Source organism: Actinomyces bowdenii, from assembly GCF_017592395.1.
Classification (GTDB): domain Bacteria; phylum Actinomycetota; class Actinomycetes; order Actinomycetales; family Actinomycetaceae; genus Actinomyces; species Actinomyces bowdenii.
In genome coordinates this window covers 1-57,671 of sequence record NZ_JAGFOU010000007.1, presented here as the reverse complement: position 1 = coordinate 57,671, position 57,671 = coordinate 1, and the positions used below count along the sequence as shown (strand labels likewise).

Below are 57,671 nucleotides of genomic sequence, written 5' to 3'. Positions count from 1 at the left end.
CGGCGCGGGCGGGTTGTGCGATGCGGTCGTGTCGGGTGTCTTGGCAGGTGTGGTGGTCTTGGGTGGTTCGGCACTCATGTCGGAGCATTCCTCATAGACTCGGCAGCACCTGGCTGCCCAAGGGCACCGGGCACGATACCAAGTCGTGATGGAGGGCTCCTGCGGGATGGGGACTCCTGCCCGCCACCGGAGCCCGAAACTGTGCCCCCGATCACCAGCGGAATCCTGATCGGGCGAGCCTGGCCGGGGCCGCTCCCCCGCGCCGCCCGCGCCCCTGTCAGCGGCGCAGGCAGCCTGGCCCCAGGAGCGTCTTGATATCGGAGTAGAAGGCGGCCGATGCCTGGACTCGCAGGGAAGCCCCCAGCTGGGTGCGGACCTCGCGGCCCGGGCTGGTCAGCGTCAGGCGCACCGGCGAGGTCCCCGGGTGGCGCTGGAGCACATCCTTGAACCGCTCCACCAGCGGCCCGGTGCACCGGTTCGTGGGAAGTGTGATCGATACCGCCTCGTTCGTGGCGCTGGAGACGTCCGGGATGGTCATCTCCTGGGCGTAGACGGCGGTCTGCCCGTCCCGGCGGTTGAGGCGCCCGCGCACCGTGACCACGGTGTCGGGGGCCAGCATGGTCGAGACCGTCTGGTAGGTCTGCGGGAAGAACAGGACCTCCACGCTCCCGGCCAGGTCCTCGACCTGGGCGATGGCCCACAGGTTCCCCTGCTTGGTGGTCTTGCGGGTCAGGGAGGTGATGAGGCCGGCGATGGTGACCATGGCGCCGTCGGGCAGCTTGTCGTCCTCGTGCAGCTCGGAGATCTCCCGGTCGGCGAGCTTGCCCAGGAGGCCCTCCAGCCCCATGAGGGGGTGGTCGGAGATGTAGAGGCCGAGCATGTCGCGCTCGTAGGCGAGCTTGTCCTTCTTGTCCCACTCGGGCAGGGAGGGCACCTCGGAGGAGAAGACCGGTCCTGAGGCGAAGGCATCGGCGCCCGCCTCGCCGTCGAGCAGGGAGCCGAACAGGTCGAACTGGCCCGCGGCCTCGTTGCGCTTGACCCCGATGACCTCGTCGACGAAGTCCTCGTGGCAGGCCTGCAGGGCGCGCCGGGAGTAGCCCAGGGAGTCGAAGGCCCCGGCCTTGATGAGGGAGTCGATGGTGCGCTTGTTGCACACCACCGCGGGCACCTTGTCCAGGAAGTCCTCGAAGCTGGTGAACTCCCCCTTGTCCTCACGGGCGGCGATGATGGCCTCCACGACGTTGACGCCCACATTGCGCACCGCCGCCATGCCGAAGCGGATGTCCTCGCCGACGGCGGAGAAGCGCACCGCCGAGGTGTTGACGTCGGGGGGCAGCACCGTGATGCCCATGCGGCGGCACTCGCCCAGGTAGATGGCCATCTTGTCCTTGTTGTCCCCCATGGAGGTCAGGACCGCGGCCATGTACTCGGTGGGGTAGTGGCACTTGAGGAAGGCCGTCCAGTAGGAGACCACGCCGTAGGCCGCGGAGTGGGCCTTGTTGAAGGCGTAGGCCGAGAAGGGCACCACCACGTCCCACAGGGCCTTGATGGACTCCTCGGAGAAGCCGTTGTCCCGCATCCCCTTGCGGAAGCCCACGTACTCCTTGGCCAGGATCTCGGGCTTCTTCTTGCCCATGGCCTTGCGCAGCTTGTCCGCGCTGCCCATGGAGAAGCCGGCGAGCTCCTGGGCGATCTTCATCACCTGCTCCTGGTAGACGATGAGGCCGTGCGTGGTGCCCAGGATGGGCTCCAGGGCCTCCTGGAGCTCGGGGTGGATGGGGACGATCTCCTGCTGGCCGTTCTTGCGCAGGGCGTAGTTGGTGTGGGAGTCCGCGCCCATGGGGCCGGGCCGGTAGAGGGCCGAGACAGCGGAGATGTCCTCGAAGTTGTCGGGCTTCATCAGCCGCAGCAGGGTGCGCATGCCGCCGCCGTCGAGCTGGAAGACCCCCAGGGTCTCCCCGCGCGAGAGCATCTCATAGGTGGCCGCGTCATCGAGCTCGATGTGGTCGATGTCCAGGGCGGGCTTGCCGTTGGCCACGATGTTGTCCAGCGCATCGGAGATGACGGTGAGGTTGCGCAGCCCCAGGAAGTCCATCTTGAGCAGCCCCAGGTGCTCGCAGGTGGGGTAGTCGAACTGGGTGATGACCGCCCCGTCCTGGAGGCGCTGCATCATGGGGATGATGTCGATGAGCGGGTCGGAGGACATGATGACCGCGCAGGCGTGCACGCCCCACTGGCGGGTCATGCCCTCCAGGCCCTTGGCCAGGTCCACGATGCGCTGGGCGTCGGCGTCCTCGGAGTGGAGCTTGCGGAACTCCTCGGCCTCCCCGTAGCGCTTGTCCTCGGGGTTGAACATCCCCTTGATGGTGATGTCCTTGCCCATGATGGTGGGGGGCATGGCCTTGGTGAGGCGGTCGCCCACCGCGTAGGGGTAGCCCAGCACGCGGCTGGAGTCCTTGAGGGACTGCTTGGCCTTGATGACGCCGTAGGTGACCACCTGGCTGGTGCGGTCGGCCCCGTACTTGTCGCGGACGTAGCCGATGACCTCATCGCGCCGGCGCTCATCGAAGTCGACGTCGATATCGGGCATGGAGATGCGCTCGGGGTTGAGGAAGCGCTCGAAGATGAGCCCGTGGTTGAGGGGGTTGAGCTCGGTGATGCCCATGGCGTAGGCCACCATGGATCCGGGCCCCGAGCCACGGCCCGGCCCCACGCGGATGCCCTGGGCCTTGGCCCAGTTGATGTAGTCGGCCACCACCAGGAAGTACCCGGGGAAGCCCATCTGGACGATGACGCTGATCTCGTACTCGGCCTGCTTGCGGCAGTCCTCGGGGATGGAGCCGTTGAAGCGGCGCTCCATGCCCCGCCAGCACTCCTTGACGAACCAGGACTCCATGGTCTCCCCCTCGGGCACGGGGAAGACGGGCATGAAGGAGGCGCCCTCGTCGACGGTCTTGAACTGCACCTCGCACTGCTCGGCCACCAGGAGGGTGTTGTCGCAGGCACCGGGCATCTCGGAGAAGAGCTGGCGCATCTCGCGGCCCGGGCGCAGGTAGTAGGTGTTGCCGTCGAACTTGAAGCGGTCGGGGTCGGACAGGACCGAGCCGGAGTTGATGCACAGCATGGCGTCCTGGACCTCGTGATCCTCGGGGCGCACGTAGTGGGAGTCGTTGGTGGCCAGCAGGGGAGCGCCGATCGTCTCGGCCAGGCGCAGCAGGTCCTTGGTCACGCGCCGCTCGATCTCCAGGCCGTGGTCCATGAGCTCGACGTAGAAGAAGTCGCGCCCGAAGATGTCCTGGAGCTCCCCGGCGCAGCGCAGGGCCTCGTCCCACTGCCCCAGTCGCAGGCGCGTCTGGACCTCCGAGGAGGGGCAGCCGGTGGTGCCGATGAGGCCGGAGGCGTAGCGGCCCAGCAGCTCGCGATCCATGCGCGGGGCCTTGCCCCACTGGCCCTCCAGGGAGGCCAGGGAGTCCATGCGCATGAGGTTGTGCAGGCCCTCGTCGTTGCGCGAGAGCAGGGTCATGTGGGTGTAGGAGCCGCGGGCCGAGACATCGTCGCTGCGCTGGGACTCATCGCCCCAGAACACGCGGGTCTTGTCCAGGCGGGAGGTGCCGGGGGTCATGTAGGCCTCGACCCCGATGATCGGCTTGATGCCGGCGGCCCTGGCCGCGGAGTAGAACTCGTAGGCCCCGAACATGTAGCCGTGGTCGGTGATGGCCAGGGCGGGCTGGCCCAGGCGCTTGGCCTCGGCCACGTAGTCCTTGATCTTGCCCGCGCCATCGAGCATGGAGTAGTCGGTGTGGACGTGGAGGTGGACGAAGTCGTCCCTGGCGGCCGTACCCTGCCCTGCCTCATCGCTGCTCGTGTGCCCCATGGGGGAATCCTAGGACTCCCTCCGGCCGGGCCTGCCAGGCGGGCCGCGGAGCAGGGGTGCGACCCGTCACGCGGGCGTCGGGCGCCTGCCCGCCATTGCCCGGCATGACGCCGATCGTCCCCGGGCACATCCCTGCCCGGCTCCGGCACCACCGCCGTGACATGCCTGTTCACCTGGTGGCGTAAGGCCGTCCTGAGGGTCGGGCCGCTGGCTGTGCCTCCCTGGAAGGTCGTCAACCGGGAGGGTGATGAGTGTGGGCCGGCGGCGGGCCAGGGCTGGTGGTGGGCTGCGATGCGATGGGGCGAGACTGCGCGACGAAGGCGCCACTTCGCGACAGAGGCGTCACTTCGCGGAATGAACGTACCTTGTAAGTGTCGTCCACGTCGCGAAGTGACGCTCTTTCCGCGAAACGACGCCCAACCTGCGGCCCCACCGCCCTCCCGGTGACACGCGACCCTCCTGGAGCGCGTGGCCCTCCCGGCGCACCAGTGTGCCGGCCCGCAGGGCATCCCGACCCGCACCCCGGACCAGGAAGCGCACCAGGCCCCCGTCCGCCCCCGGGGAAGGGCGCCTAGCGGGCCCCGCGGCTGAGGGTGCGGGCCATGTCCTGGTGGGGGATCCCGGCGTCCATGTAGCTCTCACCGGTGACGGGGCGGTAGCCGCAGCGCTCGTAGAAGCCCATGGCCTGCTCCTGGGCCGACAGGACGACGGCGACGCCCTCCCCCCGGATGTCCAGGGCGGCCTGCTCGATGGCGGCCACCATGCGTGCGCCCAGCCCCGTGCCCCGCGCGGCCAGGCGCACCGCCAGGCGGCCCAGGTGCACCTGGCCGGGGTGGTCGGGCTCGATGAGCAGGCGGCCCGCGGCCAGCGGGGTTCCGTCGGCCCCGCGGGCCAGGACGTGCACGGTGGTGGCCTCGTCGTCCTTGGCGTCGATCTCCAGGATGAGGGGCACCTGCTGCTCGATGACGAAGACCTCCAGGCGGACATCGGCCGTGCCCCGGCGCACCGCCTCGGTCCGGGCCGAGGACTCATCGCCCCGGGCGGTCTCGAAGGAGATGGGCCCGACCACCTGGCGGGCGGGCGCGATCCGCAGCGCGGGGCCGCTGCCGGACTCGGATGGGGCCGGGGTCGCTGGCATCGTCGTCACTGCATCCTCCTCAGGTGCGCAGGATCTCCAGGGCGTGGACGAGGTCGTCGGGGTACTGAGAGGTGAAGACCATCTGCTCCCCGGTGATCGGGTGGGCCAGGCCCAGATGGCGGGCGTGGAGCCACTGGCGGGCCAGGCCGGTGCGCTGCGCCATGGCCGGGTCGGCACCGTAGGTCTCGTCGCCCACGCAGGGGTGGCCCACGGCGGACATGTGGACGCGGATCTGGTGGGTGCGCCCGGTCTCCAGGCGCACCCGCGCCAGGCAGGCCCCGGGCATGGCCTCGATGACGTCGTAGTGGGTGACGGACTCGCGCCCCCCGTCGATGATCGCCATCTTCCACTCCCTGCTGGGGTGGCGCCCGATCGGCGCGTCAATGGTGCCCGAGGAGGGGTCGAGGTGGCCCTGGACCAGGGCGTGGTAGGTCTTGTCCACCCGGTGCTCGCGGAAGGCCCGCTTGAGCACGGAGTAGGCCCGCTCGCCCTTGGCCACGATCATGACCCCCGAGGTGCCCACATCCAGGCGCGAGACGATGCCCTGGCGCTCGGCGGCGCCGGAGGTGGCCACGCGGATGCGCATGGCCGCCAGTGCGCCCAGCACGTCGGGGCCCTCCCAGCCCATGGAGGGGTGGGCGGCGATGCCGGCGGGCTTGTCGACGACGACGATATCCTCGTCCTGGTAGATCAGCCCCATGCCCTCCACCGGGGTGGGGACGGGCTCGGCGGGCCGGGGGTCGGGCAGGTCGACCTCCAGCAGGTCCCCCTCCGCCAGGCGCTCGGACTTGCCCAGGGCCAGGCCGCCTCGGCGCACCGCTCCCTCCTGGCACATCTCACCGATCCGGGTGCGGGACAGGCCCGTCATGCGGGCCAGGGCCGCATCGACGCGCTCGCCCACCAGGCCCTCGGGCACGGGCAGCAGGCGCAGGCTCACCGCCCCGCCCCCTCGTCGGGCTCCCCCGCTGCGACCGGCCCCCGGACCGGCGGCTCCTCGTCATTGCGGGGCCGCCCCCCGCGCTGCGCTCGCCGGGCCCGCGGGGCCCGGTCGCTGCCGCTCAGACGGGCGCGGCGCCGCGGCCCCAGGGCGCTGGGATCAGACTCCCCGGTCCGGGTGGCCTCGCGCCCGCCTGAGCGGGTGCCGTCCATCTCCCAGCCGCCCAAGGACAGCACGATGATGCCCCCCGCCGCGGCGACGATGGCGATGTCGGCGACATTGCCCACGAAGTACCCGGCGTAGTCGATGAAATCGATGACGTGGCCCTGCAGGATCCCCGGGGAGCGCACGAGGCGGTCGACGAGGTTGCCCAGGGCCCCGCCCAGCACCAGCCCCAGGGCCACCGCCCAGGACCGGGAGGCCAGGCGCCGCGAGGCCCGCATGACCACCACCGAGACGACGATCGCGATCAGAGAGAAGACCCAGGTCTGCCCCGAGGCGATGGAGAAGGCGGCACCAGGGTTGCGCACGAGGGTCAGGCCCAGGAGCCTGCCCAGCAGCGCCACCCTCTGGCCCGCCTCCAGGGAGCTCAGGGCCCAGGCCTTGGTGGCCTGGTCGAGGACCGCCACGATGAGGGCCACGGCCCACAGCAGCGCCAGCGGCCGCCGGGAGGCCGCACCGCCGGCGGGGCGGGACTGGTGGGGCTCGGCGGGGGAGCCACTGGACGGCGGCGCCACCGGCAGCGCCTCGTCCCGCATGGTCCCGGCGGACCTGGGCTGCCGGGCGGGGCCGCCGGCCTCGGATTCGGGATGTTCGTGCATGGGTTCTTCTCCGGACGGAGGTCCTGTTGTAGTCCTGGTGCGAGAGCGGGATGACAGCGGCGCGCCCGTGACGACGAGGGCGGCGCCCGGTTGGGGCGCCGCCCTCGGAGGCACGGTGTGGGGCTCGGGGCCGTGGCGGCAGCTCCTCCTGCCGCAGGGCACCGCTGTGCTACAGGCCCGCAGTGGCGTTCTCGCTGCCGTCCTCCACGTTGGTCAGGAGGTTCTGCAGGTAGCTCTTGAGGCGGGTGCGGTAGTCGGACTCGAAGCGGCGCAGCTCGTCGATCTTGTGCTCCAGGCCGGAGCGCTCCTTCTCGAGCTGGGCCAGAGTGCGGTTGCGCTGGTCCTCGGCCTCGCGGACGATCTGCTCACCGGTGGAGCGGGCCTCGGTGACGATCCGCTCGCCCTCGGCCTTGCCGTTGGCCACGTGCTCGTCGTGGAGGCGCTGGGCCAGCTCGAGCATGCCGGAGGCGGCCGCGGGGCCCTGGGCCCCGTCCCCGCCCGCCAGGGAGGGCACGGCCATGGCCGGCTCGGCGGGAGCCGCGACGGGGGAGACCGGCGCCGCGGCGGGCATCGCGCCGCCCTCGCCGAGCTCGGAGATACGACGGTTGGCGGCCTCCAACTTGGCCTTGAGGTCAGCGTTCTCAGCCTCCAGCTGGCGCATGGCCTCGACCACCTCGTCGAGGAACTCGTCGACCTCGTCCTGCTCGTAGCCCTCGCGGAACTTGGTCGCCTGGAACTTCTTGTTGAGGACGTCGTCTGCTGTCAGCAGCGTCATGGTCGTCACCTCGGTGTCGTTACGGAAAAGGTCACGAGCACCGGGCTCCCGGTCACTCATGCGGACAGAGTACCTGAACTCGAGGTCCAGGCCACATCAAGCGCGGTATCTCACGTTGATATGAGGACAGCACACTAGCGGCTCGACGCCGCCCCCGTCATCAGAACAGGAGTGCGAGCAGGCGCTGAACGATCATGATCCCCAGGATGAGGACCAGGAAACTCAGGTCGATCCCGAGTCCGCCCATACGCACCATGGGCACCGCCCTGCGGATCCACTTCAGGGGCGGATCGGTCAGGGCGTAGATGAGATTCGCCACGACCAGGACGGCGCCGGTGGGCCGCCACTGGCGGGCGAAGAGCTGGACCCAGTCCAGCACCACCCTGATGAGGAGCACGAGGACGTACAGGCTCAGGATGCTGGACAGGATCCGGGCGAGGAGGGCAAGGAGGCTCACGGGGCGGGGCTCAGCTCTGGTTGAAGAAGCGGCCCCGCAGCTCGGCGGCCTCGCCCCCGTCGATCTCCACGCTGACGGGGGTCAGCAGGAAGACTCGCGGCGTGACGCGCTCGATGGCCCCGTGCAGGCCGAAGACCAGCCCCGCGGAGAAGTCCACCATGCGGCGGGCATCGGACTCGCTCATCCCGGTGAGGTTGACGATGACGGGCACCCCGTCGCGGAAGGCCTCGCCGATGATGCGGGCCTCGTTGTACGTCGAGGGGTGCACCGTGACGATGCGGCGCAGGTCGGGGGCGGCCTGCGCCTCGGGCTCGGGGCTGGCGTAGTCGTGGAAGTCGTTGTCGACGAACTCCTCGGCCTCCGGCGCGGCGTAGCCGGCGTCGGCCTGCTCGTACTCGTCCTCGTAGGTCTCCTCCGCCGGCTCGGAGTAGCCGAGGAAGTTGCTCATACTGCGCAGCGCGCCCATGATTCGCTCCTTGTTCCGTCCGGTCCCCTGCGTTCCGGATGTGTGCCGACGGTATCGGCCTGCGACAACCGCGCGCAGGACCTCTTCCCGGCGTGTCACCCTCCCCCAGGTTCCAGAAAGGTCACGTCCAGGTTGCTTTCATTTCTTGGCCCTTGGGCCTCATCGCCCCATTCCCGGCCGCCGCCGCCGGCATTGCCCCGCGCATTTCTCCCGCCCTGGCCGGCCGCGCCCGGGCCGTCCCGGCGCGCGCCGAGTGGCCGGGCTATCGCGCGGGAAGGGCCACGGCGGCATGCCGCCCGGTGATCCCATCGCGCCGATAGGAGAAGAAACGCGGGTCCTCCATCGTGCACCAGCCGCCCGACTGGACATGCGCCACCCCGGCGCGCTCGAGCTGGGCCAGGACGCCTGCGGCCACGTCGAGCCCCGGTGCGCCCCATCGCGTCTGTGAGGCACACGCGGGTTCGCGCTGCGCGGACTCGTGGAGCATCTGCTCGGGCACCTCGTAGCAGGAGCCGCAGATGCTCGGGCCGACGGCGGCCCACAGGTCCTCGGGCCGCGCTCCAGCCCTGACCATGGCCCCGATCGCGGCGGTCACGACGCCGTCGAGCATGCCCCGGCGCCCCGCATGCACACCGCACACGATCGCGCCGTCACCGGAGGCCAGCAGCAGGGGGACGCAGTCGGCGGCCATGACGCAGACCCCCGCCGGCGCCCCGGGGGCGGCTCGCAGGAGCAGGGCATCGGCCGTGGGGGTCGCATCCGCGACCGCCTGCGCCACCACGGCGGAGTGGACCTGGTTCATCCAGGCCAGGTGGCGGTCCGGCCCCAGTCCCAGGGCCCCCTCCAGCCCGCGGCGGTGGGCCTGGACCCGTGCCGGGTCATCGCCCACGTGGTCGGCCAGGTTCCACCCCGCGTAGGGGCCGGGCCGGTCCGCACCCGCGCTGGGAGGCGCCTGGGCCCCGGCCCCGCGGGTGGTGAACCACCCGTGGGCGCCGGGGCCCAGATCGGCCTCCAGGAGGTCTGCGCCTCCGCGGCTGAGGCTCACCGCCCGCCTCAGCGCAGGAAGTCGGGCAGGTCGATCCCGTCGTCCTCGGCGTCCACGCCGATGACCTGGGGCACCTCGAAGCCCGTGCCCGTGGGGGCGCTGTGCGCGCTGTGGATGCCGTAGGTGCCGCCGAGGGCGGCCGGCTCCTCGGCGTGGGCGGGCACCTCGCCGGTGAGGGCCTCGGCGGCCGAGACCTCCGACAGGCGGGCGGGCTCGGGACGGGTGACCGGGTTCTCGGCCGCGTGGGCACCGCGGGAGGGGGCGCTGGCCGGGGGCAGGTCCTCCACGGTGGAGGGCACCGGGGGCACGCGGGTGTGGCGGGCCGCGGGCTGGCGGGCGCTGACCGGCTCGGCGTCGAAGCCCGCGGCGATGACGGTCACGCGGACCTCGTCGCCCAGGGCCCCGTCCACAACATTGCCGACGATGATGTTGGCCTCGGGGTGGACCGCCTCGCGCACGAGGTTGGCGGCCTCGTTCATCTCGAACAGGCCCAGGTCGGAGCCGCCCTGGAAGAAGAGCAGCACGCCGTGGGCGCCGTCGATGGAGGTCTCCAGCAGCGGGGAGGCGATGGCCTCCTCGGTGGCGGCGATGGCCCGGCCATCGCCGGTGGCCGAGCCGATGCCCATGAGGGCGCTGCCGGCGCCCTGCATGACGGACTTGACATCGTTGAAGTCGACGTTGATGAGGCCCGGGGTGGTGATGAGCTCGGTGATGCCCTGCACGCCCTGGAGGAGCACCTGGTCGGCCTGCTTGAAGGCGTCGACCACGGAGATGTTCTTGTCGGCGATCTGGAGGAGTCGGTCGTTGGGGATGACGATGAGGGTGTCGACCTCCTCCCGGAGCGCCTGGACGCCGTCCTCGGCCTGCGCCGAGCGGCGCCGCCCCTCGAAGGAGAAGGGGCGGGTGACCACGCCGATGGTCAGGGCGCCGATGGCCTTGGCCAGGCGCGCCACGACGGGGGCCGCGCCGGTTCCGGTGCCGCCGCCCTCACCGGCGGTGACGAAGACCATGTCGGAGCCCTCCAGGGCCTCGCTGATCTCCTCCTCGTGGTCCTCGGCGGCCTTGCGGCCGATGGCCGGGTCCGCGCCCGCGCCCAGCCCGCGGGTCAGATCGCGGCCGACGTCGAGCTTGACGTCCGCATCGGACATGAGCAGGGCCTGGGCGTCGGTGTTCACGGCGATGAACTCCACGCCCCGCAGATCGGCCTCGATCATCCGGTTGACGGCGTTGACGCCGCCGCCGCCGACGCCGACGACCTTGATCTCCGCCTGGTAGTGCTGTGTGTCATCCACAGCCATGCTCTCCGCCACTGGCGTCCCCTCCGCGAGTTCGTCATGAGTCCCTGGGGACTCCCCTCAACCCTCAACCTCAAGTTGAGGTTCATACTTATGTCATTCTCCGAACGACAAGGTCAACGCTATGAGACGCACCGGCCTCGCCTGCGCATTGACACTCCGGCGTGTTCGCCCGTGACGGGCCCGCCCGTGAGCCCCACGCCCACCGGTCACGATGGCTGCTCAGCCGGCTCAGCCGGCCCGGTCGGCTCGGCCGGCCCCGGGTCGTCCTGGGGCCGCCCGTCCTGCGGCGGCGCCTCGGGATCCGGCCGGTCCGGTGGCGCGCCGGGCTCGGCAGCGGCCGAGCCGGCATCGGTGGGCCCGGAGCCGGGCGCCTGCTCCGGGGAGGCCGGCTGCGCGCCGTCGCCCGGGCTCGGGGCCGCCGGGCTCTGGGCTGCGGGGGTCTGGGACGTCGTGGGCGATTTGGAGGACACGTCGTAGACCGCGGCGGGCGCCTGGAGCAGGACGGCCAGGACCCTGGACTTGCGCGCATTGTCCTTGCTCTCCCCCCACACCACGGTGGCGCCGTCGCTCAGGGTGAGGGTCACCTGCCCGGTGGTGGTGGCCGAGCCGCTGACCACGCGGGCCAGCACCTGGGGGTCCAGGGCCCCGGCCACCTCGGCGACGGCGGAGACCTGCGCGGCGCTGAGCCCACCACCGGTGCCGGCCCCGCCGGGGCCCTGGCCCTCAGCCACGATGGTCACCAGGCCCTGGGGGGCCTCGGGGGCGACCTCCAGGACCACGGCCTGGTCGTCGAGGACCTCCACGCCCGCATCGGTGTGGCGGGCGGCCACCGGCGCCCTCATCCTCAGCTCGACGCTCAGCCCGTGGGGCCAGGACCTCGTGACCTCGGCCGAGCGGACCCGCACCAGGCCCTCCCCCACCCTCTCGGAGAGCTCGGCCATGTCCAGGCGCAGCAGGGAGCGCCCCTCGTAGGGGGCCAGGATCTCGCGGACCTGGCCGTCCTGGACGGTGCCATCCGATCCGCTGACCGCGATGGCAGGGGCGCGCAGCGCGAGCAGGGGCGAGAGCAGCAGTCCCCAGCCCAGCGCCAGGACCAGGACCACCACCAGCAGTGCGCCCAGCACCCACCGCATCCGCAGCCTCATGAGGGCCCGACGGCGCTCGGCCAGCCGGTCCGCCAGGCCCGTGGAGACCACGCGGTCGGCCCGGCCCTCGCGGCGCAGCTCGATGGCGGGCCGGCGGCTGAAGACGGTCAGCTCCGAGGAGTGCTCACCGCGGTCCTGGGACCGCTCCTCGTGCTCCTGGCCCTTGCCCGGACCCGTCGCGGGATCGGAGGCGCTGGCACCTGCGCGGCCGGCGGATGCGGCGCCGCGGCCCGCTAAGGGCGGTGCCGCGGTGCGGCGGGGCCGCCCTCCGCGCGTCGGCGCACCGGTCCCCTTGGCTGGCCGAGCGCCCGCCCCTCGCCGGCGCCCACCGGTGGAGGCGGGCGGCACGCTGGGGGGCAGCGAGTCCTCCTGCGGCGGGTCGTGCTGGGGCCGGGGGGCCCGGGGCTTCCTCATCGGTCCTGCTGCTCCCCGCTCCCGGCGCCCGGGCCGGCGGCGCGGGGCCCGTCCTGGGGCTCACCGCCCGCCTCGCCCCGGCCCAGGCGCTGGAGGACCTCGGCGCCCAGCTCGGTGACATCCCCGGCGCCCACGGTGAGCACGAGGTCCCCGGGGCGGGCCAGATCGGCGATGGTGCGGGCGGCCTCGAGTCGCTGGGGCACGAAGCGCGCCCGCTCCCCGCTCATGCGCCCGGTGATGGTCCGCCCGGTGATCCCGGGGAAGTCGGCCTGGGCCTCGCGGGCCGGGTAGATGTCGGTGACCACGACCGCCTCGGCCCGCTCCAGGGCCCGGGCGAAACGATCGGCGAAGGCCCGGGTGCGCGAGAACAGGTGGGGCTGGAAGAGCACGAGGATCCTGCCGCCGCGGCCCTGGGCGACCTGGCGGGCCGAGGCCAGCAGCGCCTCGATCTCGGTGGGGTGGTGGGCGTAGTCGTCGATGACGAGCACGCCGTCGGCCTCGCCCCGCGGCTCGAAGCGGCGCCCGGTGCCGCCGAAGGCTCCCAGGGCGCGCGCCATCGCCCCGGGCTCGACGCCCAGCTCGATGCCGGCCGCCCAGGCCCCGGCCGCGTCCAGGGCCACGTGGTCGGCCGGGACCGCCAGCTCCAGTGGCGCCTGGGCGACCTGCTGGGGCCCGCCCCGCGGGTCCCATCTGCTCAGGGTCAGCACGGCCCGGGTCGAGGCGGCGGCGCGCTGGAGGATCTCCAGGTGGACGTGCCCCTCCCCCACCGCCGTGCCCCCGGGCAGGTCCTGGGGGCGGTGGAAGGAGAAGGTGACCACCCGCAGGCCGTCCTGGGCGGCGCGCCGGGCCAGTCGCAGCGAGCCCGGGTCCTGGGCGCAGGACACGAGCAGTCCGCCGGGCCTCAGCCGGTGGGCGAAATCGACGAAGGCCTGCTCGAAGGCCTCGGTGGTGCCGTAGTTGTCGAGGTGGTCGGGCTCGACATTGGTGACGATCTCGACGCGGGGGCTGTAGTTGAGGAAGGAGCGGTCGGACTCGTCGGCCTCGGCCACGAAGGCGCTGCCCGAGCCCAGGTGCGCCCCCGTGCCCAGGGCGCGCACCGTGCCGCCGATGGCGAAGGAGGGGTCCTGCCCGGCGGCCCTGAGGGCCTGGGCGAGCATGCCCGAGGTGGTGGTCTTGCCGTGGGCGCCCGCCACCGCGACGAAGTCGAGGCCCTGGGCCGCCAGGGCCAGGGCCTGGGAGCGGTGGATGACCTCCTGGCCCCGCTGGCGGGCCGTGGCCAGCTCGGGGTTGTCCTGCCTGATCGCGGTGGAGACCACGACGGTGGCCTCGGGCGGCACCTGGTGGGCCGCGTGCCCCCGGTGGACCCGGAGGCCGAGGCCGGCCAGGCGCTCGAAGGCGGGCCCCCCCAGGGCGTCGGAGCCCGAGACCCGGGCGCCGCGGGCCGCCAGCAGCTGGGCGACCACGCTCATCCCGGCCCCTCCCGCACCGATGAGGTGGAAGGCACGGCCCTCCAGCCCCCGGACCGGCTCGGCGCCGCCAGGGCCCGGTGCTGGGGGGACCGGTGCGCCGCCCTGCGCGCTGTGCGGCGTGGGGGCCTGCGGGTGGTCGGGGGTGGGGCTCATCTGCGCTCCTGTGGCCGGTCCTGCGGGATGTGCGGTGCTCATGGCTCAGCCCTCCTGGTCCCGGCCGGGCTGCCGGCCGGCGCACTGGCGGATGAGGGCGCCCAGGCGAGCGGCGGCGTCCTGCACGCCCGTGGCCGCGGCGGCCCGGGCCATGGCCTGCTGCTGCTGGGCATCAGTGATGAGGGCGGTGAAGTCCAGGACGTCGCCGCCCTCCAGCTCGGCGTCCAGCACCATGCGCCCGCCGCCGGCGGCGAGGACATCAGCGGCATTGAGGCGCTGCTCCCCATTGCCGATGGGCAGGGGGACGTACAGGGCGGGCAGGCCCAGGGCGGTTAGCTCGGCCACGGTCCCCGCCCCGGAGCGGCACAGCACGCCATCGGCGCAGGCGTAGGCCTGCTCCATGGCCGTGAGGTAGTCCAGGACGTGGTAGCGCTCGGCCAGGTCCGCCGGCGCCCCGGCCTCGATGGCCGCGCGCAGCGCCGCGCGCACGGGGGCGTCCTTGTCCCGGCCGGTGAGGTGGAGGACCTGGAGCCCGGCGGGCAGTCGGTCGAGCACCGATCCCAGGACCTCGTTGAGGCGCTGGGCCCCCAGGGATCCGCCGGTGACCAGGAGGGTGGGCCGCTCGGGGTCCAGCCCCAGGGCGGCGGCCCCCTCCTGCCGGGCGCGCTGGGCTCCGGACGGGGTGGAGCGGGCCCGGACCAGGGCCGCGATGTCGGGGCGCAGGGGCAGGCCGGTGACCTCGGTGCGGCCCTTGGAGGCGGTCAGACGGGTGGAGGGGAAGGTCAGGGCCACCGCCTTGGCCCAGGAGGCGCCCAGGCGGTTGGCCAGCCCCGGGCGGGCGTTCTGCTCGTGGATGACCACGGGCACGCCGGCCTTGCGGGCGGCCAGGTAGGCGGGTGTCGAGACATAGCCGCCGAAGCCGACGACGACGTCGGCCCCCACCGCCTCGATGGCCTCGGTGGCCGCGCTGATGGCCCTGCCCAGGCGCTGGGGCAGGCGCAGCAGGTCGCCGCTGGGGCGGCGGGGCAGCGGCACGCGCGGGACGTGGGCCAGCCTGTAGCCGGCCTCGGGCACCAGGCGCTGCTCCAGGCCCTCGGCTGTTCCCAGCACGAGGATCCGCGTGCCCGGGTCCCCGCCCGCATCGGGGTCCTGCAGGATCGCGGCGGTGGCCAGCAGGGGGTTGATGTGGCCGGCGGTCCCGCCACCGGCCAGGAGCACGCGCAGCGGTGCTTGGGCGGCCCGGCCCGCATCGCCACCACCAGCACTGCCAGCACTGCCAGCACTGCCAGTGCTGGCAGCGGTGCTCGGAGGGGCCTCGGGGGCGGCCGGCTGCTGCCCGGTGGGCTCCGCCCGCCCCCGGCCGTGGGCGGCCTCGTCGTTGTCGGGGCCCGCTGGCGCGAGGCCGCCCGGGGCGGCGGGGTGGTCGGGGGTCTCAGGCACGGTTCCTCCTCGGGACGATGACCGCCAGGGTGCGGCGCAGGGCGCCGGGGCTGGAGGTCAGCGCCTCCTGGGCCCCCGGCTCGTGGCGTGCGAAGGCCAGCAGGACGCCCACGGCCAGCAGCACGGAGACCAGGGCGGTGCCACCGCGGCTGATCAGGGGCAGGGGCACGCCCAGGACGGGCAGGATCCCGGTGACCACCATCATGTTGATGAGGGCCTGGCCCACGATCCAGGCGCCGATGGCAGAGGTGGTGGCGATGATGTGGGTCTGGGTGTGGCGGCGCATGAGGCGCAGGCAGCAGGTGCCGATGGCGGCGAACAGGGCGATGACCACCAGGGCGCCGACGAGGCCGAACTCCTCGCCCAGGACGGCGAAGATGTAGTCGGAGTCGGCCTGGGTGAGGTAGCCCCACTTCTGGCGCGAGGAGCCGGGGCCCACTCCGAACCAGCCCCCGGTGCCCAGGGCCCAGCGCGCGTGCATGGGCTGGTAGCCCACTCCCGTGGGATCGGCTCCCTCGGGGTGGAGCCAGGCGATGATGCGGGCGCGCCGGTTGGACGAGAGCATGGAGGCGCCCAGGAAGCCCAGGACGCCCAGGACGCCCAGGGCCGCGAACCAGCCGGGGCGCAGGCCGCCCACCCACAGCGCCCCGGCCACGATGAGCACCAGGATGATGACCGTGCCCAGATCCTGGCCCGCCAGGACGGTGACGATGGCCAGGCACACCGCGATCCAGCCCGCGGTGCAGGCGCCGCCCCGGCGCCCCTGGGCGTACCAGGTGATGAGGGTGCCCAGGACCAGGACCAGGGCCAGCTTGATGAACTCCGAGGGCTGGGCGGTGCCGATGCCCGGGATGAGGATCCAGTTGCGGTTGCCGTAGACATTGACCCCGATGGGGGTGAAGACGAGCGCCTGGAGGGCCAGGCCGGCCGCCAGCAGCACCCAGGCCATGCGGGGGAACCACTGCAGGGGCATGCGCGAGACGCCCAGCATCCCCAGCACACCCACGACGGCGAAGCCGAGGTACTTGGCGAAGTCGGTGAAGGCGTTACCGCCGGTGGCCGCCACGACGACGGACTGGACCGAGAAGACCATGATGAGCCCCAGGGTCAGCAGCAGCAGGGTGGACAGGAGCAGCACGTAGTAGGTCAGGGTGGCCGGCTCGGTGCTGCGGCGCGCGCGCTCGGCCCGGTCGTCCAGGGCCTCGTCCTGGCGGTGGGCCAGGTGGGGCAGGCGCCATCGCGGCCGGCGCCTGGTCCCCCCGTCCTCCGCCCCGCGCGCCTCCCGGCGCATGGCCGCCGGCGCGCTCACGCCTGCTGCCCTCCACCGGCCTCGGGGGCCTGCGGTGCCGCCCGACCCGCACCGGCCCCGGCGGCGTCGGCCCGTTGGGCGGCGGCGCGGGCGGCCTCGGCGAACAGGTCGCCGCGCTGGGCGTAGGAGGAGAACTGGTCCCAGGAGGCGCAGGCCGGGGCCAGCAGCACGGTGTCGCCGGGGCGGGCCATGTCGGCCGCGGCCCGCACGGCGGCCTCCATGAGCGCCCGGGGGGCGGCGTCGGCGATGGTGGTCACGGGCAGGCCGGGGGCCCCGGCGCCCAGCGCTTCCAGGACCCCGCTCTGGTCCTTGCCGATGACGACGGCGCCGCGCAGGCGGGAGCGCACGGCCACGACGAGCTCGTGGAGGCTGGCGCCCTTGGTGTCCCCGCCCACGATCCACACCCCGCGGCCCTCGGGCAGGGCGCTGAGGGCCGCCTGGGCGGCATGGGGGTTGGTGGCCTTGGAGTCGTTGACCCAGGTCACTCCCCCGCCCTGGGCGGCGGTGGCGCTGCGGTGGGCGCCCGGGGTGAAGGCGCGCAGCCCCTCGGCCACGGCCTGGGCGGGGGCCCCGGCCGCCCGGGCCAGGGCCGCGGCCGCCAGGGCATCGGCCACCAGGTGCGCGGGCAGGCCCTCGGCCCGGCCCCCGGGGGCCAGGTGGGCCAGGTCGGCGGTGGTGGCCAGCTCGACGCCGTGGTCGGCGCGCCGGTCGTGGAAGGCCCGGTCCACCAGGAGGTCCTCGACCATGCCCACCTGGCCCAGGCCGGGCGCCCCCAGGGTGAAGCCGACGGCGCGGCAGCCCTCGACCACATCGGCGTCGCGGACCATCCGCTCGGTGGCCGCATCGGCGGTGCTGTAGACCGCGGCGCGGCGCGTGCCCCGGTAGATGCGCGCCTTGTCGGCGGCGTAGGCCTCCATGCCGCCATGCCAGTCGAGGTGGTCGGCGGCCAGGTTGAGGCAGGCCGAGGCCAGGGGCGAGAGGCTGCGGGTGGTGTGCAGCTGGAAGCTGGACAGCTCCACGGCCAGGGCCTGGGCGCCCCCGGCCAGGACGGCCTCGATGACGGGGGTGCCGATATTGCCCACGGCCGGGGCGCGCAGGCCCGCGGCCTGCAGGATCTGCGAGAGCATGGTCACCGTGGTGGTCTTGCCGTCGGTGCCGGTGAGGGTCAGCCAGGGCACCTGGTGGGATGAGGAGTCCCCCTGGAGCCTCCAGGCGAGCTCGACCTCGCTCCAGGTCTCCAGGCCCAGTCCGGCGGCGCGGGTGAGGACCGGGCCGGTGGCGGGCACGCCCGGTGAGACGATGAGCAGTCCCAGGTCCGCCTCCTCCACCGCCCCGGCGATCTCCTCGGCGGAGCCGGCGGCGGCCCCGGCCACGGGCAGGGCCAGCTCATCGAGGCTGGCCGCCCGGGTGTCGAAGGCGTGGACCTGGGCGCCCAGGGTGTGCAGCGCCTCGATGACGGCCCGGCCGGTGCGCCCCAGTCCGACGACGCCGACCCTGGCGCCCCGGAGCCGGTCGGCCAGGCCGGGGCGGGCCGGGGCGGCGGGGCCCATGCCGGGCGCCGGCTCCACGTTGCTGCTCACGGTTGCGGCTCACACTCCTGGTCGGGGACGGTTGCGTCCCGTGCTGTTCCAATGCTGATCCACTGCCATCAGTGGGCGCGTGCGCCCGGGCCGCCTGGCCCCGCCGGGGCCTCAGGCCAGGAGGTACTCGGCGTAGAACAGGCCCAGGCCCGCGATGACGCACAGGCCGGCGATGATCCAGAAGCGGATCACCACGTTGACCTCGCTCCATCCTCCCAGTTCGAAGTGGTGATGGAGGGGAGCCATGCGGAAGACACGCCTACCTGTGATCTTGAACGAGCCGATCTGGATGACGTCGCTGAGGACCTCGGCCAGGAACAGCCCGCCCAGGATGACGGCGAGGAACTCCGTGCGCGTGAGGATCGACAGGCCCGCCAGGGCGCCGCCCAGGGCCAGGGAGCCGGTGTCGCCCATGAAGATCTTGGCCGGGGAGGCGTTCCACCACAGGAAGCCGAAGCAGGCCCCCATGAGTGCGACCGAGATCATCGCCAGGTCCCGGGGATCGCGCACCTGGTAGCAGGTGGTGGCCACCACCTCGGAGTGGCCGTAGAGGCAGGACTGGTTGATCTGCCAGACCCCGATGAGCGTGTAGGCGCCGAAGACCATGGCGGAGGCCCCGGCGGCCAGGCCGTCCAGGCCGTCGGTGAGGTTGACGGCGTTGGACCAGGCGGTGATGAGGAAGTTGGCCCAGATGATGAACAGGACCAGCCCCACCGCCGCCCCGGCGAAGGCCAGGTCGATGCTGGAATCCCGGGCGAAGGACAGGCGGGTGGAGGCCGGGGTCAGTCCGTTGCGGTCGGCGTGGCTCAGCGCCAGGACGGAGAAGAGGATGCCGATGAAGGCCTGTCCGGCCATCTTCTGCCAGGCGCGCAGCCCCAGGGACCGCTGCTTGGAGATCTTGGAGAAGTCATCCAGGAACCCGATGAGGGCCAGTCCCACCACCAGGAGGAGCAGGAGGATCCCCGAGGCGCCCGGGGTGCGCTGCTGGCTGAGGTTGGCCACCGCATAGCCCAGGACCGTGGAGCCGATGATGACCACGCCGCCCATGGTGGGCGTGCCGCGCTTGGTGAAGTGGCCCTGGGGGCCGTCCTGGCGGATGAACTGCCCGTACTCCTTGACCTGGAGGTAGCGGATGAGCAGGGGCGTGCCCAGGAGCGTGCCGACGAGTCCGATCACGCCGGAGATGAGGATGGCAGTCATCGGGGGCGAGCCTCCTTGAGGTGGTCGGCCAGCCGCCAGGCGCCTGAGCCGTTGGATCCCTTGACCAGGACGGCGTCGCCGTCCTGGAGCAGCGTACCGATCTGATCGATGGCGGTGGCGGCGTCGGGGAAGCCGAGCGTCGGCGTCCCCAGGGCGCCGGCGGCCTGGAGGGCCGGCTCGGTGCCCCCGCCGATGCCGATGAGCAGGGCGGCCCCCGCCTGGTGGGCGAGCTCGCCGGTGCGCCGATGGTCGGCCTGCGAGCTGTCCCCCAGCTCCAGCATCTCCGAGACGATGACGACGCGCCGCCGGTGCGCCGCCAGGTCGGGCAGGGCGGCCAGGGCGGCGGTCATGGAGTCGATATTGGCGTTGTAGGAGTCGTCGATGAGGAGCAGGTCCCCGCCCAGGGCCTGGATGTCCATGCGGTGGGGGCTCTCGATGCCCACCTGCCCGAGCTCATCGGCGATGAGGCCTGCGGGCACGCCCGCGGCCAGCGCCAGCCCGGCGGCGGCCAGGGCGTTGGAGACATTGTGCTCCCCGGCCACGGCCAGGGTGACGCGGCGGGTGCCCTCCAGGCCGGGAAGGGTCAGGTCGAAGGAGGCGCGGGCGCCCTGGCCGAGCTCGACCCCCTGGGCCCGGATGTCGGCCGGGCCCAGGCGGGAGAAGGTGAGCACGGCTCCCGGGGCGCGATCGGCCAGGGCCGCGGTGCGCGGGTCGTCGGCGTTGAGCAGGGCGGTGCCGTGGGGCCCCAGCCCGTCGAGGATCTCGGCCTTGGCCTGGGCGACGCCCTCGATGGAGCCGAATCCGCCCATGTGGGCATGGCCGATCATGAGGACGGCGGCGGCGTCCAGGGGGGCGATGCCGGTGAGGTAGGCGATGTGGCCGGGGCCGGAGGCGCCCATCTCCAGGACCAGGTAGCGGGTGGACTCATCGGCCTCCAGGACGGTCAGTGGCAGGCCGATCTCGTTGTTGAAGCTGGCGCGGGGCGCCACGGTGGGGCCGGCCGCCGCCAGGAGCTGGCGGGTGAGGTCCTTGGTGGTGGTCTTGCCCACCGAGCCGGTCATGGCCACCACGCTCAGGTCGCTGCCCCGGTCCCTGGCGGCGGCCCGCAGATGGGCCAGGTGGGTGCGCGCCAGCGCCCCCAGGGCCTCGACGGTGTCACTGACCAGGATCAGGCCCAGGGGCGGCTCGGACCCGCCCCGCGGGCCCGCCTCCTGGCCCCCCAGCCCCTGACGGGCGGCATCGAGATCGCTGACCAGTGCGCCCACGGCGCCCCGGGCGGCGGCGGAGGCCAGGTGGGCGTGCCCGTCGGTGCGCTCCCCGGCCACGGCCACGAAGAGGGAGCCCGGGGCGGCCTGGCGCGAGTCGGTGACGATGGGGCCCTCCAGGGGCGCGTCAGGGCCGATGAGGGTGCCGCCGATGGCCCGGGCGGCCTGGCCGAGGGTGCGGATCATGCCCGCCCCCACTTCGCCTCGACGGCCTGGGCCATGACGGGGGCGTCGTTGTAGCGGATGAACTCCCCGGCGGCCTCCAGGAAGGGCTCGTGGCCCTTGCCGGTGACGATGACGGTGTCCTGGGGGCCGCACAGCTCCACGCCGCGGCGCACGGCGTCGCCCCGCCAGGTGGTGATCTCCTCGACGTCCTCCATCGAGGGGCGCACCTGGCGCACCCCCTCCAGGATGGCGTCGCGGATGAGCTGGGGGTCCTCGCTGCGGGGGTTCTCGTCGGTGACCACCAGGACGTCGGCCAGCCTGGCGCAGACCTGGCCCAGCATGGGCCGCTTGCCCTGGTCGCGGTCCCCGTCGGAGCCGAAGACGACGATGAGGCGGCCGGGGGTGATGGGCCGCACCGCCTGGAGGGCCAGCTCCATGGCGTCGGGGGTGTGGGCGAAGTCCACGATGCACAGCCCGCGGCCGTCCTCGCGGTTGCTGATGCGCTGCATGCGCCCGGGGATGTTGTGGGCCCCGGCCAGGGCGGCCACGGCGGTGTCGGCCGGGACGCCGGCGCGGATGGCCATCACCAGGGCCAGGGCGGCGTTCTGGACGTTGACCAGGCCGGGCAAGGGGCAGGAGGCGGCCAGCTCCTCGCCGTCGGGCCCGTGGAGGGTGAAGGTGGTGGCGGCGGCCTCCAGGGAGACCTCGGCGTCGCCGACCCACCAGTCGGCGGGGGCCGAGCCGGGGTAGGCGCGCAGGCGCTCGACGGGGATGGCGCTGGTGGCCGCCAGGCGCTGGCCCCATGGGTCATCGACGCAGACCACGCCGCGGCGGGCGTGGGCGGGGGTGAACAGGCCCGCCTTGGCCTCCAGGTACTCCTCCATGGTGTGGTGGAAGTCGAGGTGATCGCGCTGGAGGTTGGTGAAGCCCGCCACGTCGATCTCGGTGGCGTCCAGGCGGTGCAGGACGATGGCGTGGCTGGAGGCCTCCAGGGAGGCCGCGCCCACGCCCTCCTCCACGGCCAGGGCCAGCAGGCGCTGGAGGACGGGGGCCTCCACGGTGGTGCGGGGCGATTCCACGGAGGTGGAGCCCACCCGCAGCTCGACGGTGCCGGCCACCATGGTGGAGCCGGTGTGGGCGCGCAGGATCGCGTCGAGGAAGTAGGAGGTGGTGGTCTTGCCGTTGGTGCCGGTCACCGCCGTGGTGATGAGGCGGCGCGAGGGGTGGTGGTAGACCTCGGCGGCCAGGGGACCGGCGATCCGGCGGGGGTCGGAGCAGGTGAGCACCGCCGCCCCGGCGCAGGTCTGGGCGGCGATGGAGGCGCCCTCGGCATCGGTGACCACTGCCACCGCCCCGGCCTCGACGGCCTGGGCGGCGTAGCGGGCGCCGTGCACGGTGAAGCCGGGCAGGGCCACGAAGACCTCCCCGGGGGCGACGTCGCCGGAGTCCATGCTCACACCGGTGACGGCGATGCCCTCCAGGGCGCTCCGCCCGGTGGAGGGGTGGGGCGTCAGGGAGTGCGCCGCCGCCAGGGTGCTCAGGGCGACAGGAGCATTGTGCTGCGGCCGCAGTGCTGCTGCCGACTGGTAGGCCTGGTTGGTCATGGTTCCTCAATCTATCGCGGGCGCTGACTGTGGATCTCCCACAGAGGGGCCCTGGAGCCGGTTGGGCGCGTGCTGGTGATCACTGTCCATATCGGTACCCCCTCTTCTCGGCGTCGATGACGGCGGGCCGCGGTAGCGCCTGCCGGCCGCCGTCCCGCGCCTCAGAGCCCCTGCTCCTCCTCGGCCTGCCGGGCGGCGGCTGCCGCGATGACCGATGGGTCCGGCGCGATGCCCATGGACTGCATGGCGGCCAGGGCGACCTCCCGGAAGACCGGGGCGGCCACGGTCCCGCCGTAGACGCCGTTGGGGCGGTAGATGATGACCGCGATGGCCAGTGCGGGGGCTCTGGCCGGCAGGAAGCCGACGAAGGAGGCCACGGTGCCGTCCTCGGTGAGGATCTCGGTGGTCCCGGTCTTGCCGGCCACCAGGTAGCCGTCGATGGAGGCGGCCTCAGCGGTGCCGCCCTCCTGGGTGACCCCGATGAGCATCTCGGTCATGGTGGCAGCCGTGGCCTCGGTCACGACCCGCACACCCTCGGGCTGGGCCTGGGGGGTGACTCGGCCCTCGGCGTCGATCCAGGCGTCCACGATGCGGGGGGCCACGCGCACGCCCCTGTTGGCGATGGCCGCCAGGGACTGGACGGCCTGGAGGCTGGTGGTGGCCAGGCCCTGGCCGAACATGGTGGTGTAGCGGGTGCGGTCGTCCCACTGGTCGGGGGTGCTGATGATGCCGGAGGACTCCGCGGGCATCTCGATGCCGGTGGCCTCGCCCCAGCCGAATCTCTCCATGTAGGAGTGGCGCACCTCGTCGGCCAGGGTCTCCCCCACCTGGATGGTCCCCACATTGGAGGACTCGGCCAGGACCTGGGCGGTGGTGAGCACCTGATCCTCATGCTCGTGGGCGTCGTGGAAGGACTGCCCGTTGGCGGTGGTCCAGGTGTAGGGCACGCTCCAGGTGTCCTCGGGGGTGATGGTCCCCTCCTCGATGGCGGTGGCGAAGGTGACGACCTTGCCCACGCTGCCGGGCTCGAAGACCGCCTGGACCGAGCGCGCGGCGCGGTCGTCCTCCGAGGAGGCCGAGGGGTCGGAGGGGTCCACGGAGTCGGAGTCGGCCAGGACGACGATCTTGCCGGTGTCGGGCTCCATGGCCACCACCACGCCCCACAGGGCCCCCTCGGCGGCCACAACCTTGTCGATGGCGCCCTGGGCGATGGACTGCAGGTCGGGGTTGAGGGTGGTGCGCACCGTGGAGCCGGGGACGGCCTCGGTGTCCTCCTGCTCCCCGGTGGGGATGATGACGCCGGTGCGCCCGATCTCCTCACTGCCCCGCCCGTCGGTGCCGGTGAGCAGCTCGTCCTGGGTCAGCTCCAGCCCGGCGGCACCGTGCAGCTGACGGCCCTCGCCCTCGCTGGTGAAGCCCAGGACGTTGCCGGCCACCCTCCCGGCGGGGTAGGTGCGGGTGGTGCGCTGGTCGGGCTCGATGCCCGGGATGCCCAGGGCCTTGATCTTGCGCCAGGTGTCGGGGTTGACCCGCTCGGCGATGATCTCGTAGGTGGAGTCCCCCACCAGGGCCGCCCCCAGCTCCAGGCGGTCCAGGCCCAGGATGGGGGCGAGCTGGGCGGCCGCGGCCGCGGCGCCGTGGCCCACGACGACGTCGGCGGCCTCCCCCGCCTGCTCGGGCCGGTCCTCGGTGCGCTCGTACTGGGCGACCAGGACCTGGTTGACCCCGATGTCGTAGGTCACCGCGGAGGAGGCCAGGACGGTGCCGTCACGGCCGGTGATATCTCCGCGAGGGGCGCGGTTGACCCAGGACACGGTGCGCTCGGCCTTGGCCTTGTCCGCCAGCTCGGGACCGGCGACGACCTGGAGGTAGGCGGTGCGCGCGGCGAGGACGCCGAAGAGCCCGGCACCCCCGAGCCGCAGGACCTGACGACGCGATGGGTTCATGGGCGCCTACCCCGCCTGGGCGGCAGTGCCGTTGGTGAGCCTGTTGCCGTTGAGGTCCACCACTCCGGGAGCGCCGGCCGGGACCATGCCCAGCTCGGCCGCCTTGGCGGCCAGGGTGTCGGGGGCCGAGGCCTCCTGGACCTGGGTGCGCAGGGTCTCCACGTGGTCGTTCATGATGTTGACCTCGACCTGCACCTCCTTCATCCGGTAGGCGGTGGAGGCCATCTGGGCGTTGAGGAGCATGGAGGCCACCAGCGCCCCGGCCAGGATGATGATGTTCATCGCCAGGAAGGGCAGGGTGGAGCGGGCCGGGGCGGCGGCGCGGATGACGCGCAGGTCCGGCCGGGAGGCGGGGGCCTGGCCGCGGGCGCGCGCACCGGCCCCTGCCGCTGCGCCGCTCCAGCTCGTGGCAGTGCGGCGGGCCGCCTCGGGCCGCGCGGCACGGGCAGTGGCAGTAGCGTTCATCGGTGTGCCCCTCCTGGGTTGCGGGTGTGTCGTTGGACTCGTGGTGATCGTGGTGCTCGGCGCGACTGCGGCGGGCGGGGCCCCGGTGCGCGCCCGGTGGGCCGCTCCACTCCCAGCGCGGGGGCCTGGAGGGCGTCGCGGGTGCGCATGGCGGCCCGCAGCCGCACGCTGGCCGAGCGCGGGTTGGAGGCGATCTCGAGGGCGTCGGCCTTGACCGCGCCGTGGGTGAGGAGCTCGAGGTAGGGCCGGTCGGCCTCCGGGACGAGGGGCAGGCCCTCGGGGGCGCGCGAGGCCGCCCCCGCGGCCAGGACCTGCTTGACGATGCGGTCCTCCAGGGAGTGGTAGGACTCCACCACCAGGCGCCCTCCCTCGCGCAGGGCGTCCAGCGCGCAGGGCAGTGCCCGTTGAAGGACGTCGAGCTCGGAATTGACCGCGATGCGCAGGGCCTGGAAGGTGCGCTTGGCCGGGTGCCCCCCGGTGCGCCGGGCCGCGGCCGGCACCGATTCGCGGACCAGCTCGGCCAGCTCGGCGGTGGTGCTCACGGCCCGGCCCGCCTCGCGGCGGCGCACCAGGGCGGCGGCGATCCGCGAGGCGAAGCGCTCCTCGCCGTAGGTGCGCAGGATCCAGGCCAGCTCCTCCTGGGAGGCCTCCTCCAGCAGCTCCTGGGCGGTGCTCCCACCGCCCTGATCCATGCGCATGTCCAGGGGCGCGGGACGCGCGTAGGAGAATCCCCGCCCGGCCTCGTCGAGCTGGAGGGAGGAGACGCCCAGGTCCATGAGGACCGCGTCAACGCCGCCCCGGCCGCCCTCCCGGGCGACCTCATCGATGCGGTCGTAGGTGGTGTGCACGGCACGGAAGCGCGGGCCGAAGCGGGCCAGCCGCTCGGTGGCCAGGGAGATCGCCTGGGCGTCCCGGTCGATGCCGATGACGGTGAGGCGCTCGAAGCGCTCCAGGGCGGCCTCGGTGTGGCCGCCCATGCCCAGGGTGCCGTCGATCATCACCGGGGCGGGCCCGTCCTGGAGGGCGGGGGCCAGGAGGTCCAGGCAGCGCTCGAGCAGCACGGGGGTGTGACGCTGCGCGGCGGGGACGGTGCCCTGCTCCGGCCCCGGGGCGGTGCCCCGGTCGCCTGCGGTCGCTGTCATGCGCTCCCTCCTTCCTGTGCTGCCTGGGTCGCGCTGGTGATGCCCGGATCCCGCACGGACCGACACTGAACCCGCGAAGGGTTCAGGGAGGGCCGAGGGGGTGGGGCGGCGTCGGGGATCCGCACCGCCAGGACTCCTCCCGTGGTTCCGGCGCCGGGGAAGAGGCGCCGGACTCGGCATCGGGCGGAGACCTCACGAGGCGGGTCACCGACAGCGTGCTGTCTCGGTTGTGTCTCAGAAGAAGCCGGGGATGATCTCCTCGGCGGTCTCGGCGAAGACCTGCTCCTGAGCGGTCAGGTAGTCGCTCCATGCGGTGGCGTCCCAGATCTCCACACGGGCGCCGGCGCCGATGACCGCGAGGTCGCGAGTCAGGCCGGCGTAGGCCCTCAGCGGAGCGGGCAGCGTGATGCGGCCCTGCTTGTCCGGGATCTGCGAGTCGGCTCCCGAGAGCATGACGCGGATGTAGTCGCGCGCCTGCTTCTGCGCCAGGGGCGCCTCACGCAGCTGGGCGTACATGCGCTCGAACTCGGCGGTGGTGAAGGCGTACAGGCAGCGCTCCTGACCACGGGTCAGGACGATTCCGCCTGCCAGCTCCTCACGGAACTTGGCCGGGAGGATGAGACGGCCTTTCTCATCCAGCTTCGGGGCATGGGTGCCCAGGAACATCGGGCACCTCCTTCCCCTCGGCTACCCGTGCGCCCCACCTTACTCCACTTTCCTCCCCTTTCTCCCTAACAGATGCCGGCAACCGATCACAACTGCATCTCTGATCCTTGCCATTGCAAGGGATTCTCCGGGTGGTGCGAAGTGGAGGATCCTGGCGGCCACGGCGTGGTGCACCGCCGCCCTCAGGTCTCAGGCAGGGGCCCTGCAGGCGCAGCCCAGGAACCGCCTCAGGAGACCAGGGCGGTGGGGCCGGCGGCAGGCAGGCGCCTCAGGCCGCCGGATGCGGGCCGATGGGGAGGTGGAGGGAGGTGGTGGGCCCGGAGGGACGACGATCCCGCCGTCGCAGTGCACGACGGCGGGATCCAGTGGCGGGGCTCAGGTGGAGGAGTGTGGAGGGCCCGGGTCAGCCCTGGGAGTCGCGGCGCCGATCCCAGCGCTCGGACTGGCGGTCCATGAAGGAGGGGCCCGAGCCCCGGCGGCCGTTGGGGCGCTTGGGGCCCCTGCGGGGCGGGGAGGGGATCGGGCCCTTGGGGCCGCTGCTCACGCGGGTCAGGGCCAGGCTCACCCCCCAGACCGCGATGGCGAAGCCCGCGACCCCCAGCAGGATCGAGACCAGACCGTGACCAACGGAGACCCCCCCGACCAGGAGGCTCAGGCCCACCAGGACCAGGGCCACCCCGGCGCCGACGTGGCGGGGGGAGGGGCGCGTCAGGCGGCGCTCGTCGCGCTCAAGGCTGTCGGCCAGGGCGGGATCCTCCTGATGCAGCTGGGATTCCAGGTCACGTAGAACCTGCTGCTCTCGCTCTGACAGTGCCATGGTGCTCCTCATTGTCTGTGAGCCGTGTGCGGGCTCCTGCCCGGTGCGCTCCGGGCGGTCGGCGACGGCCGCCCGGCTCAGGGACCCTGCTTCAACAATAGGCGCTATGCGCCCCTGGGGAAAACCTGGCGCCCTGCGCCTGCGAGGGGCTCGGGCGCAGCGGCTCCCGGGCGGTCAGCGGGCCGGCCGGCGGGGACCGCCCAGCAGGCTGGCGGGGGCCAGGGCCTGGCGGCCCCAGCGCCGGCGCACCTCGTCGGCGGCCCGCTCCGGCGCCCCGCGGCGGGGATCGTCATCCAGCAGGAGCTGGACGCCGTCATCGCCGCGGGCCAGGCCCTCGACCCGCACCCCCAGGAGCCGGAATCCGCCGCCGGGGGTGGGCAGGGCCTCGAACAGGGCGCTGATGGTCTGCCAGATGTCGCGCGCCAGATCGGTGGGGACCGACAGGGTGCGCGAGCGGGTCACGGTGGTGAAGTCGGCGCCGCGGGCCTTGAGGACGACCACCCGGCAGCGCAGGCCCCCGGCACGCAGGCGGGCGGCGCACTGGTGGGTCTGGTCCAGCAGGATCGTGCGGGCATGCTCCCGGTCGGTGAGCGTGGAGTAGAAGGTGGACTCCGTGCCCACCGACTTCTCCTCGCGCCCGGGGCTGACCGGGCGCGGGTCGATGCCGTGGGCCAGGTCGTGCAGGTGCCTGCCCGCCGCGGTCCCCAGGATCCGCTCCAGGAGGCGCACCTCGGTGGCGGCCAGGGTGCGCACATCGGTGATGCCCCAGCGGGCCAGCTGCTCGGCGCTGCGGGCCCCCACTCCCCACAGGGCCTCCACCGGCAGGACGTTGAGGAAGTCCTGGGTGGCCTGGGCGGGCACGAGCAGGACGCCGTCGGGCTTGGCATGGGCCGAGGCGAGCTTGGCGACGAGCTTGGTCGAGGCGATCCCCACCGATGCGGGGACCCCGATGCGCTGGCGCACCTGGGCTCGGATCCACGCGGCGATCCGGCAGGGGCTGCCCATGCGCCTCCTGGAGCCGCTGACGTCCAGGAATGCCTCGTCGACGCTGAGCCGCTCCACCAGGGGCGTGACCTCGTCGAGGACCGCCATGATGCGGGCCGAGACCTGGGAGTAGAGGCGGTGGCGCACCGGCAGGACGACGGCCTGCGGGCAGCGCCGGGTGGCCTCGGCCATGGACATGGCCGAGGCCACCCCGTAAGCGCGGGCCTCGTAGGAGGCCGCCGAGACCACGCCGCGCCCGTCCTGGCCGCCGACGATCACCGGCCGCCCGGCCAGCTCGGGGTGCTCCAGGAGCTCGACGGAGGCGAAGAAGGCATCCATGTCCACATGGAGGATGGGGGTGGCCGAGTCGTCCTGGCCCCAGGAGCGCCGTGCGGCCTGGGAGCGCGGGGCCCGGCTCATGCCGCTCCCCCGCGTCCCCCATGCCGGGTCCCGCCGGGTCCGCCGCGCCGGGGGCGGCGCGCGCAGGCGCCGTCCCGGCCGGTGGGCGGGGCCTGCGCCGCCTCCACCGGCGCTGCCGGGGAGGGCCTGCGCATTGCGGAGGCCGCGGCCGCCGGGATCCTCGTCGTCATCAGGGGCCTGCTCCTCACACTCTCCTCGCATCCGTGGCGCTCGGCGGCCGACCACCGTGGATCGCCGCGGCCCGTCCCGAGGCGATCCGCCGGGGACCGGGCGCGTCGGCCACGGGTGCCGCCGTCATGCCCAGGCTAACGTGCTCCTGTGACATCCAAGAAGGCGGTACCGGAGCGGAGGGCCGTGGCATGAGCAGGCCGGGCCGCGGCGCGCGGCGCTCCTCGGGCCGAGCCGGGCCCTCCTCCCCCGGCCACTCATCCCTGGCCCATCTGCCGGTCGGCCCGGTGCCCACCTCGCTGGCGAGCGCCGAGCTGGTGCGGCGCGAGGACGGGGTCCTGCTGCTGCTCGACGGCACCGAGTCCTCCTACCTGGACCTGCGCGACCCGACTCGCCTGGACTTCGAGTACCACCAGCAGATGGACGCCGTCGCCGAGGTGCTCCTGGGCCGGGGCACGCCCCTGCGCGCCCTGCACCTGGGCGGGGCGGGCTGCGCCCTGGCCCGCGCCTGGGACCGCACCCGCCCCGGCTCGGCCCAGCTGGCGGTGGAGATCGATGAGGCCCTGGCCCGCTATGCCCGCCAGTGGTTCGACCTGCCGCGCTCACCGCGCCTGCGCATCCGGGTGGGCGACGCGGCCCGGGTGCTGCCCGAGCTGAGGCCGGGCCAGTGGGATGTGGTGGTGCGCGATGTCTTCACCCGGTCGGCGGTCCCGCCCAACTGCCGCGATGAGGCCTTCCTGGCCAGCTGCCTGCGGGCCCTGCGGCCGGGCGGGATCGCGCTCATCAATACCGTCTCGCCTCCGCGCCCGGAGCTGGGAGCCGAGCTGGGACTGCTGCGCCGGCTCTTCGGCGGCCTGCTCGTGGTGGCGGACCCGCCGGTGGCCCGGGGCGCCAGGCCCGGCAACCTGGTGCTGGTGTGCCGACGCGAGCCCTTCGCCCCCGACCAGTGCCGGGAGGTCGAGCATGCCGTGCGCCGCCTGCCGCTGCCGGTGCGCACCTGGTCGCCCGAGGACCGCGCGCTGCCCGGGGCGTGAGACCGGCCGGCGGGGTCGGGGCGGCGTCCATGAGGCGTTGCCCATGAGGCCTGGCCGGTCCCGGATACCGCACCATCTCGTCCCCCCTGCCCCCGATCTCGTACCTCCAGCTGACGAGATGGAAGACGAGGGTACGAGATCGGCTAGTGCCCGCATCGGGGCTGCGCGGCAAGCAGCCCGGCTCTGGCCGTGCGGGCCGGGATGGTGACCGCCTCCCGGGCAGCCCGACGTCTATCACCCGCGAGCCCCATACGCGCCTCACCAAGGAGCGCACTCAGGGGTGCAGATGTCAAAATCCCTGACAAAGGCCCGATCACGGCGCAGCGCACGCCCCACCACCCGCATGATTCCGCGGATCCTCAACCAGGCCCCAGGTGCAGGAGCCGCGTTTGTCAGGGATCTGGACACTCTCCTCGCTGATGCGGCCTGCCCCGCGGCCCTGCGCGCCCGCGTTCCGCTGGGTGTCCCGTGTCCTGCCCACTGAGGGAACGCCGTGTCGGCACGCAGAATGCGAGTCACCCAGCAGCAATCGGGCCGGTGCCGCGCCTCAGGCCCCGGGGCCCCTGCCCCGCCGGGGGCCCAGCTCCCCGGAGTCCTTGGACTCCAGGAAGGCCTCCAGGCGCGCCCCGATCTCATCGGCACTGGGAAGGTCCAGGGCAGGGGCGGCCCGGTGCTGGTCGTGGGCCTCCATGCGGGGGGCCAGCGCGTCGTACTGGGCCTCCAGGGCCGAGACGACGGCGGAGACCTCGGGCTGCTGGGAGGCCTCGGCGTCGATCTCGGCGCGGTTGACATTCGCGGCCGCCTCCAGGTCGCCCACGGGCAGTGCCAGGCCCGTGGCCTGGACGACGGCGGCCAGCAGCGCCGAGGCCCCCTGGGGGAACTCGTCGCGCGCCAGGTAGTGGGGGATGGCGGCCGAGGCGCCGCGGGAGTCCAGGCCCAGCTCGCCCAGCCTCAGCTCCAGGTAGGCGGACATCGAGCCGGGCAGCTCGACATGGCCGAAGAGCTCGGGCTGGGCGGGCAGCAGCTCGGGCCGGCTGCCGTGGAGGTGGACGTAAGTGGGGCGGGTGTGGGGAACGGCCATGGGGATGCCGCTGATGCCGATGGCCTGGCCCACGCCCATGGAGACCGCCAGGTGGGCCACCGAGCCCACGAAGTCGTCCCACCGGAAGTCCGGCTCGCTGCCGTGCAGGAGCAGGAGGTCCTCGCCGTCGTCGTCCTGGAGCAGGTCCAGGACGAGCTCGGGCATCTCCACCGAGGAGTAGGTGTTGCGGGAGTAGGTCATCACGGGGCGCCGGGCCCGGTAATCCACCAGGGAGTCGATGTCGAAGGTGGCCAGGCGCTCGTGGGGCAGGGTCATGAGCAGCTGCTCGACCGCGAGGGCCCCTGCGCTGCCCGCATCCATGGCGCCGTCGAAGTAGTGGATGAGCACACGCGGGGAGACGGGACGGCCCGCGGGGTGCTGCACGGTGAACAGTGATCTCATGGAGCCGCCTCCTTTCCTGTGGTATCCGGCGGTTGCCGCCTGATCGGGCGGCCTGTCCGATGGTGTGTGGGCTGATGGGTCGGTCATTCGGGGCTGTCAGTGGTTGTCGGGTCTCGTGCCATCCAGTGGCCTGGTTCGGGCAGCGCCTCGTTGGGGGACGGGGCGCGGGCCGGTGCTGACTGGACCAACAGCCGGCTGGTCCGGGCTGTTCCCGTGGATGCCAGCCAGGGCGCCGTGTTCGCCATGGGCTTCCCCACAGCGCCTTGGACAGGAGAATAATGGACCGGCCTGCGCGGCGCGCCCATTGCCGGGCCGGTGCTCGCCCGGTCCCGCCGGGGCCCCCTGCGCTCAGCCATGCGCGCATCGGGCAGGCCATGGGTCGGATCCTGAGGAAGAAGACCGATGAACGCCGTGTGGGAGGCCGGCCGCCGAGCGGCCCCGCCTCCCCGAGTCAACCAGTCAACCAGTGAGGCCGAGTGAATCAGACGACTCCCCCCGTCGGCGCATCCGACCGCGATGGGACCGCCCTGCGCGGCGGCGCGCCAGGGCGCCCAGGGCGGTCCCACGGACAGCAGGACCGGGAGCGCGAGCTGGGCGCCGAGCAGGAGGTGGTGGACCTGGCCTACAGCGAGCTGGACCGCCAGCTGGTCCAGGCCCGCCGCTCCCTGGCCCAGATCGAGGCCCGGGGGGTCAGCGGGACCCACCAGTCCCGCGGGGAGCGGGACGCCTACGCCATCCACTATTCCTCCCAGATCTCCTCCCTGGAGGGGGTGGAGGACCGCCTGGTCTTCGGCCGGATGGACCTGAGCCCCGAGGCGCTGGAGACCGGCGGGGCCTCCTCATCCCCGGTGACCGACGGGGGCAGGCGCCACTATGTGGGCCGCATCGGGCTCCAGGACGAGACGCACCGCGAGGTCGTCCTGGACTGGCGCGCCCCCCTGGCGCGCGCCTTCTACCAGGCCACCGCATCCCAGCCCATGGGGCTGGTGCGCCGTCGCCATATCGACACCCGGGCCCGGCGGGTCATCGGCCTGGAGGACGAGCTCATCGACGTCGGCGCCCTGGATTCCCTGGTCCCGGCGGGTCAGGGCGCTCCGGGCAGCGGCCTCCAGGGCGAGGGGGCCCTCATCGCCGCCATGTCGGCGGCGCGGGAGGGCCGCATGGGCGACATCGTGGCCACGATCCAGGCCGAGCAGGACCGCATCGTCACCTCACCGGGCACCGGCGTGCTCGTGGTCCAGGGCGGCCCGGGCACCGGCAAGACGGCCGTCGCCCTGCACCGGGTGGCCTACCTCTTCTACTCCGAGCGGGAGCGCCTGGAGCGCTCCGGGGTGCTCCTGGTGGGGCCCTCGCGCACCTTCCTGCGCTATGTCGAGCAGGTCCTGCCCTCCCTGGGCGAGACCGGCGTGGTCTCCACCACTATCGCTGATCTGGTGCCGGGGGTGCGGGCCCGGGGGGCCGAGCCCGCCGCCGTCGCCGAGATCAAGGGCGATGCGGTGTGGGCGGAGATCCTCCGGCGGGCCGTGCGGGACCTCCAGCGCGTCCCCGACCAGCCGCGCACGATCGAGGTCCAGGGCACGCGGCTGAGCCTGGAGCCCCGGGATGTGCGCGAGGCGATCGCCCGGGCCCGCCGCAGCGGCAAGCCCCACAACCTGGCGCGCGAGCCCTTCGTGCTGTGGCTCCTGGAGCGCCTGACCGACCAGTTCGCCGCGGCCACCGGGCAGGACGCCTCCGACGCCGATACCCGCGCCTGGATCCGCGAGGACATCCGCACCAGCCGCGATGCGCGCCGCGAGATCAACCTGTGCTGGATGCCGATGACCCCGGCGGGGCTGCTGGAGCGGCTGTGGGCGCGCCCCCAGCTGCTCCAGCGGCTGGCCCCCGAGCTCGATGAGCAGGCGCGCGCGGCGGTGGTCCGGCCGGTGGGCTCGGAGCTGACCAGCGCAGACATCCCCCTCATCGATGAGCTGGCCGAGCTGCTGGGCCCCAGTGAGGACGCCCGGGCGCGCCGGGCCCGTCTGGAGGCGCGGCGCCGTGAGGAGCTGGTGGCCTACGCCGCCCAGGCCATCGAGTCCCAGGAGCTGGGCGCGGGAATGGTCTCGGCCGAGATGCTGGCCGACCGGGTCCAGGACACTGGCCCCCGCCTGACACTGGCCGAGCGGGCACGGGCCGATCGCACCTGGACCTACGGGCATGTGGTGGTCGATGAGGCCCAGGAGCTGGGGGCCATGGCCTGGCGGGCCCTGGCGCGCCGCTGCCCGCAGCGCTCCTTCACCGTTGTGGGGGACCTGGCCCAGTACTCCGGTGGCCGGGCCCCCTCCAGCTGGGGCCAGGTGCTCCAGCCCCTGGGCACGGCCGCCGGGGCGGCCGGGGGCGGCTCGGGGCGGGGCCGCGGCCCTCACGCAGCGGGCGCCGGGGGCGCCCAGGGGGCCCGGCGCGCCGGGGGCTCGACCCCGCTGCGCGAGGAGGTGCTCAGCGTGTGCTACCGCACTCCGGCCACGATCATGGATGCGGCCGACCGGGTGGTCACGGCGCTGGGCCACCCCCCGGTCTACCCGGTGCGCTCGGTGCGCGACCTGCCCGACTGCCTGGTCGTGGAGCTCGTGGAGGGCGCCGGCGGCCAGCCGGGGAGCCCGCAGGGGCGGGACGATCCGCCGGAGGGGCCGGACCCGGCTCAGGAGGCGTGGGCGACGGCGCTGCGCCGCGCCGTCGCCGAGGAGCTCGAGGGCCTGGACGCAGCGGTGGGCCCCGGCGCGGGGCGCCTGGCCGTCATCGCCCCGGATGCCGGGCAGGCGGCGGCCCTGCTGGGCGCCGAGCCCGCCCTGGCGGCGGCCATGGAGGCACCCGGTGGGGATCTGCTGCGCGCCCGCCTGGCGGTCATGGGGCCGGTGGCCTCCAAGGGCCTGGAGTTCGACGCCGTGGTCCTGGTCGATCCGGCCCTCGTGGGCGCCGGCAGCGCGGGGGACCTGTACGTGGCAATGACCCGGCCCACCCGGCGCCTGCGGGTGGTCAGCCGCTCACCCCTGCCCGAGGGCCTGGTCGAGGACCCGGTGGAGCCGGGGCGCTGAGCACGGGCCGGATCCCACCGCCCCGCAACCCCATCGAGCCAAGGCCCACCGCGTCCGGAAGCGTCTTGACACCATCAGCCACTCGGCAGCGCGGCGCGCGCTCCAGGTCCTCCCACCCCAGTGATACGGAACCGTGACCTTCCGCTGGGCGCCCCTACATCCGAACCCAGGACGCGCGCGGCATGGGGCTGGTATACCTGAGGCGACTTCTTCTCAATACTCCTGGGCCGGGATAGGAGACACGATGCACCTCGCAATGGTGGAGACCAACGGAAACCAGGCATACATCTTTGCGACCCAGCGCCAGCGAGATCAGATCGGTGCCTCCTACCTGCTCAGCCGGCTGCCCACATGGTTCCAGCAACTGGCCAATGATGGCACGCACAGAGTCCTGGAGGTCGTCTCCGCCGCGTCGGGCAAGGTCATCTGGCTCGCCCCCACGGCGGATGACTGCTCCAGATTGATCACAGCCCTAACAAGCCAGGCAGCGGTCGAGGCACCGGGGATGGATGTCAGCGGTGTCCACCTGGATATCGATCAACCGCCGTTGAAGCCCCGGCACCTGGCGCAGGTGCATGATCTGGCCCGCCAGTACACCGCCCGCCGTCGCTCGCCGAGCACGCGCTTCCCCTGCATGCCCTTCCTGGCCACCTGCAAGGACACCGGCCTTCCCGCCTGCCCACCACGGGCAGAGGACCGTCTGTGGGCCATCGACAAGGACGTCTCACTGTCCGAGCCGGTACGTGTTAAGCGCTCCCACAGCGAGAGGCTGCGGGACACCCTGATCTCCCTGGTCGGCTACGACTCCCCCCTGGGGGCCGAGGGATCCGCCCATCTCAGCAGGCTCTTGGGAACGAACAACAGACTGCGGCATGCCTACACCATGCTGCTGGGTGAGCAGGTATGCGAGGACTCCCCCAGCCCCGGCCTAGCGGTGACCAATCAATACCGCCTGGAGAGGGCTCTGGGCTCAGGGGAGGGAGCGGAGTCGGTGCAGGACATTTCGCCACTGCCCTGGGTGTGCGTCATCCACATCGATGGCAATGGGGTCGGCGCGCTGCTCGGCGACCTGCAGGGAGCTCTCACAAGAGCACAAGCCGCAGGGGTCGATCCGTCCAAGCACGACACCCAAGACTGGCAGCACCGCAAGCGCGTCGGAGGGGAGTTGGCGCAGTACGCCCGCGTGGTCTCATCCGCCCTGGAGGAGGCGACGTTCACCGCCTTCATCCTGGCCTGGCATACCGTGGTCGACGCCTCCCGCAAGGAGAGTGACACCGGGCCGGAGGGGCATCAGCACAGGGTGGCACCGCTCGTACCCGTGCTCGTCGGGGGTGACGATGTCACCATCATCACCGATGCCCAGTACGGCTTCCTCTTCACCGCAGCATTCCTCCACGAGTTCGAGACGACCACCGCAGCCGACCCGTTGCTGCGCGATCTCGACCCCGATCGCCCCGGTCAGGGCATGTGCGCTGCTGCGGGGATCGCGGTGATCAAGCGCGCCTACCCGTTCCACTCCGCCTACAGGCTTGCCGAGGAGCTGTGCTCCAGCGCCAAGCGGCTCTCCCGTCATGAATCCACTCTGGACTTCCACGTCCTGCACGACTCCTCCTTCGACTCCCTGGAGGAGCTGCGCCGCCCCTACCAGGACCTGACTGCTCGCCCCTACTACCTCCGCACCCCCTTGAGCACGAGTGCATCCGCCCGGGAGCGCGCTCAGCGCGAGACGCACTCCTGGGCGGAGCTGCTGGCCAAGGCCCGGGTCTACACCGGCCAGGAGGATCCGCCTCCTTGCCCCTCTCACGGTGGCAGCAGGGAAATGGCTGCTGCGAACCCCGACAGCCGGGGATTCCCCCGTACCCGGGTCAAGCAGCTGCGCACTGATCTGGCCCCACTGCTCGACCCGGAGCTCAAGCCAGCAGAGCGCGAACGGACGATCACGCAGGCAAACAGGTACTGGGCATGGCTCCTCGAGCAGGAAGGACAGCTGCAGCATCAAGCGAGGGCCCTGGGCCTGGGGCTTGAAGATGAACGGAGCCTGTTCCTGAAGGACGAGGATGGGCAGGGCTGGTCCACGGCCCTGTTCGATTGCATGGAACTGGTGGAGAAGGCGGCACCATCCACCTGGACCATCCCCGTCGGAGGGCAGCGCACCACCAGGCATGAGGAGAAGGAATGACAACGCGTGAGCTCAGCGTGGAGCTGCACAGCGAGTGGGGCGTGGCATCCGGAGCCAGTACGTTCTCCGGCCTGACATCGTCCTATCTGCGTGATCGCCATGGGAGAGCCACGATCACCGGGACCGAGCTCACCGGACTGCTCGCAGAGGCGGTCCGAGTGGTGGCGGCAGCCCTCGACGAGGGGCGCTCGATGAGCAGTCGATCAGACCTGAACGGTGGCGGATCCTGGTACTCCTGGGCTGAGCGCCTGCTGGGGGGACCGTCCCGCTACGGTGCCCGTGCCTCGGAGCCCGCGCTGATCGCCATCCACGCAGTGACCGATGGCGCAGCCGAGTCGCAGGATCAGGCGGACCGAGCAGGTGTTATCGGCTCCATACGCCCCGGTGCCGCGCTCAGTCATCGGACCGGCACGGTCCTGCCCCAGCACTTGCGCTACGTGGAACGGGCACGCAGGGCAACCCTGAGCGCGCAGGTCGAGCTGCTGGAGCATGATGGGCTGGGACGACCCGTCCATTGGGAGGAGGCAGGCACCACAGTATGGCACCTGCTGTCCGTGGCCTGCTCCTTGGTGGACCACCTGGGCTCGGGCAGGCGACGCGGCTCGGGGTCGTGCACGCTCCGCCTCGCGGACACTCCAGGAGCCGCTGAGGCCCTCGAGACGCTCAGCTCCCTGCCCGGTCCTCCGAATGCTCCGAGGATAGGCTCCCCGCCCATTCCCCGGATACCAGCAGGCGCGTGCCGTCCCGAGATCCACGAGGATGCGCTCCAGCTTGCCGGCTGTGTACATGTGCCCCTCATGGTGGCCCCCCTGCAGGACCTGCATGCCACCGCGGGACGGCTGTCCAACACACTGCTGAGCAGCGATATCGTCAGCGGCACCTCTATACTGGCCTATGTTCACCGGCGTCTGTGCACCAGTATGGACCGGGCGATCTCCGACAGTGGGGCCTCCCAGCGGGATGCGCAGCGAGACCTGGCCCTGGTGCGTGATGCTGTCACCCATGATCTGCTGCGTTGCGAGAACCTGCTGCCGAGCGTCGGCGGACAGAGGTGCCTGCCGGTGCCTCTGGCACTCACGCGGGACAAGCTCGATAGCGATGCGCCACTGGTCAACCTACTGGCTTCTCAGCCCGCCGAATCACCCGCTTCACCGCGCAAGCCACTGCGCAGGGGCTACCTGGCCTGCGTCAAGGGCGGGGTGCGCCTCATCCAGCCGCACCTGGTCGGCCATATGCACACGGCGATCGACCGGAGCACAGGGACGGCATCCGATGGCGATCTCTTCCTCGTCCAGAGCATCTCAGCCGCTCAGGAGTTCCCCTACTGGTCCACCCGCGTAGGAGTCGGCCATCAGTTGGCTGAGGTCCTGCACCGGTACCTGGGACAGGACTGGCCTTCCGCTCTCGCCGGGGCCGCCCGCCTGGGCGGGCGCTCCCGCAGCCAGTACGGACGGGTGAGCGTCGCCGTCGGGGAGCCCGCGGTCCTGGACCCACCTGCGGTAGCGGTCAAGCGGGAAGAACCACATGTATCCTCGCAGACCACGACTATCTGGTTGACCTCGGACCTCATCGCTCTGGACCACCTCCTGCGCCCCGATCCCACCCCCAACGGGCTATGCCGGCAGCTCAACCGCGCCCTTAAGGCCCGAGGACTGGGCAGCGTGCGCGAGGACAGCCCGGCAAGGCCCGGATCGGTCAGCGCCTCGGTGCGCGCACGGCGGATCGACTCCTACTCGGGAGCATCGCATACGCCTCGCCCCACCCTCGTAGCGCTGCAGGCCGGTTCCTGCCTGCGTGTGGTGCTACCTCATGGCCAGGAGGACCGAGCACTTTCAGAGCTGGAGCATCTGGGCGCCCGCGGTGTGGGACAGCGCGCTGCGGAGGGCTACGGGCGCTTCGTTGTGGGCCACCCCCTCCTGGACCAGTCCAGGATCGTTCAGGTCGCGGCCGCTGTCGTGCCCGCCGAGACGACCGATGGCACGGGAGAAGGACCACGGCGATGACAACTCGGATGCGCCTGGAGATTCCCCTGCGCACGATCTCCCCCCTGCATGTCGGGGCCGTCCAGACCGGGGCGAAGCAGTGGCAGAGCGATGAGATCCGCAGGACCCGCCCTAGAACTGATCCCGGTATGGACAGTCGCCTGCTGGCCCAGGATGCTGATGGTCATCTGATCCTGCGGGGCAGTTCCTTGGCCGGGGCGCTGCGTGCCGCCATCGGCCATGAGAGCGGAAGACAGGACGTGGGCAGAGCGTGGGGCAGCGCCTCACGCGCCTCGTGCATCTCGGTGGAGGACGTGGACCTGGGCCCAAAGGCGAACACGCCCACCGTTCACCGGCACGGCAACACCGTGGACCGTCACCTGGGCACAGCCGCAGACGGCGCCCTGTTCACCCATGAGGTGCTCCCCCCGGGAACCCGCTTCACCCTGGTGCTCAACGGACATACGACTGATGAGCCCGCCACGGCTGCCCGAAACAACCACAGCCCTGAGGCAGCACCGTCAACGGAGGAGGTCAGGGACGAGCTCACCGCTGTCCTGGCCGCCATCGACAGAGGACGACTGGTTCTGGGAGCGCGGCGCAACGCCGGGTGGGGCCGCGTGAAGCTCGCCGTGGACGCGATGCACCCCGTGCTCTTCATGAGCGCTGATCTCTCCACCCTGGAGGGCCTGCGCATGTGGGTCGCGGCGGTCAGCGGGGATGCGGACAACCACAAGCAGGCAGCTGCTGCGGCAGGGCAGGATCTCCTGGATCAATCCAGGCAGGCGACACCATCCGAGGGCCGGCGCACCCTGACCGTCTCGATCACCTGGAACTCCCAGGACGGCATCCTCGTGCACGACCCTGAGCGCCTCCCCGACGCAGTGTCCGAAGAGGCCGAGCACCGGCTGCACATGGCGGCTCCAGGAACTCCACTGCCCTCGCGGCCTGTGCTGCCCCTTCGCCAAGGTGATCACTACATCCTGCCCGGGGCCGGGGTTCGGGGCGCGCTGCGCAGCCGGATGGGGCGCATCGTCAGGACGGCGCAGGGCCAAGGGGATCCCCAACCCGCGGCGCCCATCGACGATGTTCATGAGTTCCTGACACAGGAGCCCACAGTGATCACCGCTCTGTTCGGCAGCACCCGGTGGGCGGGCGCATTGCGCGTCGATGATTGCCGAGCCCAGAACGGCAGGGAAGATGTTCGCCAGCACGTGGCCATCGATCGGTGGACCGGCGGAGCAGTCATCGGTCGACGAGGGCTGAACGAGCAAGACGAGACCGGGGGCCGGTTGTTCGTCGAGCACGTAGTGGTCGATGCTGATTGGGAGCCACTGACTCTTACCGTGGATCTGGAGCGCCTGGAGGGGAACATCCGGGAATCCGCTCAGCACGATCTCACTGATGAGGAGGTCAGGAGAATGCGCGATGCGACCCTGTGCGCCCTCGGCCTGGCCCTGGCCGAAGCCGCTGCGGGCTTCCTGACACTCGGGGGGCGGGCGGCTCGGGGCTGCGGTCATGTCACGGTCCCATCCCTCACGGTGCGCTCCAACGACCCCGATGTCGAGGACCTGGAGGTTCAGAGCACGCCCATCTCCCAAGCAGAAGCAGCAGGGAAGGTGCTGGCATGGGCCCGTCGCCTGTGGACCCCGCATGAGCGTGAGAGCCTCAGTTCTTGGGCTGATTGCCTCGATCCCCTGCGCCCGGATGAGGGGGTGAGGGCGTGAGCACCAATCTGACGCCTATGATACTGGTCACTAAGAACACCGGCCCTCGCGGATGGGAGCTGCTTCAGGATGCGGCGCTCACCGCGCGCGACCAGGGCGGAGTGAGAGGATTCGCCCTGACCACCGGCGGGCCGATCCAGGTGACATCAGTGGCCCTTGACAGCAACGATGAGGCCTTGCAGGTCCGCGCATCGGATGACGCGGGGGCGGATCTGGATCTCAGGACCGTCTACGAGTTGCGCTTGTGGCTGCAGCAGAAGCGCGGCACCGACGACCCCCGCGGCGTGGAGTGGCGGTGGGTGCGGGGATGCTCCGGGGTGCGTATGAGCATCCATCGCCCCGTCGGTGACAGTACGGATGAGCTTGGAGAGCCCCACCTGGCCCGGGAAGTGAGTTTCGTCAGCCGCACAGGAGCCGCGCTGGGCGGTTATGAGTTATTCCGGATAGGTGATTACGGGAATGTCGAGTATGTGGATACGATCATGAGGGGAGAGCAGGGCTATGACCTCAAGAAATCAATCCCGCAACAAGCGGGGAAGCCGAGGGGGAAATGAATCCCCGCAAGAGGATCGCGTCATCAACCCCTACGGATTCACATTGCACCCCAACGACCACATGGATGGTATCCCGCGCTCACCGCGCGAGCGCGGCCTGAAAGATGACTGGACCACATGGCCTCACGCCTACGCAGGAGTAGCCGCGCGACGAGAGAAGCTATTCCCGGACGGGGAGCCCGCAGGTCATGAGACTTTAGCGCCGGAGCGGATCAGCGGGCAGATATTCGTCCGCCTGGAGACGCATACGGCCACGGTACCGGGCGTCCAGTTCTTCGATGATGAGCGTCGTGCACTGGGCGTCCCCAGTCGCTCAGGCCACCCCATGGCCACCGCCAGCAACGACGGCAACAGTCCAGCAATCAAGGACGCCCACATCCCTGCCACCGCCCTCAAAGGGGTCCTCTCCAGCGCCTACGAGCTGGTCACCATGTCACGATTTCGGGTTTTCGGATTCGAACCGGGTCAGCACCTGTTCCGACGACAACGCTCGGACGAGGGCAGTGAATGCAAACAGACTGCCGTGCTCACCGCGCGCAGACGCAAGTCGCAGGAGTCCCGCGCCAACAATCAGGGCGACACCCGCTACGACTTCTTCATCCAGATCTGCCCCAAGAAAGAGAAAGGAGGGGGCGGGACGTCCGGAACGCGGACCAACAAGAAGAGGAAGGTCACCGAAAGAACCGTGCTGGAGGAGTACGGGGAGCTGATTTACGACTACCTGATACAGAACCGAAATCAGCCACTCCACCCTCGATGCAATGCACTGGTGCGAGGAATGATCGAGAATCAGAACATCAACCTATCCGAGATCACCAGGGAGAACATTCTCGATACAATTGGCGCCTACCTGACACAAGCCGGCAGGCCAACGGTGCGAGTGCACATCAAGAAGAAGAATGGAACTCTCATCCGCATGGTTCCCGCACAGATCGGGAGAGTGCCCCACAAATCAACACCTTGGGATCTGGCCGACGACTCCGACATGGCACCCGCCCAGCACATAGAGGAGTTCTCCGCAGGGGAGCGCCTCTGGGGCCATGGCCTGGTGGCCGGCCAGGAGTCGCAGCGGTCCCGGTCCGGGGCTGGATTGGCAACATGCAACTACCGTGGACATGTGGAGATCATTGGCAGCGCGCTTCCAGTAGCAGATAAGGCGCACCTATGGACAGCCTCAGGGGAAGGGCCGGACAACAGCCCATTCATGCTATCCGAGCTCTCCTCCCCCAAGCCGCAGAGCGGGCGCCCCTATCTGAGGGCTCATGATTCATCCCCACTACCACCCGAGCGCCTCAACACTGACTTCTTCCTCCGCGGCGATCTCCTGATCCGCAAAGTCTATCCCACCCACCGCGATGAGATCGGCAAAAAAGGGAGATCATTGCTCAGCAAGCTCCCCCAGGCCGCAATATGGAGAGCCTCCGACTATGCCACGGAGGAGATTGCAAACAATGCGCGCGAACGGGGGACCTACCTCTATCAATTCATCGAGCCCGGCAGTATCTTCACCTTCAAACTGCGCTTCCACAATCTCAGCCCCGCTCAACTAGGAGTGCTTCTTTTTCTACTCAGCCCGAAGCGCCTGGTTCCCGAGTCGGTTCGGAACAGCGGACGCCCCGCCCGGGGATGTCTGTCCCTGGGGCACGGCAAGCCCTACGGCCTGGGGGCGATAACAATGGAGGCCCTACACGTGAGGTGCTGGTCGGGTCAGGATCTGCATGCCGGCTACCGTCATCTGACGGGCTGCCTGGGTAGTTGCCCCAGCACCGAGCAGCAGACTTCCGAGAAGGAGAGCAGCCTACCCTCAGGAGATTACTCACGCCCCTCGAAACAGTCCTCCAAGGATACGATCGATGAGCTTCTGAGCACGCTTCTCAGCAAGGAGCTCCCCGGCTTCACCCGTTCAGCACCAGTGCGGGACTTCGTCATCTCCTGCTATGGCCTGAGCAACAAGGGAGGCAAGCCTCTGAGCCCTCGTTACCCATCCATGGCCCCGCAACCGTCCCAGGACGATCAGATGGGGCCGATCGTGCGCTTCTTCAGCAAGATGGAGGCAGTGAGCTCAGGGAAGCGAGCCAATCGGAGCATCAATATCCCGGATCTCCATCACTTCGCCCCCCGGGAGGACCGATGATGACACTGCTCATCCGCATCGCCGGCGTCTCGGGCCTGGGATTCGCCAAGCCGGAAGCACCTCCCCCCATGATCACGCCGCCCGGCTTCAAGATCCTGGAGAGCATTGATCTTTGAACCGCCCCGGGTTTGATGGAGGCAGTGATGACACGGAAGGATCACTGTCATGGGACGTAAGAAGTACCCCGATGAGCTGCGCGAGCGGGCCACGAGGATGACCTTGGAGGCGCTGGCCGACCCGGCGCGGGCCAAGGGCGCGATCCGCAGGATCGCCGATGAGCTAGGTGTCCACCCCGAGGCTCTGCGCACCTGGGTCAAGAAGGCCCAGGTCGACCAGGGCACCCGGCCCGGCACCACCACCGACGAGGCGGCCCGGATCAAGGAACTTGAGAAAGAAGTCCGAGAGCTGCGTCGGGCCAATGAGATCCTGCGCAAGGCGAGTGCGTATTTCGCCCAGGCGGAGCTCGACCGCCGGTAGAGGTCATCGACTCCTTCATCGACGACAACCGGCAGGATCTCGGGGTCGAGCCGATCTGCACCACGCTCAGCGAGGCCGGTGTGCAGATCGCCCCGAGTGCCTACTACGCCCGTCGTAGCCGGCCTCCTAGCGCCAGGAGCCTGCGCGACGAGACTCTCAAGGCGGAGATATCCAAGGCCCACAAGGACAACTACTCGGTTCTGGGGGCCCGCAAGATGCACGTGATGCTCAACCGATCCGAAGCCGCCGAGCGTCACGGTGCCGGTCACGTGGCCCGGTGCACCGTCGAGCGGCTGATGGGCGACCTGGGTCTGCACGGCGTCAGACGCGCTAAGTCGCCCAGGACGACCCGCTCGGTGGCTAAGGACCAGTGCCCGGCCGACCTGGTCAGGCGCCACTTCGAGGCCTTCGCCCCTAACGAGCTGTGGGTCGCCGACATCACCTATGTGCGTACCTTCTCGGGGTGGGTCTATGTGGCTTTCGTGACTGACGTGTTCTCGCGGCGGATCATCGGGTGGCAGACCTCCACCGGCCTGTACACCGACCTCTCTGGACGCCCTCAAGATGGCCATGTGTCAACGAAAACGCACCGGGGCTGATCTCTCTGGCCTGGTGCACCACTCCGACCGCGGCGCCCAGTACCGAGCCATCCGCTACGGGCAGGCTCTGGCCGACTGCGAGGCAGTCGCCTCGGTGGGGTCCAAGGGAGACTCCTATGACAACGCTCTGGCTGAGGCGCTGAACTCCTTGTACAAGGCTGAGCTCATCCGTAACCAGGGCCCCTGGGAGGACATCGATGCCGTCGAGGTCGCCACCGCCGAGTGGGTCCACTGGTTCAACACTATCCGGCCCCATTCCGCCATCGGGATGCGAACCCCCGCCGAGCACGAGGCCGCCTGGGCACCCGACACCCACCACGACCACCACCGCCAAGAACAACCACAACCGGCAACCACCGGCACCAGATAAACCAGCCTCCACAAAACCCGGGGCTTGACACTTTCACGTGCATCCAGCCCTCTTAACAGCATCCTGTCCGCCCTTGCCGATCCGGATCAGGGGACCGCCACCGAGGTCAGCCTCCTCCTGGCGGGGGCCCGCCCCGAATGACCCTTGAACGACGTGGTATCGCGGGATGCCACGGTGAGATCCCCAAGTCTCCTCACAATGCGCTCGCGGAGGTTGGGGATGTCTTCAGCCCCGAGGAAGGGCGTTCTCATTGCTCAGAGCCCTCCGTCTGCGACTGGGCCCAAGGCTTCGACGATCGGTGGACCACGGGTCGATCTGTCTATTCAGGCGACGCATTGCGCGGATCGATGCTGGCCTTAGGATTGCCTATGGCCGTGGACAGATCCAATGATCCCGAGGTCGAGCAGGTGGTCATGACACTGTGCCGGGTCCTCGAGGAAGATGGGCGAGAGCCGATGAGTGATGCTGACATGGCTCTTCTCCTGCTGCTGGACGTGGCCTATGGCGGTATGACTGCTGGGATGACGGCCCACGCTTGGCTGGATGCCAGCGCTCGGGAGGCTCACGGCCCCAACTGGAGGGCCTGTCCCGAGACGGCTAGCCGCAACAGGCTGGAGGCACTCAGCGAGGAGGCCACGCATCGTCTGACTGACTCCCTGGACACCTCTGGGCGCAGCACGCGGGAGTCCCTGTCCGATCTTCGTCAAGGGGTTTGAAGTGCTCTGGTCTTCATCCTGGTTCTTCTAGAGGGGTGGGAATGCGCCTCGCAGGTGCGGCCCTGAGTTCAAGGCTCGTGCCTTGCGGCTCATCGGGGAGCGGAACTGGGTCGAGCGGTGCCGTGAAACTGCTCCGGCTGCTCAAGCAGGTGCGCAATTGACTCACGCTCAACCACGGTAAGGACGCTCTGGCCCGTGTTCTGCAACAGCGCTATGACCTTTCCCCCGGTCAGCGCCATCCTTATGCCCGGGACTCGTTCGCGCAGCCGCGCAGGCGGTGCGCCGTGAGCATCCATGCCCGATGACTGGGCCAGTGACTTGGGCGGACCGTCTCGAGGAGTTATGGCAGGACCTCAGTGTGATGAGCCTCTAAGGATCAGCCAGCCCGGGTGCAGTAAGCGGAGGGCTCCGCAACCCGTCATGGGCGGGCCCCATGACCAGGGCCGTCAGGGAGCGCCGGAGACCAGTACGCGCTAGAGGCTGCGCGGGCAGGTGAGTATGGCGCTGCGTGATGGCAGGAACGAGGGCCTGTAGAAGATGGGGTCTGAGCCTCGCTTCCTGGTCCAGAAGAGTTCTCATGCCCGCGCCTCCATTTTCCTGGCCCTGTGGCCCTGTGGATCCATTGCGCCGCGCTGCTGCCCAAGTATGTCGATACCCGGATGAGCGGATCGCCGTAGGCGTCTTTGCAGGCCTGGAGCAGATAACCCTGGCGGCCTTCGACCAGATTCTTGAGCCTGGACCTGGAAGACCTGTACACCGACGGACGCATCGTCAAGGCCCCTGCGGCGGTCAAACAGCCGGCCTCTTGCCCTGTGGACCAGGGCAAGCAGGACCCCAAGCGCTCGTTGCAGGCCGACCGGCGCTGCGCCCGGGCCGGTGGCGGCGAGAGGCCGCTGCGGACTCCCCCGCGCCGTCGCGGGAGGCTACGCTACCGTAGGTTAGAGTGCCTCCCCGAGGCCGGTGCTCAGGGCCGGCTCGGCCGCCCGGCTCCTGCGCGGAGCGGTCAGGCGGCACGATCAGCATCATCGGCCCAGCACCGGGAGGACATCAGTGGAGGCAGTGGAAGCCGCGGGGCAAGCCGCCGGCGCACCGCAGGAGCGCATCGCCCGCCCGCACTACGCCCCCGGCGTTCCCGCCGCCATCGCGCCGGTCACCGAGCCGCTGTCCCGCATGCTCGACGACGCCGCGCGCGCCTTCCCCGACCGGGTGGCCCTGGACTTCATGGGGGCCACCACCACCTATGCCCAGTTCGCCCGGCAGGCGGCCCGCGCCTCCGAGGCGCTGCGATCCCTGGGCGTGGGGGCCGGGGACGTGGTGGGGCTCATCCTGCCCAACTGCCCCCAGCACGCGGTCCTGGCCTACGCGGCCTGGCGGCTCGGGGCGATCGTCGCCGAGCACAATCCCCTGGCTCCGGCCGCCCAGCTGCGCGAGCAGTTCCACATCCACGGCGGCCGCGTCATCATCGCCTGGGAGAAGACTCTGGAGCGCCTGGTCGCGGCCACCGGCTCCCTGGAGGAGGCGGGCCTGGGAGGACTGCGGGTGCTGTCGGTGGACCTCACCCGTGGGCTGCCCCGGCGCAGCCGCCTGGCCCTGAGACTGCCGGTGGCCGCGGCCCGCACCCGCCGGCGCGAGCTGCGAGGCGCCGTCCCCGCCGGGGTGGACTCCTGGGACGACCTGGCCGCCTCCTGCCCCCCGCTGGACGCCGGCGCGCCCCTGCCGGGGGTGGACGACACCGCGGTCCTGCTCTACACCGGGGGCACCACCGGCACGCCCAAGGCGGTGGGCCTGACGCATGCCAACCTGCGCTCCAATGCGGAGATGAGCCTGGCCTGGGCCTCCCAGTCCACCCGGCCGGGCCGGGAGACCTTCTACGCAGTGCTGCCCTTCTTCCACGCCTTCGGGCTGTCCCTGTCGCTGCTGTGCGCGGTGGGCCTGGCGGCCACCCAGGTGGTGCTGCCCAAGTTCGGGGCCGACCTGGTGCTGGCGGCCTGGAAGCGCCGACCGGCGACCTTCTTCCCCGGCGTGCCGGTGATGTTCGACCGCCTGGTCGCCCGCGCCCGGGCCACCGGAGCCGACCTGTCCTCCTGCACCATCGCCGTGTGCGGGGCCGCCCCCAACCCCCGCCCGGTGGCGCAGGCCTGGGAGGAGGCCACGGGCGGCGTGATCATCGAGGGCTACGGCATGACCGAGTCCTCCCCCATCATCCTGGGCAACCCCATCTCCCCCGAGCGCAGGCCGGGCACGCTGGGGGTCCCCTACCCCTCCACCCAGGTGCGCCTGGTCGATCCGGAGGACCCCTCCCGCGAGGTGGCGCCCGGGCAGGTCGGCGAGCTGCTGGCGCGCGGGCCCCAGGTCTTCCGCGGGTACTGGAACAACCCCGAGGAGACCGCGGAGGTGCTGCTGGAGGGCGGCTGGCTGCGCACCGGGGACCTGGTGCGCCAGGAGGAGGACGGCTTCTACGTCATCGCCGATCGCCGCAAGGAGCTCATCATCTCGGGGGGCTTCAACATCTACCCCACGGAGGTGGAGGCGGCGGTGCGCTCCATGCCGCAGGTCGAGGACGTCGCCGTCGTCGGACTACCCGCCGAGGCGGGCAACGAGTCCGTGGTGGCGGCCATCCTGCCCAAGGAGGGCCAGAGCGTGACCCTGGAGCAGGTGCGCGAGTGGGCGGCCACGACGCTGTCCCACTACGCCCTGCCGCGCCAGATCGCGATCCTGTCCGAGATGCCCCGCTCCCAGATCGGCAAGGTGCTGCGCCGGGTGGTGCGCGAGGAGCTGCTGGCGGCCCGGGAGGCCGCCTCCGAGGCGGCCACGAGCGCAGCGGCCAGCATCATCGAGCACCTGCCGGGGGCGGGAACCCCCGGCAAGCAGGACCGGAGCGAGCCGTGAGCGGCGATGGTCGGACGACGACCAGGCCCACCGCGGCCTGATCCTGCCACCGCGGCGTGATCGCGCCCATCGGGGCCCGATGGCCCGCTGAGCGTCACAGCTCGATGACATCCTTGTGGTCTTCGCGGATGCGATGATCGGCCATGACCCAGAACGATGAGCAGAATCCCGGCCAGGCACTGCCCCGCAGGCCCGGGGCGGGGCGCCCGGGGCCGGACCCGCTGCTGGTTGGGGCGATGCGGCGAGCGGCTACCAGCCGCCCTCCCCCGGCACCGTGCCCCCGGCCACCGGCCCCTATTCCGGGAGCGGTTGGGGCACCAGTGCCTCCAGCGGCCCCAGTGACGGGTACGGCCGGCCCTGGCCTGCGGCCGCCCCGTACGGAGCGCCGGTGCCCGGTGGGGCCGTGGGTGGCTACGGCTGGCCGGCCCGCCCTCTGCTCCAGCTCGGTGAGATCTGGCAGTGGGCCTGGTCCCAGATCAAGGATCAGCCCCTGGTGCTGGCCGGCCTGCCCCTGTTGCTGGTGCCCAGCGCCATCCTCCTCCCCTCCCTGCTCAGCCTGCTCGAGCCTGTGGAGGGGGCCTTGACGGCCTGCTCATCTTCCTGATCATGCTGGCCTTCTTCAGCGCCGTGCTCCTGGGAGTCACCGGCCTCAACCATGCCTGCCTGGTCATCGCTCAGGGCCGGCGCCTGCATGTGAAGGACTTCTTCGTCATCCCGCATGCCCTGAGCGCCTTCACGGCCGTCTTCATCACCGCTGTCCTGGTCGCGCTGGGCAACGCCTCCTTCATCATTGCCGGGTTCGCCATCATGTACTTCTTCGCATTCTGCGCGATGGCCGCCGCAGACCGCGGCGGCTCTCCCTTCGCCGCCATCGGGCGCTCGTGCTCCCTGGTCTCGCGCTCCGATGGATTCATGTCCGTCTTCTGCATCACCATTCTCCTGTACATGGCGGGGACGGTCACCGTTGTGGGTTGGATCCTCCTGGGGCGCGTCCAGGTGCTCATGCTCGCCCGCTCCTACGTCCTGCTCTCGGAGCAGTCAGGGGTTCCACTTCATCCGGGCGCCGGGGCCCACGGCGGCTACGGGTATCCCGGAGCGGCGGGCCAGGGCTACCCCACCGGTCAGGGGCACTGAGCGCCCGCCCCCGCCGTGGAACCCTCCCGCAGCCTCGGGAACCTCGACGGCGGGGCGGCCCCCGGGGCTCGACGGCCCCGCGGATGATGGTGAACAGGAGATGGCGCCCCCAGGCGCTCAAACGGGATCAGGAACCCGGATCGGCGCTCAGAGGATCCTCAGCCCCTGCCAGGCGATCAAGCGCACCGAAAGCCCAGCTCGCCAGCAGTCCGCTCCACGCCTACACCTCACCCCTGCTGTTGCACATCTTCAAGAATAGACCGCTCGGTAGAACCGCATGATTCCGCGGTTCACCTGATCGGAATCCTGTCTGACGGGCCCGAAGATGTGCAGCGGCGCCCTGGCTGCACATCTTCGGGCCTGCCCGGTGTCAATGATTGGCGTGATCCTGCCAGAACGCCGGGGCTGATCGCAGGGCCGGAAGCTGAAGATGTGCAACGAGGGCCGTTGGCGCCTGGAATGCGGCTCAGGCGAGCTGGAGCCCCGTTTCACCCGCCAGCTCCGCAGCACTCGTCTTCAGGAGCTGCTGCGCTCCCAGGGCTCGATGTCCCCGGGGATGACGGTGAACAGCGGGTGGGGGTCCAGGTGCTCGGGCAGGGGCAGTCGCTCGGGGGCGCGGGCCTCCAGCTTGGCCCGCAGGTGCCGGGCCTCCAGGTCCATCTGGCCACTGGTGACCGTCAGGCCCACGGCCCCGCACTCCTCCCGGGGCAGGTCGATGCGCGCCGGGTCGAAGCGGTAGCCGCGCTGGAGCGCCTCCTCGCGCAGGCCCCACAAGTAGGCCGAGATCGTGACCAGGGGCTCCCCCGCCCCGCGGAAGCGCTCCAGCTGGGGATGGTTGCGGTAGCCGCGGGTGCGCCCGGCCAGAACCGCCTGGGCCAGCAGGGACTCCCGCCAGCAGGCCACCAGCCCGGCCCGGTCGAGATGACCCGGGTGCAGGGACCATATCCTCATCGGCCCCTCCTGTCCCGCGCCGATGCGCAGGGCCGGGATCCCCCGCGCCGGGCCGACGGCGGGCGCACATCCCGCGTCCTCGCACATGCCCTCACAGCAGACCGCACTCCTCCAGGGTGGCGCGCAGGGCGGCGACCTCCCCGGCCTCAGCGCGTACCAGGGGCAGGCGCAGCTCGGCGCAGGGGATGCGGCCCTGGAGCAGGAGGGCCTCCTTGGCCATGACCGCGCCCTGGCCCCCGCCCATGAGGGCGCGCACCAGGGGGCGCATCCGCTGGGCCACGGCCCGGGCACCGGCCAGGTCACCGGCGTCGACCTCCGCGATCATCTCGCGCCAGGAGTGGGCGTCGGCGTGGGCGGCCACCGAGACCACGCCGGAGGCGCCGTGCGCCAGCCAGGCGAAGTTCAGCCCGTCGTCGCCCGAGTAGTACTCCAGGCCGGTGGCCTCCATGCGCTCGAAGCCCTGCTCGACATCGCCCGTGGCGTCCTTGACGGCCAGGACCCGCTCATGCTCGGCCATGCGGGCCAGGGTGCCGTCCTCGATGCGCACGCCGGTGCGCCCGGGGATGTCGTAGACCATCACCGGCAGGTCGGTGGCCTCGACCACCGCCATGATGTGGCGGTAGACGCCCTCCTGGCTGGGGCGGTTGTAGTAGGGGGCGTTGATGAGCAGGCCCTCGGCGCCGGCCTCCTGGGAGCCCACGCCATTGCGCACCGCGTGGGCGGTGTCGTTGGAGCCGGCCCCGGCCATGACCATGGCGCGCCCGGCCAGGGCGTCCTTGACCTCCCGGATGAGGTCCTGCTTCTCGGGCAGGTGGGTGGTGGGGGCCTCGCCGGTGGTGCCCGACAGCAGGATCATGTCCGCGCCGTCCTGGACGAGGCTGAGGGCCAGGGCCTGGGCGGCGGGGATGTCCAGCTCGCCCTCAGGGGTGAAGGGCGTGACCATGGCCACGCCGACGGATCCGAAGCTGCGGGAGGGCACTGCGCTCATGGCCCCAGCCTAACGGTGCGATACCCCCATGTGGCCCCGATGACCCAGCATCCTGCGCCTATGACGGGGCGGGGGCGCGCGATGCGCCACGGCGGGGCGCACGTGGCCGCACGGCAGCAGCGGGCCCGGGCCCAGCACTCCGGCGTCGGCCGGTCGGCGCCGGCTGGCGCCCCGGCGGCCCTGGCGCGCGGACCCGCCGGGAGCCTCCCCGCGATCCACCGGCCCCTGCTGCGCGGGCGAGGCTGCGGAGTGCGTGCTGGGATGGGTGGCGGCGATAGGGCGTCACGTCGCGGATTCGGCGTCGCCTCGCGGACAAGGCGATACCTCCAAGGCACGTCCATTCCGCGACGTGACGCCCCTGCCGCGAGGTGACGCGCTTGCGCTCCCCCGGTGCAGGGAATGCGCCGGGGGCGAGGCGGGGCATCCTCTAGGCTCGCGCCATGACCTCCACGCCTGATCCGCAGGAGCGGCCCTCCGTGTTCGACGCCGACCCCATCGCCGGGCTCGATGCCCGCGCCGGGGGCCTGGATGGGCGCGGCCATGACGCTCACCAGCACGGCGGGGCCGATGAGGGCCGGGTCCCGGCCGGGGGCTTCGTGCGCCCGGCCCGCGCCCAGGACCTGGCGCGGATCGGCGCGATCCACGCGGTGACGATGCGGGCCAGCCTGGAGGCCGCCCACGACGCGGCGCACGGCTCGCCCCTGCCCGAGGGGGTGCGCGCCATGATCAGCGCCCCGGTCATCACCGCGGGCTGGCGCGAGGCGGTCGCCTCCCCGCCCTCCCCGCAGCACCGGGTTCTCGTGGCCACCCAGGACGGGGGCGTCGTCGGGTTGCTGGGGATGGCGCCCACCCGGGCGACCGACCTCGATGGGACCACATCCGCCGCACGCGCCGGGGGAGCCGAGAACGACGGCGACGGCCCGGCCGGCGTGCACGAGGAGCAGAGGGCTCAGCAGATGCGGGCGGCGGAGATCACGGCCCTGGGGGTCGACCCCGGGCACCAGCTGCACGGCCATGGCTCCCGGCTCCTGGCCGCCGCCGTGGATCTGGCCCGCCAGGACGGCGCCAGTGCCCTGGTGGCGTGGTCGGTGCGGGGCGATGAGTCCCTCACCCGCCTCCTCCAGGCCGTGGGCATGGCGCCCACCGGCGTCCACCGCCAGCTGCCCGTGGGCCAGGGAGTCATCGAGGACTGCTGGGCCGCCTCCCTGTAGCCCGGCCCCGCCGGGGCGGGGCCGGCAGCCCCCGTCCTCCTGGGCGGGGCTCCTGCAGGGCCGGCCTCACAGGTCGAGCAGGGCGTCCAATCCGATGGTCAGGCCCGGTCGGCTGCCCACCTCGCGCACGGCCAGGACCACACCGGGCATGAAGCTGGCGCGGTCGAAGGAGTCGGTGCGGATGGTCAGCTGCTCGCCGGGATTGCCCAGGACCACCTCCTCGTGCGCCGTCAGGCCCCGCAGCCGCACCGCGTGGACGTGGATGCCGTCGATGACGGCGCCCCGCGCCCCATCGGGATCGACCTGCGTGGCGTCGGGCACCGGCCCCAGGCCGGCCTCGGAGCGGGCGGCGGCCAGGCGCTGGGCCGTGGCCACGGCCGTGCCCGAGGGGGCGTCGACCTTGCCGGGGTGGTGGAGCTCGATGACCTCGGCGGACTCGAAGTAGCGGGCCGCCTTGGCGGCCAGGCTCATCGCCAGGACCGCGGACAGGGCGAAGTTGGGGGCGATGAGCACGGCCCGGCCCCGGGCCCCGGGTTGCTCCAGGTGGGTGCGGATGCGCCCGTAGGACTCCTCGTCCCAGCCGGTGGTGCCCACCACCACGTCGCACCCGGCATCAATGGCGGCGTGGACATTGGCCTCGGTGACATCGGGGACGGTGAAGTCCACCGCCACCTGGGCACCCCGGAGGTGCTCGGCGTCGATGGGGTCGCCGGCGTCCAGGCGGGCGACGAGATCCAGGCCCTCGGCCTGCTCAACCGCCCGGCAGACGGTCGATCCCATGCGCCCGGCGGCGCCCAGCACGGCTACGCGAATGCTCATGGCCCCACCCTAGCCATCTTCCTGGGGACGGGAGCCCCGGGTCCGCAGAGCGGGAGTGCAGGCGGCTCCGCGCCTAAGACGGCCGGCTCCTCAGGCCCTGGACCCCACGAGCACCCGGGCGCGGGCCACCTCCCGGTCGGTGGGGCCCTGCTCGGCCAGCTTCTCGAACTCCCGGGGCATCAGCGCGGCCCCAACGGCTCCCGTGACCACCGTTAACAAGTTCAACATGTTGTTTCTCTCTTCTCAGGATGATCCTGGTCGCCACCCTGGCGGGACCGATTACTCTAGTCTGGTTACACTTACACTCCTTAGAAGGAGTGCGTTGATGCAACTGATAACGACAAGGAGCGGCGGCATCGCCATCACGATCTTATCGTCAGGGATGGGCAGGACCGCCTCCGTGATGCCGTAGTTGCTCTGCGGAGAGTTTTTCAACGTAGCGCTTATGAACATCACTATGTGCACATAACTCGCTTTTTTCGCCAAGTCGATCCTGCGAGGATGAGGCTTCCTCAGAGCCCCCCACCAGGCGACATGCATCAGCGAGAACATGACGAAGGCGACTATGGAACCAACGGCTCCCGAGGCATGCAACTGGCCCCGTTGCGACAGCCCCAAGGCAACAGCATACGCACAGCAGCTCAACGCACCGGCTAAAAATAGAATCCGCGCCGCAGTCAATTTAATCGCGACGGACCTTATCCCGCCCGATGCCTGCCCTTCTTCCTCACGGTCCATCGGTCACCTCTTCCTCAACCCAGGGTCACTACCACGCAACACCATCGCGCGCACCTGGTTGAGATGAGCCTAGCTGACTGTGCCTAGGATCACAAGAGATATCAGCAAATTCTCGTGGGTTTTGTGGCTGCCTCGATGCAGTCCTCTCGCGACGACATCGGCACCGCTACGGCAACAGCTGCCGCAGCGTGACGCATACTCCCGCCCGATCAGGCCCTGGGGCCCACGAGCACCCGGGCCTGCTTCTGGGCCACCAGCCAGGCAGCGAGCTCGCGCACCTCCTGGGCGGTGACCTCTCCCAGCAGGCGCAGGTTCTCCTCCATGGAGCGCAGGCGCCCGGTGACCACCTCGGCACGGCCCAGGCGGCCCATGCGCGCCAGGGAATCCTCCCCGCCCAGCACCATGGCGCCCCGGATCTGCCCCCGGGCACGGGCCATCTCCCGGTCGGTGGGGCCCTGCTCGGCGAGCTTCTCGAACTCCCCGAGCATCACGGCCGTGACCTCATCGACGTCGCGCGGCGCGCAGCCGGCGTACAGGCCGAAGGCGCCCGCCCCGGCATAGGAGGTGTCGAAGGCGTAGGTGGTGTAGGCCAGGCCCCGCTTCTCGCGCACCTCCTGGAACAGGCGCGAGGACATCCCCCCGCCCAGGATCGTGGTGAGCACGCTCATCGCCCAGCGCCGCTCATCACGCACCGCGATGCCCTGGCAGGTCAGGTACACGTGCGACTGCTCGGCCTCCCGCTCCACGGTGACATCCTCCACGCTCAGCGCGCGGACCGGCTCGACCTCGAAGCGCCGCTGGCGCGGCGGGACCGAGGCGGCCGCCTCCCAGCCACCGGCGGCCAGGTCGGCGGCCACCCGCTCGCAGACCTCGTCATGGTCCACGGCTCCGGCCACCGCCACCACCAGGGCGTCGGAGGAGTAGGTGCGCCGGTAGTGCTCCCACACAGCATCCCGAGGCACGGCCGCCACCGTCTCGGGGGTGCCGCCGATGGGCCGGCCCAGGGGCGTGCCCTCACCGAAGGCGGCACGCGCGAAGGCCTCCTGGGCCACATCGGCAGGGTCATCAGCAGCATCGGCCAGCTCGGAGATGATGACGCCCCGCTCGGTCTCGACCTCCTGGGGATCCAGCAGCGAGGAGGTGACCATGTCGGTGACGACGTCGAGGGCCTCCATGGCGTCGGGCGCCAGGACGCGGGCGTAGTAGGAGGTGTGCTCCTTGGAGGTCGCGGCATTGGACTCCCCGCCGATCATGTCGAAGGCCTCGGCGATGCCGTGGGCGTCCCGGGTGGCGGTGCCCTTGAACAGCAGGTGCTCCAGGAAGTGAGTGGAGCCCTCCTGGCCCGGCGCCTCATCGCGCGAGCCCACCCCCAGCCACAGGCCGATCGACGTCGAGCGCAGTCCCGGCACGGACTCGGTGATGACCCGCACCCCGCCGGGCAGGACGGATCGGCGGGTCAGGGCGCCGTCGTCGATGAGCGAGAGCTCCGCGGCCGGATCGCCTGAGGCTCTGCGGGGCAGCTCCACCTCGGCGTAGTCGGTGGAGGAGGCGGTACCGGGGGCGCGCAGGGGCGCGCCGGCCCCGGGACGGGAGTCGCTGGCTGAGTTGGTCACCGGCAGAGCCTAACGGCTCGGCCCCTGGGCCGGCTCGGGGCTGAGCCGGCCCAGGGGCCGAGCGGGATCGGGCCCAGGCTCAGGCGGAGTCGCCCTCGCGCAGGGGCGTGCGCTCGACGGCGGAGCCGGCGGCCTCACCGGTGAGGCGGGTCACGGCATCCTCGATGCGGGAGCCCACACCCTCATCGATGCTCTTCCAGTACCACAGGGCGCGCTCGAGCACCTCGGGGCGCTCGATCTGGGCCAGGCCGCCCGCGACGGTGCCGACCAGGCGCTCGCGCTGGGCCTCGGTGAAGACCTCGCGCACGAGGATGCCGGCCTGGGAGAAGTCGTCGTCGTCCTCGCGCAGGGTCTGGGCGGCCAGGACCATCTCGCCGTCGGCCTCCCACCCGTTCTCCAGGCGGCCCTGCTCATCGGCGTAGGGCCGCCCGCCGGAGTTCGCGGCGTAGGTGGGCTGGGCCCCGGAGTGGAAGTAGCGCATCGGCCCGTCGAAGGTGTAGGTGTTGGAGGCCTCTCGCACTTCGGGCAGGGGCTGGTTGACCGGGATCTGGTCGTGGTTGACCCCCAGGCGGGCGCGCTGGGCGTCGGCGTAGGCGAAGACGCGGGCCAGCAGCATGCGGTCCGGGGAGAAGCCGATGCCCGGGACGATATTCGACGGCGCGAAGCTGGCCTGGTCGATCTGGGCGAAGAAGTTCTCCGGGTTCTCGTTGAGGGTCAGCGTGCCGACCTCGATGAGCGGGTAGTCGGCGTGGGGCCAGGTCTTGGTCAGGTCGAAGGGGTTGATCCGGTAGGTCTTGGCCTCCTCATACGGCATGACCTGGATGGACAGGGTCCAGCTGGGGTAATCCCCGCGCTCGATGGCCTCGAACAGGTCGCGGCGGTGGAAGTCGGCGTCCTGGCCGGCGATCTCCTCGGCGTCCTGGCCCGACCAGTTCTCCACGCCCTGGTTGGTGTGGAAGTGGAACTTGGCCCAGAAGCGCTCCCCCGCCTCGTTGATGAGCATGTAGGTGTGGGAGCCGTAGCCGTTCATGTGCCGCCAGGTGCGCGGCAGGCCCCGGTCCCCCATGAGGTAGGTGACCTGGTGGGCGGTCTCCGGGGACAGGGTCCAGAAGTCCCACTGCATGGTCTGGTCGCGCAGGCCCTTGTCCCCCAGGCGCTTCTGGCTGCGGATGAAGTGCGGGAACTTCATGGGGTCGCGCAGGAAGAAGATGGGCGTGTTGTTGCCCACCAGGTCCCAGTTGCCCTCGGTGGTGTAGAACTTCAGGGCGAATCCGCGCACGTCGCGCCAGGTGTCCGGGGAGCCGGCCTCGCCGGCCACGGTGGAGAAGCGCAGCAGGGCGCGGGTGCGCGCCCCGGGCTGGAAGAGGGCCGCCTTGGTGTACTTGCTGATGTCGTGGGTGATGACCAGCTCGCCGAAGGCTCCTGCGCCCTTGGCGTGGGGCTTGCGGTCGGGGATGTTCTCCCGGTTGAAGTGGGCCAGGGAGTTGACCAGGTGGTGGTCGTGAAGGAGCAGGGGGCCATCGGGACCGAGTGTGATGCTCTGGCGGTCGCTGGCCGCGGGGGCCCCGTTGAGCATGGTCGACCCAGAGTCGTCACCCGGATTGATTGGCTTCTCTGACATGTTTCCTCCTTTTGCTAGGTCGCTCATGATGAAAGCATGAGCGGAGGAAGAAGACAAGTGCGGCGCGCCCCGGGAGAATGATGAGCGCCGTCAACGCCCGCAGGGCCAGAGAAAACAAGCCGGGGTCATGAGGCCCCGATCACGGCTCCAGCCGCCCGATACGGGTTTGATACAGCATTGCCCGCTTGCGAAATAACGTCTATAGAAAGGCCTGGGGCCGG

At 71.4% G+C, this 57,671-nt stretch carries 43 protein-coding genes, 1 pseudogene and 1 other annotated feature (1 of these 45 running past the window's edge); of the genes and pseudogenes, 13 read left to right on the top strand and 31 right to left on the bottom strand.

What is annotated here, in order from left to right:
* The 24 genes from J5X07_RS04600 to J5X07_RS04485 all read right to left on the bottom strand — a co-directional run.
* On the bottom strand, positions 1 to 78 hold the start of the coding sequence (locus J5X07_RS04600) for a BCCT family transporter (RefSeq protein ID WP_208478832.1). 1,887 nt of this gene lie to the left of the window's left edge; 78 of the gene's 1,965 nt are visible here — the first part of the coding sequence; its start codon is at positions 76 to 78; its stop codon lies off the left edge, out of view.
* Between the two features lie 199 nt (positions 79 to 277).
* Positions 278 to 3,874 carry a DNA polymerase III subunit alpha gene (dnaE, locus tag J5X07_RS04595; protein ID WP_124933626.1) on the bottom strand — a complete coding sequence of 1,199 codons (3,597 nt, stop codon included), beginning with the start codon at positions 3,872 to 3,874 and terminating at the stop codon, positions 278 to 280.
* Between the two features lie 571 nt (positions 3,875 to 4,445).
* Positions 4,446 to 5,012 carry a GNAT family N-acetyltransferase gene (locus J5X07_RS04590; RefSeq protein WP_208478864.1) on the bottom strand — a complete coding sequence of 189 codons (567 nt, stop codon included), beginning with the start codon at positions 5,010 to 5,012 and terminating at the stop codon, positions 4,446 to 4,448.
* A 19-nt stretch (positions 5,013 to 5,031) separates the two neighbouring features.
* Positions 5,032 to 5,949, bottom strand: a complete 918-nt coding sequence (locus tag J5X07_RS04585; protein ID WP_208478831.1) for an RluA family pseudouridine synthase — start codon at positions 5,947 to 5,949, stop codon at positions 5,032 to 5,034.
* Positions 5,946 to 6,770 carry a signal peptidase II gene (gene lspA, locus J5X07_RS04580; protein WP_208478830.1) on the bottom strand — a complete coding sequence of 275 codons (825 nt, stop codon included), beginning with the start codon at positions 6,768 to 6,770 and terminating at the stop codon, positions 5,946 to 5,948. The genes J5X07_RS04585 and lspA overlap by 4 nt, the downstream gene beginning before the upstream one ends.
* Before the next feature lie 169 nt (positions 6,771 to 6,939).
* Positions 6,940 to 7,545: a DivIVA domain-containing protein gene (locus tag J5X07_RS04575; protein ID WP_124933673.1), complete on the bottom strand. Its 606-nt coding sequence runs from the start codon at positions 7,543 to 7,545 to the stop codon at positions 6,940 to 6,942.
* 160 nt (positions 7,546 to 7,705) lie between these two features.
* Complete coding sequence (locus J5X07_RS04570; RefSeq protein ID WP_208478829.1) at positions 7,706 to 8,002, bottom strand: YggT family protein; 297 nt, start codon at positions 8,000 to 8,002, stop codon at positions 7,706 to 7,708.
* A gap of 10 nt (positions 8,003 to 8,012) precedes the next feature.
* Positions 8,013 to 8,468 carry a cell division protein SepF gene (locus tag J5X07_RS04565; protein WP_124933622.1) on the bottom strand — a complete coding sequence of 152 codons (456 nt, stop codon included), beginning with the start codon at positions 8,466 to 8,468 and terminating at the stop codon, positions 8,013 to 8,015.
* Positions 8,469 to 8,730: 262 nt separating this feature from the next.
* Complete coding sequence (locus J5X07_RS04560) at positions 8,731 to 9,513, bottom strand: purine nucleoside phosphorylase YfiH/LACC1 family protein (RefSeq protein ID WP_208478828.1); 783 nt, start codon at positions 9,511 to 9,513, stop codon at positions 8,731 to 8,733.
* Positions 9,514 to 9,521: 8 nt separating this feature from the next.
* On the bottom strand, positions 9,522 to 10,811 hold the full coding sequence (gene ftsZ / locus J5X07_RS04555) for a cell division protein FtsZ (RefSeq protein WP_185732016.1): 1,290 nt from the start codon (positions 10,809 to 10,811) through the stop codon (positions 9,522 to 9,524).
* A gap of 206 nt (positions 10,812 to 11,017) precedes the next feature.
* Positions 11,018 to 12,370 (bottom strand): cell division protein FtsQ/DivIB, encoded by a 1,353-nt coding sequence (locus J5X07_RS04550; RefSeq protein ID WP_208478827.1) that lies wholly within the window; start codon positions 12,368 to 12,370, stop codon positions 11,018 to 11,020.
* Positions 12,367 to 14,034 carry a UDP-N-acetylmuramate--L-alanine ligase gene (gene murC, locus J5X07_RS04545; RefSeq protein WP_279596059.1) on the bottom strand — a complete coding sequence of 556 codons (1,668 nt, stop codon included), beginning with the start codon at positions 14,032 to 14,034 and terminating at the stop codon, positions 12,367 to 12,369. Before murC ends, J5X07_RS04550 begins: the two co-directional genes overlap by 4 nt.
* Before the next feature lie 3 nt (positions 14,035 to 14,037).
* A complete protein-coding gene (locus J5X07_RS04540) occupies positions 14,038 to 15,216 on the bottom strand; it encodes a UDP-N-acetylglucosamine--N-acetylmuramyl-(pentapeptide) pyrophosphoryl-undecaprenol N-acetylglucosamine transferase (RefSeq protein WP_124933671.1) in 1,179 nt (392 codons plus the stop codon).
* Between the two features lie 208 nt (positions 15,217 to 15,424).
* Positions 15,425 to 16,741: an FtsW/RodA/SpoVE family cell cycle protein gene (locus J5X07_RS04535; RefSeq protein ID WP_341769405.1), complete on the bottom strand. Its 1,317-nt coding sequence runs from the start codon at positions 16,739 to 16,741 to the stop codon at positions 15,425 to 15,427.
* Positions 16,738 to 18,291, bottom strand: a complete 1,554-nt coding sequence (gene murD / locus J5X07_RS04530) for a UDP-N-acetylmuramoyl-L-alanine--D-glutamate ligase (RefSeq protein ID WP_208478862.1) — start codon at positions 18,289 to 18,291, stop codon at positions 16,738 to 16,740. The genes J5X07_RS04535 and murD overlap by 4 nt, the downstream gene beginning before the upstream one ends.
* 141 nt (positions 18,292 to 18,432) lie before the next feature.
* On the bottom strand, positions 18,433 to 19,521 hold the full coding sequence (mraY, locus tag J5X07_RS04525; RefSeq protein WP_124933619.1) for a phospho-N-acetylmuramoyl-pentapeptide-transferase: 1,089 nt from the start codon (positions 19,519 to 19,521) through the stop codon (positions 18,433 to 18,435).
* A complete protein-coding gene (locus J5X07_RS04520; protein ID WP_243896464.1) occupies positions 19,518 to 20,972 on the bottom strand; it encodes a UDP-N-acetylmuramoyl-tripeptide--D-alanyl-D-alanine ligase in 1,455 nt (484 codons plus the stop codon). Before J5X07_RS04520 ends, mraY begins: the two co-directional genes overlap by 4 nt.
* Positions 20,969 to 22,555: a UDP-N-acetylmuramoyl-L-alanyl-D-glutamate--2,6-diaminopimelate ligase gene (locus J5X07_RS04515; protein ID WP_208478825.1), complete on the bottom strand. Its 1,587-nt coding sequence runs from the start codon at positions 22,553 to 22,555 to the stop codon at positions 20,969 to 20,971. The genes J5X07_RS04520 and J5X07_RS04515 overlap by 4 nt, the downstream gene beginning before the upstream one ends.
* Positions 22,556 to 22,716: 161 nt before the next feature.
* Positions 22,717 to 24,501 (bottom strand): peptidoglycan D,D-transpeptidase FtsI family protein, encoded by a 1,785-nt coding sequence (locus tag J5X07_RS04510; RefSeq protein WP_208478824.1) that lies wholly within the window; start codon positions 24,499 to 24,501, stop codon positions 22,717 to 22,719.
* A 6-nt stretch (positions 24,502 to 24,507) separates the two neighbouring features.
* Entirely contained in the window at positions 24,508 to 24,966 is a 459-nt protein-coding gene (gene ftsL / locus J5X07_RS04505; RefSeq protein WP_208478823.1) for a cell division protein FtsL, read from the bottom strand.
* Positions 24,963 to 26,108 (bottom strand): 16S rRNA (cytosine(1402)-N(4))-methyltransferase RsmH, encoded by a 1,146-nt coding sequence (gene rsmH / locus J5X07_RS04500; protein WP_208478822.1) that lies wholly within the window; start codon positions 26,106 to 26,108, stop codon positions 24,963 to 24,965. Before rsmH ends, ftsL begins: the two co-directional genes overlap by 4 nt.
* Before the next feature lie 234 nt (positions 26,109 to 26,342).
* On the bottom strand, positions 26,343 to 26,774 hold the full coding sequence (gene mraZ / locus J5X07_RS04495) for a division/cell wall cluster transcriptional repressor MraZ (RefSeq protein WP_124933613.1): 432 nt from the start codon (positions 26,772 to 26,774) through the stop codon (positions 26,343 to 26,345).
* A 403-nt stretch (positions 26,775 to 27,177) separates the two neighbouring features.
* Positions 27,178 to 27,591: a DUF3040 domain-containing protein gene (locus J5X07_RS04490; RefSeq protein ID WP_124933612.1), complete on the bottom strand. Its 414-nt coding sequence runs from the start codon at positions 27,589 to 27,591 to the stop codon at positions 27,178 to 27,180.
* 174 nt (positions 27,592 to 27,765) lie between these two features.
* Entirely contained in the window at positions 27,766 to 28,995 is a 1,230-nt protein-coding gene (locus tag J5X07_RS04485) for a DNA polymerase IV (RefSeq protein WP_124933611.1), read from the bottom strand.
* 359 nt (positions 28,996 to 29,354) lie between these two features.
* On the opposite strand from J5X07_RS04485, the gene J5X07_RS04480 reads away from it, so the two are divergent.
* On the top strand, positions 29,355 to 30,197 hold the full coding sequence (locus J5X07_RS04480) for a spermidine synthase (RefSeq protein ID WP_208478821.1): 843 nt from the start codon (positions 29,355 to 29,357) through the stop codon (positions 30,195 to 30,197).
* A 547-nt stretch (positions 30,198 to 30,744) separates the two neighbouring features.
* Here the strand turns inward: J5X07_RS04480 and J5X07_RS04475 are convergent.
* The gene (locus J5X07_RS04475) at positions 30,745 to 31,680 is read right to left on the bottom strand and encodes a PAC2 family protein (protein ID WP_208478820.1); all 936 of its coding nucleotides are present in this window, start codon (positions 31,678 to 31,680) and stop codon (positions 30,745 to 30,747) included.
* 590 nt (positions 31,681 to 32,270) lie between these two features.
* On the opposite strand from J5X07_RS04475, the gene J5X07_RS04470 reads away from it, so the two are divergent.
* The 11 genes and pseudogenes from J5X07_RS04470 to J5X07_RS04420 all read left to right on the top strand — a co-directional run bounded on the left by J5X07_RS04470 (position 32,271) and on the right by J5X07_RS04420 (position 49,509).
* The gene (locus J5X07_RS04470) at positions 32,271 to 34,748 is read left to right on the top strand and encodes a HelD family protein (protein WP_208478861.1); all 2,478 of its coding nucleotides are present in this window, start codon (positions 32,271 to 32,273) and stop codon (positions 34,746 to 34,748) included.
* Between the two features lie 244 nt (positions 34,749 to 34,992).
* Positions 34,993 to 36,927, top strand: a complete 1,935-nt coding sequence (locus J5X07_RS04465; protein WP_208478819.1) for a hypothetical protein — start codon at positions 34,993 to 34,995, stop codon at positions 36,925 to 36,927.
* Positions 36,924 to 38,930 (top strand): type III-B CRISPR module-associated Cmr3 family protein, encoded by a 2,007-nt coding sequence (locus J5X07_RS04460; protein ID WP_208478818.1) that lies wholly within the window; start codon positions 36,924 to 36,926, stop codon positions 38,928 to 38,930. The genes J5X07_RS04465 and J5X07_RS04460 overlap by 4 nt, the downstream gene beginning before the upstream one ends.
* Positions 38,927 to 40,636, top strand: a complete 1,710-nt coding sequence (locus J5X07_RS04455; protein WP_208478817.1) for an RAMP superfamily CRISPR-associated protein — start codon at positions 38,927 to 38,929, stop codon at positions 40,634 to 40,636. The genes J5X07_RS04460 and J5X07_RS04455 overlap by 4 nt, the downstream gene beginning before the upstream one ends.
* Complete coding sequence (locus J5X07_RS04450; protein ID WP_208478816.1) at positions 40,633 to 41,190, top strand: hypothetical protein; 558 nt, start codon at positions 40,633 to 40,635, stop codon at positions 41,188 to 41,190. Before J5X07_RS04455 ends, J5X07_RS04450 begins: the two co-directional genes overlap by 4 nt.
* 61 nt (positions 41,191 to 41,251) lie before the next feature.
* Entirely contained in the window at positions 41,252 to 43,324 is a 2,073-nt protein-coding gene (locus tag J5X07_RS04445; RefSeq protein WP_208478874.1) for a hypothetical protein, read from the top strand.
* Between the two features lie 165 nt (positions 43,325 to 43,489).
* A pseudogene (locus tag J5X07_RS04440) lies at positions 43,490 to 44,770 on the top strand (IS3 family transposase).
* Positions 43,765 to 43,896, top strand: a sequence feature (AL1L pseudoknot). It overlaps the preceding pseudogene by 132 nt.
* A 368-nt stretch (positions 44,771 to 45,138) precedes the next feature.
* Positions 45,139 to 45,486 carry a hypothetical protein gene (locus J5X07_RS04435; RefSeq protein WP_208478815.1) on the top strand — a complete coding sequence of 116 codons (348 nt, stop codon included), beginning with the start codon at positions 45,139 to 45,141 and terminating at the stop codon, positions 45,484 to 45,486.
* 1,059 nt (positions 45,487 to 46,545) lie between these two features.
* On the top strand, positions 46,546 to 48,375 hold the full coding sequence (locus tag J5X07_RS04430; protein WP_208478860.1) for an AMP-binding protein: 1,830 nt from the start codon (positions 46,546 to 46,548) through the stop codon (positions 48,373 to 48,375).
* A gap of 274 nt (positions 48,376 to 48,649) precedes the next feature.
* Entirely contained in the window at positions 48,650 to 48,979 is a 330-nt protein-coding gene (locus J5X07_RS13230; RefSeq protein WP_208478814.1) for a hypothetical protein, read from the top strand.
* Positions 48,980 to 48,981: 2 nt separating this feature from the next.
* Positions 48,982 to 49,509: a hypothetical protein gene (locus tag J5X07_RS04420; protein ID WP_208478813.1), complete on the top strand. Its 528-nt coding sequence runs from the start codon at positions 48,982 to 48,984 to the stop codon at positions 49,507 to 49,509.
* A gap of 516 nt (positions 49,510 to 50,025) precedes the next feature.
* On the opposite strand, the gene J5X07_RS04415 is transcribed toward J5X07_RS04420, so the two are convergent.
* Together J5X07_RS04415 and dapA are read right to left on the bottom strand one after the other, a co-directional pair.
* A complete protein-coding gene (locus J5X07_RS04415; protein WP_208478812.1) occupies positions 50,026 to 50,460 on the bottom strand; it encodes a pyrimidine dimer DNA glycosylase/endonuclease V in 435 nt (144 codons plus the stop codon).
* Between the two features lie 91 nt (positions 50,461 to 50,551).
* Entirely contained in the window at positions 50,552 to 51,448 is an 897-nt protein-coding gene (gene dapA, locus J5X07_RS04410) for a 4-hydroxy-tetrahydrodipicolinate synthase (protein ID WP_124933357.1), read from the bottom strand.
* A gap of 440 nt (positions 51,449 to 51,888) precedes the next feature.
* On the opposite strand from dapA, the gene J5X07_RS04405 reads away from it, so the two are divergent.
* On the top strand, positions 51,889 to 52,659 hold the full coding sequence (locus J5X07_RS04405) for a GNAT family N-acetyltransferase (RefSeq protein WP_208478811.1): 771 nt from the start codon (positions 51,889 to 51,891) through the stop codon (positions 52,657 to 52,659).
* Between the two features lie 66 nt (positions 52,660 to 52,725).
* Here J5X07_RS04405 and dapB read toward each other — a convergent pair whose 3' ends face one another.
* The 4 genes from dapB to J5X07_RS04385 all read right to left on the bottom strand — a co-directional run bounded on the left by dapB (position 52,726) and on the right by J5X07_RS04385 (position 57,450).
* On the bottom strand, positions 52,726 to 53,478 hold the full coding sequence (gene dapB, locus J5X07_RS04400; protein WP_208478810.1) for a 4-hydroxy-tetrahydrodipicolinate reductase: 753 nt from the start codon (positions 53,476 to 53,478) through the stop codon (positions 52,726 to 52,728).
* 90 nt (positions 53,479 to 53,568) lie between these two features.
* Positions 53,569 to 53,706 (bottom strand): hypothetical protein, encoded by a 138-nt coding sequence (locus J5X07_RS04395; protein WP_208478809.1) that lies wholly within the window; start codon positions 53,704 to 53,706, stop codon positions 53,569 to 53,571.
* Between the two features lie 719 nt (positions 53,707 to 54,425).
* On the bottom strand, positions 54,426 to 55,829 hold the full coding sequence (locus J5X07_RS04390) for a M16 family metallopeptidase (RefSeq protein WP_424924083.1): 1,404 nt from the start codon (positions 55,827 to 55,829) through the stop codon (positions 54,426 to 54,428).
* A gap of 79 nt (positions 55,830 to 55,908) precedes the next feature.
* Complete coding sequence (locus tag J5X07_RS04385) at positions 55,909 to 57,450, bottom strand: catalase (protein WP_124933353.1); 1,542 nt, start codon at positions 57,448 to 57,450, stop codon at positions 55,909 to 55,911.
* Positions 57,451 to 57,671 lie beyond the last annotated feature (221 nt).

Coding starts and splice junctions, on each gene's coding strand:
- dnaE (WP_124933626.1), bottom strand. CDS start 3,874: ATGGGGCACACGAGCAGCGATGAGGCAGGGCAGGGTACGGCCGCCAGG.
- J5X07_RS04590 (WP_208478864.1), bottom strand. CDS start 5,012: ATGCCAGCGACCCCGGCCCCATCCGAGTCCGGCAGCGGCCCCGCGCTG.
- lspA (WP_208478830.1), bottom strand. CDS start 6,770: ATGCACGAACATCCCGAATCCGAGGCCGGCGGCCCCGCCCGGCAGCCC.
- J5X07_RS04575 (WP_124933673.1), bottom strand. CDS start 7,545: ATGACGCTGCTGACAGCAGACGACGTCCTCAACAAGAAGTTCCAGGCG.
- J5X07_RS04565 (WP_124933622.1), bottom strand. CDS start 8,468: ATGGGCGCGCTGCGCAGTATGAGCAACTTCCTCGGCTACTCCGAGCCG.
- ftsZ (WP_185732016.1), bottom strand. CDS start 10,811: ATGGCTGTGGATGACACACAGCACTACCAGGCGGAGATCAAGGTCGTC.
- J5X07_RS04550 (WP_208478827.1), bottom strand. CDS start 12,370: ATGAGGAAGCCCCGGGCCCCCCGGCCCCAGCACGACCCGCCGCAGGAG.
- murC (WP_279596059.1), bottom strand. CDS start 14,034: ATGAGCACCGCACATCCCGCAGGACCGGCCACAGGAGCGCAGATGAGC.
- murD (WP_208478862.1), bottom strand. CDS start 18,291: ATGGGCCCCGCCGCCCCGGCCCGCCCCGGCCTGGCCGACCGGCTCCGG.
- mraY (WP_124933619.1), bottom strand. CDS start 19,521: ATGACTGCCATCCTCATCTCCGGCGTGATCGGACTCGTCGGCACGCTC.
- J5X07_RS04520 (WP_243896464.1), bottom strand. CDS start 20,972: ATGATCCGCACCCTCGGCCAGGCCGCCCGGGCCATCGGCGGCACCCTC.
- J5X07_RS04515 (WP_208478825.1), bottom strand. CDS start 22,555: ATGACCAACCAGGCCTACCAGTCGGCAGCAGCACTGCGGCCGCAGCAC.
- J5X07_RS04510 (WP_208478824.1), bottom strand. CDS start 24,501: ATGAACCCATCGCGTCGTCAGGTCCTGCGGCTCGGGGGTGCCGGGCTC.
- ftsL (WP_208478823.1), bottom strand. CDS start 24,966: ATGAACGCTACTGCCACTGCCCGTGCCGCGCGGCCCGAGGCGGCCCGC.
- rsmH (WP_208478822.1), bottom strand. CDS start 26,108: ATGACAGCGACCGCAGGCGACCGGGGCACCGCCCCGGGGCCGGAGCAG.
- mraZ (WP_124933613.1), bottom strand. CDS start 26,774: ATGTTCCTGGGCACCCATGCCCCGAAGCTGGATGAGAAAGGCCGTCTC.
- J5X07_RS04490 (WP_124933612.1), bottom strand. CDS start 27,591: ATGGCACTGTCAGAGCGAGAGCAGCAGGTTCTACGTGACCTGGAATCC.
- J5X07_RS04485 (WP_124933611.1), bottom strand. CDS start 28,995: ATGAGCCGGGCCCCGCGCTCCCAGGCCGCACGGCGCTCCTGGGGCCAG.
- J5X07_RS04480 (WP_208478821.1), top strand. CDS start 29,355: ATGAGCAGGCCGGGCCGCGGCGCGCGGCGCTCCTCGGGCCGAGCCGGG.
- J5X07_RS04475 (WP_208478820.1), bottom strand. CDS start 31,680: ATGAGATCACTGTTCACCGTGCAGCACCCCGCGGGCCGTCCCGTCTCC.
- J5X07_RS04465 (WP_208478819.1), top strand. CDS start 34,993: ATGCACCTCGCAATGGTGGAGACCAACGGAAACCAGGCATACATCTTT.
- J5X07_RS04460 (WP_208478818.1), top strand. CDS start 36,924: ATGACAACGCGTGAGCTCAGCGTGGAGCTGCACAGCGAGTGGGGCGTG.
- J5X07_RS04455 (WP_208478817.1), top strand. CDS start 38,927: ATGACAACTCGGATGCGCCTGGAGATTCCCCTGCGCACGATCTCCCCC.
- J5X07_RS04445 (WP_208478874.1), top strand. CDS start 41,252: ATGGATGGTATCCCGCGCTCACCGCGCGAGCGCGGCCTGAAAGATGAC.
- J5X07_RS04435 (WP_208478815.1), top strand. CDS start 45,139: ATGGCCGTGGACAGATCCAATGATCCCGAGGTCGAGCAGGTGGTCATG.
- J5X07_RS04420 (WP_208478813.1), top strand. CDS start 48,982: ATGCTGGCCTTCTTCAGCGCCGTGCTCCTGGGAGTCACCGGCCTCAAC.
- J5X07_RS04415 (WP_208478812.1), bottom strand. CDS start 50,460: ATGAGGATATGGTCCCTGCACCCGGGTCATCTCGACCGGGCCGGGCTG.
- dapA (WP_124933357.1), bottom strand. CDS start 51,448: ATGAGCGCAGTGCCCTCCCGCAGCTTCGGATCCGTCGGCGTGGCCATG.
- J5X07_RS04405 (WP_208478811.1), top strand. CDS start 51,889: ATGACCTCCACGCCTGATCCGCAGGAGCGGCCCTCCGTGTTCGACGCC.
- dapB (WP_208478810.1), bottom strand. CDS start 53,478: ATGAGCATTCGCGTAGCCGTGCTGGGCGCCGCCGGGCGCATGGGATCG.
- J5X07_RS04395 (WP_208478809.1), bottom strand. CDS start 53,706: ATGTTGAACTTGTTAACGGTGGTCACGGGAGCCGTTGGGGCCGCGCTG.
- J5X07_RS04385 (WP_124933353.1), bottom strand. CDS start 57,450: ATGTCAGAGAAGCCAATCAATCCGGGTGACGACTCTGGGTCGACCATG.